The following is a 48,983-nucleotide window of genomic DNA, read 5'->3' on the forward strand; positions in this document are numbered from 1 at the left end:
CGAAACAAGCGCGTCAGCGACCACCTCGGAACCAACGGCAAAAACGCTACAGATGAGCTCGGGAGCATCCGGCGCACTCAAGCGCTGCTCAAGCTCGCGCTCGAGCTGTTTGACTTGCGCATGGGCACCGGCAAGGTCCTCAACCCGCCATGGAATATCGTGCTCGCGCAGGTAATTATGAAAGGCGCGGGCGGTCAGATAGTGCGAGTCGGTATAAGGGTCGCCCGCCAACAGGAGCACGCGGGCGTCAGCCCCAGAAGCGTGGACCAGGTTAGCCGCCTGCTCTGCCATAAGACTGCCCGCCGCGGAATAGTCCGCCAGACTGGCACCCAGGCGATCGAGGTGCGGTCGGTCGCCGTCGACGAGCTCGATCGCCACACCCGCCTCGGCAATCTGCCTCAAGAGTTCGGTTGCACGGTCATCGCCCGGAACATAGGCAAGCAGACCGTCAATCTTCTCGCCTACCTGCAGACGCTCATCAATCTGCTCGAGCGCATCGGCGTAGCCGCCCACGCCAAATTCTACGCGCTCAACCGTAATGCCCTGATCGATGACCTCCTGCTCAAAGCGGTTGCAGCCTTCCCAAAGGTAACGGAAAAAGTACGCCCCCTCGCGCGATGCGCGGGGCAGGCAAAACACCAGGTTGATATCCTTGCGCCGCAGGCTTGAGGCACTTGTGTTGCGATGGTAGCCCATGGCCTCGGCCTTGGCATTCACCTTGGCACGCACGGATTCGCTCACGCCGGCCTTGCCCGTCAGGGCCTTATGCACGGTATTGATGGAAACGCCAAGCTCGGCGGCTATGTCCTTCATGGTTACGCGAGCGCTCATGGGGTTACTCCGTTATAGATAAGTTGCCAATTAACAGTACAGGTAACGATACCCCAAAATCACTCTTCAACTCGCCGCGCTCTCCCCCAAATGTGCAAAGCGCCCCGCGAACGGATGCTCGCGGGACGCTTGGGTGCCTGGACCTTTATTTGATACCGCGGCCCAAGTCTTCGGCGATTTTGTCTACGCCCTTAAGTGCGGCGCAGGTCTTTTTGTTGGAGCAATGTCCTGTGCAAACGCCACCTTGAGCGCAGTCGGCGCAGGTGCCCTTGCGATAAATGCGCACGCACACGGCGACAAACGCAATGCCGATAACAGCCAGTACAACAATATCGATAGGTGCCATAGCAAGCCTCCTCTAGTTAACCACCACTTACTTTACCCCATTCTCCACCTGCCAAAAAGGGACAGGTATATTTTGGTCGGTTTTATCTGCGGAAACGCCACATCTCCCTCACCAAAAAGCCCGAGTGTCGCTGGGACACCCGGGCTCGTGGAAAGGGGCTAATCCTTATTCGGACTTAAGCGGAAACTGCGGCGGAAGCAGTGTTGGTCTCGTCCTCGTCGGTCCATGCATGCTTGGGCATGGGACGGAAGATCTGGAAGAGCATCGCAACCAGCAGCACGATGGCTACAATCGTCCAAATACCAAACTGGCCCAACACAAACAGGTTGTAGAACTGGTTGATGAACAGGCCGATCACCCAAGCGAAGGCGCACTCGTAGCCGATGGCAATCGCGGTCCACTTGCCGGAGTCCATCTGGTTGCGGATAGTGCCCATGGCGGCAAAGCACGGAGCGCACAGCAGGTTGAAGGCACCAAAGGCCACGCAAGCACCCATGGTGGGGAACATGCCCGCAAACGCGGTCCACAGGCTCGGGTCGGTCTCGCCAGCATCGGCGACGGAGAGCAGCGAGCCGGCGGTAGCGACGACATTCTCCTTAGCCACGAGGCCGGAGACGGTCAGCGCGGTGGCCTGCCAGGTGCTAAAGCCGAGCGGGGCGAAGATCCAAGCGACCAGGTTGCCGAGCATGGCGAGCACGGAGTAATCCATGAACTCCTCGGGGATGCCGTCCATCGCAGGCAGGAAGCCAAAGGAACCGTTGTAGCTGCCAAAGTTGGAGAGGAACCAAACGACGACGGTGGACGCGAAGATGACCGTACCGGCCTTCTTGATAAAGGCCCAGCAGCGCTCCCACACGTGCAGCGCCCAAGAACGGATCGCCGGGAAGTGGTAGGCAGGAAGCTCCATAACAAACGGCGTCGGGCGACCGGCGAAGAGCTTGGTCTTCTTGAGCATGAGGCCCGAAGCAATGACGGCAAAGACGCCCAGGAAGTAGAAGAGCGGGCTGATCCACGCGGCGGTGGTGGAAGAATCGCCGATGATGGAACCCATGAGCAGGGCAATGATCGGCAGCTTAGCGCCACAGGGAATAAACGTGGTGGTCATGACCGTCATACGGCGGTCCTTCTCGTTCTCGATGGTCTTGGTGGCCATGACGCCGGGGACGCCGCAACCCGAGGACACGAGCATCGGGATGAACGACTTACCGGACAGGCCAAAGCGGCGGAACACGCGGTCCATGATGAAGGCGACGCGCGCCATGTAGCCGCAGTCCTCCAGGAAAGACAGCATCACAAAGAGCAGGAACATCTGCGGCACAAAGCCAAAGATGGCGCCCAGGCCGCCGACGATACCATCGCAGACCAGCGAATCGACCAGGCCACCGTCCTCGGTGCCGCCCGCCACGAGGGCGTCGTGCACCACGGTGGTGATACCCGGGACATAGGGGCCGTACTCCGCCGGGTCAATCGAATCGGCAGCGTCCTCACCCACAGCCTCGACAGCCGCATCATACGCATCGCGACCCTGACCGAGCACGTACCAACCGTCGGTGCCGAAGAGCTGGTCGTTGGTGAAGTCGGTCACCGTGCCGCCCAGGGTAGAAACGGCGATGTAGTACACGCAGAACATGATGACCACAAAGATCGGCAGGCCCAGGATACGGTTGGTAACCACGCGGTCGATCTTCTCGGAGGTGCTCATCTTGGCAGGAGCCTTGGTCATGCACTCGTCGATGATGTGGGCAATGACGCCATAGCGCTCGCCGGTGATGATGGACTCGGCGTCGTCGTCGCAATCCTGCTCGCACTGGGCAACCAGCTGCTCAACGCGAGCGGCCTTCTCCTTGGTGAGGTTGATAAGCTTGCAGGCGTCCGCGTCACGCTCAAACAGCTTGACAGCGTAGTAGCGACGCTTGTTGGCGGGAACGCTCGCCGGCAGGTTGTTCTCGATGTGCGTCAGGACATCCTCAATGGAGGAATCGAACTTGTGCTCCGGCACCTGGCCCTTGGAAGCAGCAGACTTCTTAACCTGCTCGAACAGCTCCTTGATACCCTTGTTCTTAAGGGCCGAGATCATCATGACCGGGCAGCCGAGCTTCTTGGAGAGCCTGTCCGTGTCGATCTTGTCGCCGTTCTTCTCGACCAAGTCGGCCATGTTGAGGGCGACGACCACAGGCAGGCCGGTCTCGATGACCTGAAGCGCCAGGTATAGGTTGCGCTCGAGGTTGGTGGCATCGACAACCTGGACGACCACATCGGGCTCGCCGCTCATGAGGTAGTCGCGCGAGCACTGCTCCTCGGGGCTGTAGGGGGAAAGCGAGTAGATGCCGGGGAGGTCCGTAATCGTGACGTTCTTGTCACTCAGGAGCTTGGCTTCCTTTTTCTCAACCGTGACGCCGGGCCAGTTGCCAACGTAGCCGTTGGCGCCGGTGATCAGGTTGAAAAGCGTGGTCTTGCCGCAGTTGGGGTTACCCGCCAGCGCGACATGGATCTGAGAATCCGCCATTCAATCCTTCTTCCTTGTGTGCCCGCGCTGCTTTCTCCGCACGGGCTGGATAATGTGCTTCAACATTGCAAATTTAAGTTAGAAAAACCTAACTTTATCTGCATAAATAGTTGCCGCGGGCCCTTACTGGACCTCGACGACGGCAGCCTCCTCCTTGCGGATGGAAAGCTCGTAGCCGCGCACGTTGATCTCGACCGGATCTCCGAGCGGTGCAACCTTAACGACCTTGAACGAAGTGCCCTTGATGAGGCCCAGGTCCATAAGGTGACGGCGAAGCGCGCCCTCGCCGTGAAGCTTGACGATGGTAGAGCTCTCGCCCACCTTAACGTCACCCAACGTCTTCATCCTCTTGTCCCCCTTTCGGTTTTAATGAAATGCTGCGGACTAACCGACGGTCATGATGTGCATGGCGACCTTGGTATCGATACCAAAGCGTGCGCCCAGCACGGTGACGATGATATTGGCGCCACTCGAGCTCACCACGTGAACCTCACTGCCCTCGACAAAGCCGAGGTCCTTGAGGTGGTGCTTCATGTCCTCATTGCCCTTTACACGAGACACGTGCACGGTTTCGCCCGCTTTCACCATCGAAAGCGGCATGGCCGGCATCTGCGGTCCGCAAGACATGAGTGTGCTCCTAACGTCAGTTCGTCCTCAACATCGACGCAGCAAAAGTTAACCACGTCTATGTTCGCTACAGTAAACTAGCACGTGGTTAACTTTTTGGAAAGGGTCCCTATTCAGTTTTCGAAAAAGTTTCCCATATGAAACAGGTGTGACAAGGGGACAGCCCCTTTGTCACATTGTTGCGTTTAGAGGGAGAGGTTTCTGATCGACGTGACGCAGGAGGCCTCATCCACGCCCGAAACGCGGAAGATGATGTCCTCGCCGCACTCGCCGTAGAGAGCCATGAGGCCCATCACGTCGCGACCGTCGGTATGGCGGTCGCCGATGCTGACCGACACGTCGCTACGATGTTTGGCAATGATGTCGTAGAGCAGCGCAACCGGGCGGGCATGCAGTCCCAACGGATCTTTAATCGTCTTTGTAAACTCGACCATGTCCCCTCCCGCGGTATCGCTCATTCGGCTGGCAAACCCAGCCACGTGGTAGTTATTGTACCGTTAGATGCTTGTCGAGAGCCCCTCCGGATACCCCGTGGTCAAAAAGTGGCAAATATGAGTACTGTCACCAATTTAGTAGCAGCAAAATCGAGAGCAAATTGCCTACTTTGAGCGATTCGAAGAGGCTGAAAGCCATCAAACTCCCTTCAAGGGGGTTAGATAAATTGATTTTGAGCCCATTTTTGCTCAAAACCGGCCGATAGATATGGCACTCATTTTGCAACAGTACTCATATTTGGCATTTTTTGCCCACAGGATCCAAAACCGTGCCCCAAAACACAAAAGGAGGAGCCTCGTAAGGCCCCTCCTTAGGAAAGGGAATCGATTTATTCCACAGCCGTAGATTAATCCTAGCCGCTACTCCATCATGTCGAGGACGGAGGGGCGCAGCTCGCTCTCGGCGGCCTCGGGATCGGTCTCGCGCAGACGGTTGATGTAGCGGTTGTACCAGATCACGGCAAGACCCAGGAAGACAACCACGCCGCCAACGTTGTAAACCAGCGTCAGCCACAGCGGCTGATCGAGCGGAATGGTGCCGCAGATAAGCACGAAGCAGAAGACTACGAGCAGGAACGCAGCGACGACCAGGCCAAAGGGACGCGAACCCATGCGGAAGCCACGGGGAGCAGCGTCGAAGTTCTTGCGCAGCATAAAGTAGGCAAGCAGAATCAGCAGCGGCGGGAGCAGAGCGGTGGCAGCCGTCATGTTGGTGACGATCATGAGCAGGTCGTCGAGGTTGCCAGAGCCCAGGGCTGGGATGATCAGGATGGGGACGACGATGGCGAACTGCAGCCAAGCGGCGCGGGCGGGAATGCCATGCTCGTTAAGCTCGACAATCTTACTACCAAAGACGCCCTTGGGGATCTCGGTGAAGAACACCTTGATGGGAGCGGAGGTCCACATCATGAGGGAGCCCAGCGTAGCGGCGAGAAGGATCAAGCCGATGACGCGCGTGGACACTTCCATGGGAATGCCAAAGTGGGCAAAGACAGCGCCGAATACGTCGAAGATACCGGTGGAGATGGCAACGCTGCCCTCGGGGATGAACAGGTTAACCAGCAGCGAAGCGCCTGCATACAGAAGGCCGATGGTGAGGCCTGCAACAACGACGGTACGCACGAAGGCCTTGACGCCGCCCTTAAGGTCGTTAAGGAACACGCCGACGGACTCAGCACCGCCCACGCCCTGGATGATCCAGACAAGCGTGCCGAAGAAACCCCACGTAGTGGCGAAGCTGCTCGTGTCGGGAGCCATGTTAGCCGGAGTAGGAGCCGTAGCGAACTCGACGCCGCCAAATGCAGCGGCCAGGGACAGCAGGATGAACACAGCGGTCAGGCCGAGAGCCGCAGTCGAACCAAAGGACGAAATGGAGCCGATCCACTTAGCGCCCTTAGTCGACACCCACGTGGCGATAGCAAAGACGACGATCTCGATAATGGTGATCCACAGCTGCGAAAGCTCGGCATTGGCACCAAAGAACACGTAGCTCGCGTAGATGATGACATTGGGCAGGACGGACGCGAAGTAGAACAGGTTGACGAACCAGTAGCTAAACGCCGTCAGAAACGCCCAGCGACCACCCATCGAGGTCTTAACCCATGCGTACACGCCAGACTCGGAGTCCTTGTTGAGGCCGACGAACTCGGCGGTAACCAGGGTATAGGGGACAAAGTACAAAAGCGTGGCGAAGAAGAACGACGGCGCAGCTGCCAAGCCGATGGCCGCGTTGTTGTTGATGATGTTCTTGATACCGAACACGGCGGCGACCGTCATGCCCAGCAGAGCGAACGAACCGATCGTTCCTCGTTTTTCAGAGCTCATAAGCCCTCCCAATCATCTATTAAATGTCATCTAAACCCGTCCGAGCTGCAAGTGCGAACACGGACGGCGCACCTGCTAAGGGGAATGGGGAAAAGGGAGTCAACAAAGCCATCCCCCTTAACGGCGCAAAGCAAACGTCCAAACGGACGAATACTACTTGTTGGGGAAGGAATAACCTTCGACCGTCACGTGCAGTACCACGACGCGGGAATCCGCGGCATCGGCCACGACACGGTAGGCCTCGTCAATTTCGACGACGGCAACGCCGCCGGCGGGAATCGTCACGGTCTCCCCCGCCCCCTCAAAGCGCTCGCGATCATCGATATCGCTGTAAGCGCGGGTGCAGGTGAGGCCTGCCTTGGGGGCGACCTCGACGGTCAGGCCGCCGTCGAGCGGAGCGAGCACGGCATGGTAGCGACGGTGACCGACCAGGTCGGCGGTTGCGGCCTCGCGGGAATAGACCCACCAGTAAACCAACGAGTCGCCGATGGAGTAAGCCACGTCGTGCTGTAGGTCGGCAACGCCATCGAGCGCCTGGCCGGTGCGCATCCACTTCTTGACGGACTTCATCTGAGCGTCGAAATCGGCGCGCGAGTTAAAGACATGCATGGCTTATGCCTCCTTAATGGGTGCCAGCGCCTGAGCCAGATCGGCAGACGTCAGCGGTCGCAGGGACACCTCAAAGCTGAAGCTCTCAAAACGGGTGCGATAGGAATCGAGCACCTCGGAACCCCAAGAGTTCGAGCCAAGGCCGAGCAGCTGGTCGTTGATGTTGACCGTGACCGTATCGCCCTTGACAAGGTCGTAGACGTGCTTGGCGTTATCGATTGCCTCGCAGCTATAGGGCCATGCCGAGAACGAGAACGGGTTGGAGGCGGCATCAGCCGGACGAGTCACCAACACGCCGTCACCGTGACTGGAGCGCAGGGCAACCCAGCGGGTACCCTCACGGTTGGCGCAGTCCTGAGGCATAACGTAGGGCGTGAACATGTCGTCGACCGTAGTGCGGTAATGACCGACCGGGTTGGCGCGCAGCGAGTCCGGATAGTTCTCGCCCGGGCCGTGGCCATACCACTCGACGGCACGATTGCAACCGGGGACCTCGAAGGAGATGCCGATGCGCGGGATGATATCCGAGTAATCGCCGTAGGGCTCGCCGGAAACCTTGAGGTCGACGCGACCGCTCGGAAGCACGGTGTAGACGAGCTCGACGCGCATGCCGAACGCGCGGACGGGAGGAGCGATACGCTGGCTCACGGTAACGACGACCGCATTGCCGTCCTGCTTCCAAGAAACCTTGCGGGTAGACGTCTGCATCACATCGATGAAGTTGTCCTTCCACAGGGAGTCATACTCCTGAGCGTGGTTGTCGACGAGCGGATGCCAAAAACCAACCTGGGGACCAGAGGCCATTACGTCGCGGCCGGATGCCTTCCACTCGCTCACGGTACCGTTGACTTTGCTGAAGGTCAGCTCGCCGTTGAGGGAGTGAATGCGGATCTCCTGCTCGGTCTCCTCGACCGTAAGCTCAGGACGAGCGGGGGCGGCGATGGCCGGCGCCGGATGGTTTGCGATGGCAAACTGGCTTGCGCCCAGCTGGAACATCGGCTCGCACCAGGCGTGAGCCGCCATGGTGTAGGCGCACACGGTCAGCAGGGTCTCGCCTACCGCGGCCTCGCGAATCACCAGTGGCAGCTGGACGGATTCGCCGGGAGCCACCGCGCCGGGCATAAGCGTCTTGCGGCACACTACATCGCCGTCTACCAGGGTCTCCGCCGACAGGCAGACATCCTCGAGGGTAGTAAACCAGCGCTTGTTCGTGACGGTCAGCTCGCCCGCCTCGGTGTCATAAGCCATGCGAACCGGGCAGATGACCTGGCCATACTCAGTGAGGCCCGGGCTCGGCTGCTGCCAAGGGAACACCATGCCATCGATGCAGAAGTTGCTGTTGTTGGGGTAATCGCCGTTGTCGCCACCATACATATCGTAAGCAACGCCGTCCTCGGTCACAGCAGCCAAACCGTGGTCGCACCATTCCCAGATAAACTGGCCTTGGATGCAATCCCAGCGATCGAAGACCTCCTGGTACTCGGACAGGCCTCCGGGGCCATTGCCCATGGAGTGGCCGTACTCGCAGTTGATGCGCGGCTTGGGGAACGGATGCTCACCAAAGTCGTTCATCTGCGACACACGGGAGTACATCGTGGAAATGACGTCGACGGTATCGGCGTTGCGGTCCTCCTCGTAATGGACCGGACGATCATCGAGCTCGTGAGCCTTGGCGTACATCGCGCGGATGTTGCAGCCATAGCCGCTCTCGTTGCCCATCGACCACATAATGATGCAGGCGTGGTTGCGCTCCTGCATCACCAGGCGCTCAATGCGGTCGACGTAGGCCGGCTCCCATGCCGGGTCGTCGGTGACCAGGGCGATATTGCCGATATTCTCGAAGCCGTGACTCTCCATATCGGTCTCGGCGACCAGCATGATGCCATACTCATCGCACAGCTCGTAGAAGCGCGTGTCATTGGCATAGTGAGAGGTGCGCACCGCGTTGATGTTGTGTCGCTTCATGAGCTCCAGGTCACGGCGCATGCGATCGAGGCCCACGGCGCGGCCCTTGTGATCGTCGTGATCGTGGCGGTTGACGCCATGCATCTTAAAGTAGGTGCCGTTGAGGTAGATATGATTGCCCTCGACCGTCACCTCGGCAAGGCCCTGGCGATGCGGAACGTACTCGCTGACCTCGTCACCGTCGTAGACCTCAAACGTAAGGTCATAGAGGAAGGGGTCCTCGGGGCTCCAGAAGTGGGCATCGGCAACGCTGCACTCGGCATGGCCGTCGACGCACTCGCCCGTAGCGACCACGTTCTCGCCATCGCTGAGCGTAAACACGACGCGGGTAGCGCCCTCGGCCACCGTATCGAGCGTGATCAGAGCGGCATCGCCCTCGCGGTGCGTGCGGAACCTAAAGTCGACCAGGTGCGCGGCGGGACGCTGCATAAGGTACACATCGCGGAAGATGCCCGAAGCCCACCACATATCCTGGTCCTCGATATAGCTGCCATCGCTGTACTGCAGGACCTTGACCGCAAACAGGTTGTCGCCCTCGACGAGCGCGTCGGTCACGTCGAACTCGGCGGACAGACGCGAGCCCTTGGTCATGCCGATAAACTGGCCGTTGACGTACAGCTCGCCATAGCTCTCGATGCCGTCGAAGCGAATGATCTCGCGAGCGCCGGCGGGGATGGCGGGAAGGTTGACGATGCGCTGGTAAACGCCCGTGGGGTCGTCGGAGGGAACGAACGGCTGGTCCACCGGGAACGGGAAACCCTCGTCGGTGTAGGCAAGGTTGCCATAGCCGTCCACCTGCCACAGGTGCGGAACCTCCACGTGATCCCACTCGGGCTTGTACGTGGAGAGCTCCTCGTTGGAGACGGCAGCTGGGCCCTCAAAGAGGCGGAACTGCCACGAGCCGGACAGCTGGACAAATCCGCGCGACAGCTCGCGGCTGTACGTAGCGGCGAGATCGGCGGTCTCGTAGCCCATAAAGTACGCATGGGGTGCCAGGCGGTTCCTGTGGGTGAGCGCTTGGTTTTCCCAATCGTTAATGGCGTCCATGGTGATGCTCCTTCGTCATCGTAGTGATTCTTGTGCAACCGGTTGTCCTTATCTTACGGGCGATGCAAAAAACTGTGCAACCGGTTGTCCGCTGAACGGTCGATTTGGTCGGGTTAACGGTGCAACCGGTTGTACAACCACGACACTTATGTCACCCTGCGTATCGAAACTCAGCGCAAAACAGCATTCCCAGGCGGCGGACAACGGCCGCGCCCATCTATGCCCCGCCCGTGCAAGCCATGTTCAACAGCAGCTTGAACGTGAAATGCCACCAGTGGCCGGATATCATGAACGCTGTTCAGGCGCACTATAGTAAGCTGTATCCGCACCAGCCCATATCAGTGACAACTTCGACCGCATTTTCCAGGAGACGCCATGACCCAACCAGTTCGCACCGCACCTACGCTTGCCGAGGTTGCCGCAGCTGCCGGCGTGTCGCGCTCCACGGCATCGCGCGCCCTCAACGATTCGCCCCGCATTAGCGAGGAAACCAAAAAGCGCGTCCGCGCGGCGGCCAAGGAAGTCAATTTTGTCCCCAACGCTCGTGGCCGAGCGCTCGCTGTCGGGCGCACGGAAATCATCGCCGTGCTCGTGACCGAGCCCCTGAGTGAACTCTTCAGCGACCCCACCTATAGCGAGTTTTTGAGCGGCATTACCGAGGAACTGTCGGAGTCGTCCTATCTGCCCGTTATCTTGCAGGCGTCTTCTACGCATGAGCGCAACCGCGCACGCGAGCACTTTGAGCGCCGCTCGTTCGACGCCGTGATCGACGTCTCCCCCTACAAGGGCAGCGAGCTGCTCGAGGTGCTGCGCGAGCTGGGTGTACCCACCGTGTTGTGCGGCCAGCTCGAGGGCCACCCCTATCGCGATGTGTTCTCGACAGTCTACTCTGACGACGAAGAGGGCGGACGCTTTGCAGCGCTCGCTATGAAAGAGCGCGGGCGCAAAGATATCGTCGCCGTGTTGGGACCGCAAGACAACCCCGCTGTTGTCGACCGCCTGCGCGGCTACCGCGCCGTCTTGGGCGAAGACCTCCCAGACGCAAACGTTATCTATACCGGCTGGAACAGCGGAGACGGCTATCAGGCCATGCACCAGATCCTCGCGCGCGAGATTGCTTTCGATGGCGTGCTCTGCGGATCGGACCGTATCGCGGCTGGCGTCATCACCGCGCTCAACGAGACAGGCCTATCCGTTCCGGCGGACGCTTCTGTCGTCGGCTTCGACGATCACGAGATTGCGACGCGCTGCGTCCCCGCGCTCACGACCGTCCGCCAGCCCCTGCGCGAAGAAGGCCACATGGCCGCCAACATTGCGCTCGACATGATCAAGGGTGCCAAGCCAACCACCACCGTCATGCACATGCAGCTCGTTCAGAGAGACTCGCTATAAGAAACTGGGACGGGCTTTCCGCCAGACAGTTGTTGCGGAAAGCCTGTCCCGTTTTGAGTGCTCATTCTGGGGCACAGTTTCCGTTAGACCGCTCAACCGGAAACTGTGCCCCATTATTTTGCCGAATTCTGGGTCGCGCTTTCCCAGAGGACCCCCTTTGGGAAAGCGCGACCCGTTCTGGACGCAGATTCCGGGACGCACTTTCCGCGACGCCCGGCCATCCCATGCCCCCACAACCTCGGCGCATAAAAAACGAGGGAAGGCGCGCGTCCTTCCCTCGTTGCAAGCAATATGTAGCCGCTCGCCTACATCAGGCGCAGGCTAACGTCCTTGAGCTGGGCGCCGCTAACGGCACTCGGGGCGCCCGACATGAGGTCGGAGCCGCTGGCCGTCTTGGGGAACGCCATGACGTCGCGGATGGAGTCGGAACCGGTGAGCAGCATGCACACGCGGTCCAGGCCCAGAGCAAAACCGCCCATCGGGGGCGCACCAAACTTGAGCGCCTCCATGAGGAAGCCAAACTGAGACTCGGCGCGCTCTTCGGTAAAGCCCAGGAGCTTGAGCATGGACATCTGCATCTCGGCGTTGTGGATACGCATACCGCCGCCACCGGCCTCAAAGCCGTCCATGACAAAGTCGTAGGTGCAAGAACCGGCTGCCAACGGATTGGCCTCGATCTTGGCGATGTCGGTCTCGGTCGGCAGGGTGAAGGGCTGGTGCTCGGCAGCGTAAGCCTTGCGGTCCTCGTCCCAGTGGAACAGCGGGAAGTTGACGACCCACAGGAAGTCGTGGCCCTCGCGCTTGATCTCGAGCGCGTTAGCCATGTGGGAACGCATGCCGCCCAGGATCTCGTCGGAGAGCAGGCGCGGGCCGGCGGCGAACATCACAAGGTCGCCGGGCTCGACGTCCATGCGCTCGCGCAGGGCGGCCATCTCCTCGTCCGAGAAGAACTTGACGATGGGGCTGTTGATGGAGCCGTCCTCGCGGAAAGCGATCCAGGCCAGGCCCTTGGCGCCAAACGTGGAAGCCACGCCGGCAAGCTTATCGATCTTGGCGCGAGCCCAGGCACCGGCGCCCTTGGCGTTGATGGCCTTAACGACAGAGCCCTCCTCGTTCGCGGCAGTCGCAAAGACCTTGAACTTGGAGTTGGCGAAGATGTCGGTCAGGTCGACCAAGTGCATGCCATAGCGGGTATCGGGCTTGTCGGAGCCATAGGTGTCCATGGCCTCCCAGTAGTCCATGCGACGCAGCGGCCTGGGCATCTCGACGCCCATGCGGCCGAAGGCATCGGACAGGACCTCTTCGAGCGCGCTCATGACGTCGTTCTGGTCCACGAAGGACATCTCGATATCGACCTGGGTGAACTCGGGCTGACGGTCGGCGCGCAGGTCCTCGTCGCGGAAGCACTTGGCAACCTGGTAGTAGCGCTCGACGCCACCGACCATGAGCAGCTGCTTCAGAAGCTGCGGGGACTGCGGCAGGGCGTAGAAGTTACCCGGCTGGATGCGGCTGGGGACGATGAAGTCGCGGGCGCCCTCGGGCGTGGACTTGAACAGGGAGGGCGTCTCGACCTCCATGAACTCACGGTTGTGCAGCGCCTCGCGAATGGCAAAGGTGAAATCGGAGCGCAGCTTGAGGTTGGCCATCATCTCGGGACGACGGAGGTCCAGATAACGATAGCGCAGACGGGTGTCCTCGCTGGTCTCGATGCCGTCCTCGATCTGGAACGGCGGGGTGACGGACGTGTTGAGCACCTCGGCGTGGTCGGTCAGAACCTCGATCTCGCCGGTCTCGAGCTTGGTGTTGGTGGTCTCCTCGCCACGGGCGCGCACGACGCCGTGAATCTTGATGGGCCACTCGGGACGCATGGTCTCGGCGATCTTAAAGGCATCGCCGTCGGAGTGCTCGGGGTCGAAGGTGAGCTGCGTGATGCCCTCACGGTCGCGAAGGTCGCAGAAGATAAGGCCGCCGTGGTCGCGGCGACGGCTCACCCAACCGGTGAGGGTGACCTCTTCGCCCACGTTCTCGCGGCGAAGCTCGCCGCAGGTACGGGTGTGCATGGAATGCTCGTCGATGGGACGGGTCTGGCTCATACCAGTGATCCTCCTTTATGGATCTGTGCCGCCCCGTGTCGTTCCGGGCGGCGTCGTACAGATTTGCCCGGCCTGCGTAAACCGCGCAGCCAGACATGGCGTTCTATCTTATCGCACCTGTGTCGATGTGCCGCGAAAAAGTAGCTCCTGCCCAAAGACTTGACGGAGACGAAACAATTGACGCGGCCTGGCCGTCGCACAGGCGTGCGGCGTGCGACAATGTGCCCCAATACAACTGCACTCGGAAAGGCCCGCCATGACTGCACGCCTCATCGTTATGGATATCGACTCCACGCTCATCAACCAGGAGGTCATCGACCTGTTGGGCGAGGAGGCCGGCGTGGGCGAGCAGGTAGCGCAAATTACCGAGCGCGCCATGCGCGGCGAGCTTGACTTTAAGCAGGCGCTCGAGGAGCGCGTGGGGCTGCTCGCCGGCCTGGACGAGAGCGTGTTCGAGCGCACCTTTGAGCGTGCGACATTTACCCCCGGCGCGCTGGAGCTTGTGCGCTCGGCGCATAGCAAGGGCTGGAAGGTCGGCGTGGTAAGCGGTGGCTTCCACGAGGTTGCCGACAAGATCGTGGCCGCCGCGGGCATCGACTTTTGCCTGGCTAACCGCCTGGAAGTCGTAGACGGCAAGCTCACCGGCAAGCTGGCGGCAGACACCGTGACCAAGGAGTCCAAGCTCATCCAGCTGCTAGATTGGGCAGTTGAGTGCGGCGTCGATATGGCCCACACCGTCGCGATCGGCGACGGTGCCAACGACATCCCCATGATTCAGGCCGCGGGCACGGGCATCGCGTTTTGTGCCAAGCCCAAGACGCGCGAGGCCGCCCCGTTTGCCATCGACGAGCGCAATCTGATGCTCGCCATGGACATCATCCTGCGCGACTAGCCAATCCGTCTAGCAATTGAATCAGTCTGTCCTATAGTTTCCGAACAATTCTGCTTTAGTGTTCGGAAACATACCCTTTGAGTGCTAAACTTTGCGCCGTCGAAGGGAACATATATGGATAAGCGAGATCTAGAGCAGCTGCTGAGCGATGTTGCCGGCGGAGCTGTCACCCCTGCCGACGCCCTCACGCGCATCCAGACGGCTCCGACCGCCGATTTGGGCTTTGCACAGCTCGACCTTTCGCGCGGGGTGCGCCAAGGAGCCGGCGAAGTTGTCTACGGCGCCGGTAAAACCGCCGAGCAAATTGCCGCCATTATCAAAGCATTACTCGATGCCGGCCAGGAGCGCATCCTGGTCACGCGCCTGGACGACGAAAAGGCAGCCCGCACCTCGGAGCTCCTCGGCAACGGCATCGACCTGGGATATGTCCCGGACGCCCAGCTCGCCCTCGTGGGTGGCAAGCCCTCCCCCAACGGCAACGGACGCATCGTCGTCGCCTGCGCCGGCACGAGCGACCTGCCCGTTGCCGAGGAAGCCGCGTTGACGGCCGAGTTCTACGGCAACGAGGTCGATCGCCTCTACGACGTGGGTGTCGCCGGCCTGCACCGCCTGCTCGCGCATGCTGAGGAACTTGCCCAGGCGCAGGTGGTCATCGCCATCGCCGGCATGGAAGGCGCCCTGGCGAGCGTCATCGGAGGCCTTGTGAGCTGTCCGGTCATCGCCGTCCCCACCAGCGTGGGCTATGGCGCGAACTTTGGCGGCGTGGCCGCACTGCTCGCCATGCTCAACTCCTGCGCCAGCGGCGTTTCGGTCGTCAATATCGACAACGGCTTTGGTGCCGCCTACCAGGCAAGTCTTATCAATCATCTGAGCGCCGGCACGTCCTGCGCCCGCTAAGGAGCATTTCATGTCCAACCATCAGCACACGCTTATCATCGACGGCACCTCGGGCATCAGCGGCGACATGACCGTCGCGGCCCTGCTCGACCTGGGCGCCAGCGAGGAGCACCTGCGCGAGCAACTTGCCACGCTGCCAGTCGACGGCTTTGCGGTCGCTGTCACGCGCGTAAACAAGCATGGCATCGACGCCTGCGACTTTGATGTTCAGCTGGCAGAGGAGCTCGAGAACCACGACCACGACATGGCCTGGCTCTACGGCAACGAAGCGGGCACCGAGCACACACATGAGCATGAGCACCACCATCATGATCATGGCGAGCACGAACACGAGCACTGCCACGAGCATGACCATGAGGCCCACGGTCATGGCCACGAGGGTCACCATCACGCCCACCACCATCACCACCGTTCTTTGGCGGATGTCACCGCCATCATCGATGACTCGCAGCTAAGCGATGGCGCCAAGCGTCGCGCGCTCGCCATCTTTACCGCGCTCGCCGCCGCCGAGGCCAAGGCCCACGGCAAAACGACCGAGACCGTCATGTTCCACGAGGTGGGCGCCATCGACTCCATCGTCGACGTCTGCTCTGTCGCCATCTGCCTCGATGACCTTGGTATTGAGGACATCGTGGTCGAGTCGCTCTCCGAGGGTCACGGCACCATCCGCTGTGCCCACGGCCTCATGCCCATTCCCGTCCCCGCTGTCGTCAACCTGTGCCAGGCGGGCAATATCGCCCTCACGCCCGCACCGGTCGCCGGCGAGCTCGTGACGCCCACGGGCGCCGCCATCGTCGTCGCACTGCGCACGTCCGAGCACCTGCCGGCCCGCTACCGCATCGAGGCCGTCGGCTACGGCGCCGGTAAGCGCCCCTACGAGGGTTGCTCCGGCACGCTCCGCTGCCTGCTCGTTCACACGGACGCATAGCCATGGATGCCCGCAAGGCAAAAAGCCGCGCCGCCATCGTTGCAGCATTCTCCGAGCTCCTTCGCGAGGAGGACTACGGCAAGATCACCGTCGGCGACATCATCGCTCACGCCCATGTGGGTCGAGCCACGTTCTACGGTCTCTTCAAGAGCAAGGATGACCTACTGTCCGAACTTGTGAGCGACATCTGCACCCACGCCCTCGACGACGATGGCACACCGCTCGATGATCCGCTCGTACAAGTCGAACATATCCTCAACAACCTCTGGGAACGCCGCCAGGGCGTACGAGCCCTCGTAGCCGGCGCCGGCTCACGCGTCTTCGCCGACTGCTTACGCAAGACCATCATGTCACGAGCAGCCGAAACCGTCCCCACCGACCCAAACGGCCCCGCCGCCACCATGGACCGAAGCTTCCTACTACACCACATAGCCTCAAGCTTCGTAGGAATGGTCCAATGGTGGGCCTGGCACAACTTCCAAGCAGACAAAGCCGAAGTAGCCAAAGACTACCTATCAGCCATTAAGCCTCTCTTCAGCTAAGTAAGAAGCCCATCCCAAAGCATCGCCCCAACCCAAGCCGCCACGCATCCCAAAGTGTCACTCGCGCTTCAACGCCCCTACCAGCAACAAGCCCCTCCCATCCAAATTCAGATTTATATGTTGGGTTGCTTGTTCCAACGCGACTAAGATCCCGCAGCTGTCCGCATGGGGTAACTTCCCAGCGCATTCCGCAGGACGAAAGAACCCCCGCCGCACGAAGTGCGCAGCGGGGGTTCTTTCATGTCCGAGGACGCGCTGGGAAGTTACCCCATGCGGACGGCGGACAACCTATGTAGCCTTGGACTAAAACATGCCCAAGAAACCATGCACAAACAGCGCAGCCACAATGGCACCGACAAACGGAGCGATGCCAGGAACAAGCAGGCCGTACTTCCAGTTGTTGTCAGCCTTGTTCTTGATCGGCAGCACCTGATAGGCCATGCGAGGACCAAGGTCACGAGCCTGGTTCATGGCGAAGCCGGTGATGCCGCCCATGCCCATGCCAACGGCCCAGACAATCAGGCCGACGCAGATGGCGAGCAACAGAACGTTCTCACCAGCACGGCTAGCAGCAGCAAGGATGGCGCTGATAAACACGAAGGTGCAGATAGCCTCGCAGAAGAAGTTGCGGGCATAGTTCGTGCCCTCGGTGGTGGGGTTGGTCGAGAAGATGTTGCGCTGAGCAATGGGATCGACGACACCCTCGGAAGCCTTGAACTCATCGGCATACATAAACCAAGCGATCACGGCACCCACAAAGCCGCCGAGCATATCGGCAAGCATGAAGGGGATGCAGTTGCCCCACGGCACCAGACCGACGATGCACTGGGCAAGCACCATAGCGGGGTTCATGCACACGGCGCCGCCAAAGACAAACAGGCAGACCGAGATGCCAAAAGACCAGGTGGTGATGGCAAACATATGGCCAGAGCCCTGATACTTGGTGCCTTTGAGCACGGTATCGCAGTGCACGCCCACGCCAAAGACGATCATGAGGGCCGTCGCGCCGAATTCGCAGAGGAGTTTGGTAAGCATAAAACCTTATCTTTCTTGTCGGTTATAAACGATTCGTTTGGGCCACGCACTAGTGCTGCGCGACGACAACGCCCAGGCCATCGGGAATGACGGCAACCTTGGCATCGGCACCCTTCATCTCAAAGGCGAGCTTGAGCGCCTCCTCGATAGTGTTGACCGGCGTCATGTGCATATCCTTGAGCATCTGGTGATCGCACAGGTCGGTGACCATGATCACAGGGTGATGCGCCAGGATGCGGGCAAAGATCTGGCTCGTCCACTGATCGGGCAGGGTCTCGTCCTTAGGACGATCGATGCAGGCGCGCTCAAACTCTGCCGGATCGTTGTCGGCGATGTTGTGATAGAAGCCCTCGCCGCCGTGACCGTCGGCACAACCGGCGACGTCGATGATCACGCCGCCCTCGGGAAGCGTGGCCTCGGCAGCGCACATGCCCTTCACAGCCTGATAGATGTTCTGATCGAGGGGGTAGCCGCCGTTAGTGGTAATGGCGATCTCGCACTCGACGGGCTCAACGCCGGCAAGGCTCTTCACGAACTCGCAGCCAGCCTCGTGCGCCTTGTGGATGTCGCCGGCAAAGGAGCCAATGACCTCGTGCTTGCCGTTGAGCACCACGTTGAGCACAAAGGCAAGGTGAGCCATCTCGGCAGCGGCAAACATATCCTCGCTCACGTGATTGTGGCACAGGTTGCCGGCACGCGAATGGGAATCGTTCACAAACTGACCGTTGTGGTTGTACATGATGGTCTTGTAGCTGGCGATACCGGGAAGGACGGACTTACGGCTGCCAGAGAAACCGGCAAAGAAGTGCGGCTCAATGAAGCCCTCGGCAAGCAGCAGATCGCAATCGGCAGCAATCTTGTTGATGATGCACTCGCCACCAGAAGGCAGGGTGCCGATCTTTTTCATCATGCTGTCATCAGTCGCGACGTGCATAACGATTTCCTCGTTGGCAACGATCTCCTCGCCATACTTGTTGACGAGCTCCTCGTGCGTCGACGGACGGTGCATGCCCGTAGCAACCAGAATACGCACACGGGCCTCGGGCGCAGCGGCATGAATGTGATGCAGCAGAATAGGCATCGTCACACGCGAGGGAACGGGACGCGTATGATCGGAGCTAATGATGACAATATCCTTCTTGCCAGCACAAAGCTCCTCGAGCGAAGGCGAGCCGTAAGGGTTGGCAAGCGACTCCTCCACCAGCTCTTCCTGCGATTTCGTGGTCTTAAACTCGTTTTGATGACCTTCCATCACGCCCGCGAAGTTCTTATCCTCGAGTTCCAGATGCAACGTCTTGTGGTCAAACGGCAGTTCACATTCAAACAATGACGAGCGCCCTCTTCCTTTCAACTGACACACTAGATAAACCGTTGGAAGGATACGCCGCTCACCGAAAAACACCACCGTCCACCGACTCATTAACACAACGTTCATATTTGACCCAAAACAGAGCGGCCGCGATCCCAAACGGGACCGCGGCCGCTACAGTCGTAAGTCGAGAAGCGCGCCATTATTCCCCCAGCCAGTAATCCACCGAAGACCGGACATCGTAGGGCCCGCCATCAGCTTACTTTTAGGCACACTCCGCAGGACGCAAGAAGCCCTCGCCGCACTCCACATTAGGCGCGAAGCGCGCCATTCTCCCCTCAGCTGTAATCCCCGAAGACCGAGGACGAAGGGACCCGATGGGTTTCCCTCTGAATGCATTCCGCAGCACGAAGCCCCCTTATCCGCAGCTCCGAAGGAGCAGGATAAGGGGGCTTCAAGTGCGAGGACGCATTCAGAGGGAAACCCGTCGGGTCCCGGTGAGAGCCACAGGGCTATCGATTACCCCGTGTTTTTCAATCCTGCCGAGACGCCGGTCACAGTCGAAAGAATCAGGCTCATGTACTCGGCCTTCTTCTCCTCGGCCATCTCGTCCTGGTTCATGCGCACCTCGCGAAGGGCGCGAACCTGGGCGATAGACAGGGCGTCGACGTAGGGGTTGCGCACGCGGACGGCGCAGCCGAGCACGCGGCGGCGCTGCAGCGGCCACTCGTCACCGACGATGGCAAGGACCCACTTACGCGTGAGCTGCATCTCGGTGAAGACCTTCTCGGACAAATCCTGGCGATCGCCTAGGTGCAGGTACATCTTGGCGATGCGCTGGTCGGTCTTGGCGATCGACATCTCGATGTTGTCGATAAAGGTGCGGAAGAACGGCCACTCCTGGTAGGCAGCCTTGAGCTGGTCAAGGTCGCCAAACTGCTCGCAGGCGGTGCCCAGGCCGTACCAAGCGGCCAGGTTAATGCGCGCCTGGCTCCAGCTGAAGATCCACGGAATGGTACGCAGGTCGTCGAGCGACTTGGCACCCAAACCGCGCTTGGCCGGGCGCGAGCCAATCGGCAGCAGACCGACCTCGGTCAGCGGCGTCACGGTCGAGAACCACGGTGTAAAGTCCTCGGTGTTCAGCAGGTCCAGATAGCGCTCGTGGCTTACGGCGTTGAGCTTCTCGGCCATATCCCAGAACTTCTGCGTGGTCTCGGTGTTGGTCTTCTCGACGCTCGGGGCCGACTGCAAAAGCGTTGCGGCGGCAACGGACTCAACATGGCGCTGAGCCAGCGTGCGGTTGCCGTAACGGGCAAAGATGACCTCGCCCTGCTCGGTGAGCTTAAAGAAGCAGTTGACCGAACCCTTGGGCTGCGCCAGCACGGCCTTGTTGGCCGGGCCGCCACCACGGCCCACGGCACCGCCGCGACCGTGCATGAGCACCAGGTCGATATCGTTCTTCTCGGCCCACTTGGCAATGCGCTCCTGCGCGGAGTGCAGCGCGAGCATGGCCGTGGTAGGACCGGCATCCTTGGAGGAGTCGGAATAGCCCAGCATGACCTCCATGCGGCGGTTGGTCTGGGCAAGGCGCTTTTGCACCACGGGCAGCGTAAGCATCTGGTCGAGCACGTCGACGCAGCCCTCGAGGTCCTCGAGCTGCTCGAACAGCGGGATCACGTCGAGCTCGGGCACGTCCTCCTCGTGCGCAAAGGACAGGTGGGCAAGCTCAAAGACGTCGGCCACATGCTGAGCGCTCTTGGTGAACGAGATGATGTAGCGGTGCGCCATCTTCTTGCCGTAGCGCTTTTGGATGGAGCCGATAGCGCGGAAGGTGTCGATGACCTCGCGCGTCATGGGCTGCAAATCACCATGGATACCGTTCTCGTGAATATCCTTGAGGGCGCGGGCGTGCACCACGGAGTGCTGACGGAACTCCATCTCGACCATATGGAAGCCGAAGGACTCGACCTGCCAGATGATGGTCTGGACCGGGCCGTAGGCAGCACGGACGGCACCGCAGGCGGCCAGGGAGCGCTGAACGACGCGCAGGTCATCCAAGAACTCGTCTGCGCTGTGGTACATGGTGTCGGTGATGCGACGCACGGTGGCGTTCAGACGGTCGGCCATGACGAGCATGACGGCGCGATGCGGCTCGTGCTCGGAGATCAGCTCGGCGCGTGCGGTGTACTGGGTGCTCATCTCGACCTGATGGTTCCACAGGTTGATGAGCTCGGCAGACGGCTTGCTGTAGGTGGCCTCGAGCGTGAGGTTGCGGCCGATGCGGCGGCACTTGTCCTCGAGCTTGAGCACCATGTGGGTGAAGTACTTGGCGGCGACCTCGCGGCTCACCTTGGCGGTGACGTTGGGGTTACCGTCGCGGTCGGAACCGATCCAGCTGCCGGGATGGAAGAACGCCGGGCACAGCGGCGGCACGGTACCCGCCTTGTCGCCCAGCACCCAGTCGTCAAAACGACGATAGATAACGGGGATGACGTCGAACAGCGTGTTATCGAAGATGTCGATGATGGTATCGGCTTCCTCGACCGGCGTGGGCTTCTTGAGCGCGATGGGGCTCGTACGCACCAGGGCGTCGATTTCCTGCAGCATATGGCGCTCGTTCTCCACCAGGTCGGAGCCGCCCAGGCGCGGACGCTCCTCCAGCAGGTTGGAAATACGGCGAATCTTGCCCTCGACGGCCTTACGACGGGCCTCGGTGGGATGTGCGGTAAAGACAGGGTGGAACTCCAGCTTGTCGAGCAGCTCGTTGGCGCCCTCGACACCCATCTCGTTTACCAACTGGTGATAGGCGACGGTGAGCTCGTTGGCGGGATCGACCTCGGTATCGGTCGATGCGCCGGCCTCGCGCTCGCGCAGCTGCGCCACGCGGTAGTTCTCCTCCGACAGGTTTGCCAGATGGAAGAAGCTCGTAAAGGCGCGGACGATAACCTGCTGCTTATCGAGCGGCAGACTGTCGATCAGATCAACGACCTCGCGAAACGCCACGGCGGTGGGCTCGTCGGCAGTGGGCACGCCCTGCTCGTCGACGGACTCGTCGGCAGCACGGGTGCCGGGGTTTCCGGCGTTGGCCACAATCTCGGCTGTCAAAATCTTGTCGAACAGGTCCGCGATCTCGGGATCATACTCGCTAAGCACACGGCGCTCCAGGCGCAAGAACAGCGCCAGATTGTCGCGCAGCTCCTCGGGGATCTCGATCTCAGCGAGACGCTCCTTGGATTCGGCATTCGAGCCGATTCGGTTAACGAGGCGGTTGACCACGGCAGCGACGCGCGCCGCGGCTTCGGGTACAGACTGGTTGCTTAGGTTCTCAGCCACGTTTCCTCCCATTCCTCCTTCTATGCACGTAACATGCGGTATTCATTATAGGCGCTTGCGAAATACTTTCGACACTGATTGCGCTTTACCACACAAAAGTATTTTCTGCATTGCAAGGGTTTTGCTCTAAATGGTCGTATTTCTCGGTGGACGGCATACACAAACGGGGGCATTCCGCATAAATGCGAAACACCCCCGTAACAATCGCTCGCAATGGACGAGACACTCAAGCGGACCCGCAGCTCAAAATGATGCGCTACAGGCGCTCGCGAACCGCCTCGACGACGTTGGCCAGATCGGCAAGGACCTCTTCATGGCTCTCCATGTCGCGCACCTTGACCTTGCCGGCGGCAAGCTCGTCGCCACCCAGGACCAAAATGAGCTTGGCGCCAACCTTGTCGGCCTGCTTAAACTGAGCTTTGAGCGAACGACCCTGGTAGTCGGCCTCGGTCACGATGCCAGCGGCGCGAAGCTCCTGCGTGATGGCAAAGACGTTCTGGCGCAGCTCCTTGCCGGCATTGGCGACGTAGACGCACGGGGCCTCCTCGGCACCCAAGTCGTTACCAAAGGCCTGCAGGGCCAGCAGGGCGCGCTCAAAACCGACAGCGAAGCCGACGCCCGCCGTGGGCTTGCCACCCTCGAGCTCGACCAGACCGTCATAGCGACCGCCGCCACCAATGGAGCCGACACCGGCGCCGGGAGCCTCGACCTCAAAGACGGTACGGGTGTAGTAGTCCAGACCACGCACCAGTGTGGGATCCTCGACATACTCGATACCGGCGGCATCCAGATAGCGCTTGACCTGCTCGTAGTGCTCGCGGCACTCGTCGCACAGGTTGTCGCCCATCAGCGGCGCGTCGGCCATGATCTCGCGGCAGTGGTCGTTCTTGCAGTCGAAGGCACGCAGCGGGTTGAGCTCGGCGCGCTCGCGGCACTCGTCACACATCTCGTCAGCGTGATCGAGGATAAACTGCTTGACCTGCTCGCGGTAAGCCGGACGGCACTGAGCGTCGCCCATCGAGTTAATGAGCAGACGGAGCTTGGAAAGATCGAAGCCCAGGCGCTTGTAGAACTCCATGAGCATGATGATGCACTCGGCGTCTGCCGCCGGATCGGGAGCGCCGAGCCACTCGATACCCACCTGGTGGAACTGACGCAGGCGGCCCTTCTGGGGACGCTCGCCGCGGAACATGGCCTCGGCGTAGTAAGCCTTAAACGGCGTGGAGCCCTGGGGCACCAGGTTGTTCTCCACGACTGCGCGCACCACACCGGCCGTGCCCTCGGGACGAAGCGCCAGGCGCTGCTTGGGCTTGAGTTTTGTGTCGGTGCCCTCGGTAAAGACGCGCTCCAGGTTGGCGCCGCTAAAGACGCGGAACATCTCCTTGCGCACGACGTCGGTCGACTGGCCGATGCCGTGGACAAAGACGTCCACCTGCTCGATCGCGGGCGTCTCGATGGGTTTAAAACCAAACGGCTCGAACACGCCGGCAGCGATCTGCTGCATCTTTTGCCAAGCGCGCATCTCGGCGCCGATAAGGTCGCGGGTTCCCTCCGCCTTCTGTGCCTGCATGGGCAAACACCTTTCTTTTGTATCGCGTCATAGGTAGTGGACATTATACGGCACAAAGCAGCAACGCGGCGGCGTGTCTGACCGAACGAGGGTATGGGGACTCGTTCGGCCAGACGCGCCGCCGCGGTTTGTGATCCCTTTTCCTCCGTCCCCTTCGGATCACGTGATCCCTTGGGGACGGAGGAAAAGGGATCATTTCGTAGGCCCGTGGCTGCCCTGGAAACCGAATGACGGTACGAGCATCCATTCGGCTTCCAGGGCAGCCACGGGCAGAACAGACAAACAGGAATAGGCGGCGACCCGCTACTCCCCCGCCACGCTTGCGCGCAGCTTGGCGGCGATGGGCTCGGATGCCAGCAGGAACACGAGCATGACCACGGAGCACGCCAGGCACACGATCCAGGTGCTCGCAAAGGAGCCCGTGGCATCGAACAGCACGCCCGAGACGATAGCGCCCACGGTGCCGCCGACCATCTCGAGCGAGGTAATGGTGCCCGTGACCTTACCGAGGTCGGCCATGCCAAACTGCTTGGACGCGGCGATGGTAGGCGTGATGGTGCCCATGCACGTTCCAACACCAAAGCTCACAGCAGCGACAATAGGACCGAGGTCCGTCGTCGGGAAACACAGCGCCACGCAGGCGATAATGCACGCAACGGAGCCAAGGATATTGCCAAAGCGCAGGCCAAAGCGGTCATAGATCGCACCGAGCGAAATCTTGGCGATAACGACGGTAACCATGTAGGCCGAAAGCACGGTGCCTGCCCACATGGGGTCGTGGCCGCCCGTGACGATCTTGGCACCGTTGACGGTAACACTCGTCATGTTGGTAACCTGGTTGGGCAGGATGGCGCCATTGACCAAGCCCATAAAGAGGAAGGCGACGACGAGCAGCCAAAATGCCGGGCTCTTCTTGATACGAGACCAGCCGACGCTAACCTCGGGCGCCGTGTGCTCGTCCTTGTCGCCAGCCGTCGAGACGGACGGATCGCCCGGGTTCTCGCCGAGCGGCTTAAGGCCAATCTCGGAAGGCTTGGTGCGGAAGGAATAGTCATGCAGTTAACGAAAATGGTGTAGCACGTGGCCATGATGACAAAGCCGGAGGCCACCACGAGCCAGCCGGGGAAAAATTTACTTTGCTGGGACATGGATTACTCCTTGTGGTCCGCAATGTATCCGAAAGCGACGGCGGCATAAGCCGCGGCGCCAAGGGGAAGCTCGGCATCGCTAAAACGTGCCTTGGGATGATGCTGAGCAAAATGCTCGTCCGTATCAGTCACAGCAGCGCCCACGGTAAAGTACGCGCTCGGGATCTCGCTCGAGATCAACGCGAAGTCCTCGCTCGCCATGGCGTGGAACAGCGGCAGGAAGGCGGACTTGGGCAGCACCGCGCCCACGTAGCCAAGCGACGCCTGCGTCATGCCGTCGTCGAGTACGAGCGGGGGAACATCCGAGAGTGTCTCGATAGTCGCCGGCGTACGATAGGTCGTGGCAACGCCTTTGACGACCTCCGCGATGCGGGTCTTGAGGCGCTCCATGAGCTCGACGTCGAAGCCACGCAGCGTTCCCTCGAGCACACAAGTGTCGGGGATGACATTTGCGGCCTGACCGCCGGCGAACTTGCCAACGGTAAGCGCGACCTCCTTGGCCGCCGGCACCTCGCGGGAGATGAGCTCCTGAAGCGCCAGATGCACATGGACGCCGGCCGTGATGGGGTCGATGCAGATCTCGGGGCTCGAGCCATGGCCGCCCTTGCCCTGAAGCGTGATGCGAAAACCGTACACGCCCGAGAGCGCCGGGCTGCCGTAGAGCACCAGGCCAAGCGGCGACTGGCTATTGACATGCATGGCAAAGGCGACCTGAGGGCGCGGGTTCTGCAGCAGACCATCGGCGATGGCGGCGCGGGCACCCTCAAAGGTTTCCTCGCCCGGCTGGAACAGCAACTTAACCGTGGCGTTGGCGTCGACAAGCGCAGACTCGCGGGCCTTGAGCAGGCGCGCCGCTCCAAGCAACGCCGTCGCGTGCATATCGTGTCCACATGCGTGCATGCAGCCGTTCGTAGAGGCGAAAGGCTCGCCTGACTCTTCGGCAACGGGCAGGGCGTCCATGTCGCCACGGAGCATGATGACCGTACCGGCCTGTTCGTCCGTGCAGACGCCATTGCCCTGGGCCGCGGCGGCACCGGCGCCGACAAGGCCCACGACACAGGAACCATCGACGAGCGTGGCAAATGGGATTTCCATCTCGGTCAGGCGCGCTTGAATATACGCAGAGGTCTGTGGGAGGCTATTACCCAGCTCGGGCACCTGGTGTAAATCGTGTCGCCACGCAGCGAGCTCGTCTGCAAAAGCCTGAGCTTCTGCAACGAGACCGTCACCGATAGCGGCCTGCGCCGCTGCGGTGGCCTTGGGCGCTGATTGCGGTTGAAGATCGGACTGAGCTGGTGCCATAAATGCCCTCCAGTAGCGTTTTTGCAGTAAGCACTTTGATAGCGTAAAGTGCAAGGTACAACTTTAAAGGCGAGGCATAAAAAACGCCGCCCCAGGAGGGCGGCGCAACAAGTTGTTTACAATTGCGGGCGAGATTTTCGGCGCAAGAAATCGAAATGCGTCTCGCTCAAGATAATCGACAAAAAGATGAGCGCAAAGCCGGCAAGCAGGCGCGAGGTGAGCGCCTCCCCCATCAGCAGCACCGAGAACAGCACGCCCGAGGGGGACTCCATCGAAAGGAGCAGCGAGCCCGTCGAGGCCGGGACGTGCGCCAATCCAACGTTTTGGACGAGCAGTGCCACGCACGTACAGCCCACCGAGAGAAAGGCCGCCACGCCGACAAAGCTCGGCGTCCACACGGACAGAGGCGCCTGAGTCTCGAATAGCAGCGACGTGATTAAGCTCAAAACGCCATTGCCCACAAACATCCAAAACGTGATGACGTTGATGTCCATCTTGCGGCCATACTTGCCGGTCACTGCCATCTGGATAGCAAAGAAGACCGCGCCGCCCAGCGTGATGACATCTCCAGCATTGAACTCGACGCTATCGAGTGCCACCAGGCCAATGCCCGCCAGGCACAGCAGTGCCGCACCCAGGTTATAGCGGGTGAGCTTTTCGCCGCTCAGGACATAGCTGGCAAACGGCACAAGGATACAGTACGTGCCCGTCAAAAATGCACTCTTGCCTGCCGTGGTCTGTGCCAGGCCAATCGTTTGCAGTCCGTATGCTCCCCACATGAGCGCACCCATGCCCAGCCCGACGATCAGGTTGCGGGCATTGAAATGAGCGATGATGCGCTTATGGAAAATAGCAAACATAACCAGTGATGCCGGGAGAAAGCGAACGTAGACCAGCTCGAACACCGGAATGGTATCGAGCGCATCTTTCATGGTGGTAAAGGAATAGCCCCAGATGACCGCCACCGAAAGCAGCAAGACCTTCCAGAAGAACGGAGAACGCGCGCCGGCGCCGCGGGAGGTGCCGCCGGCACCCAGGTCTTCGCGCGCTACAGGGCTATCGGGCATGTTTTCGATTTCATCAACGGCATTCTGAGCCATAGGGCATCCTCGCGCTCAGTCTGGGCGTGGTGTCCGCACGTGCATGGCCGCGTGCCGCCTCATGGTCAAATAAAACGGGGCGCACCGGACCCCCGGCACGCCCCGCTACTGTAGCAACAACCAGCGTTGCACCGCAATCCAGCCCACTAAAGCGTCAGCAAAGTGAACCTCGACGTTTTGTCAATGTCACGCTGTTGCACTAAATAAGCTTCGTGCTTTCAAGCTTTTCGATGATCCAGTCGTTGGCTTTGATGACCGGGCGGCGGAAGACGACGCCCAGTGCCAGCGACGGAATCAGATAGCTCGCCAGAATGCCTAGCTCAATCCAGTACTCCATATGGTAGGCGCCAGCCATGGCGGCATGCATGGCGTTGATGCCGTGGGTGAACGGCAGGAACGGATAGATCGCCTGGAACACAGGGCCGGTCATCTCGATGGGGAACGTACCGCCCGAACCGCCGACCTGCATAACCAACAGCACGACGGCGAGCGCCTTGCCGATATCGCCAAACGAAACCGTAAGCGTGTAGACGATATTGGAGAACACGAGACTCGCGACCCAACCCGCCAGCACAAATTGCAGCGGGTTGTCGCACTGAATGCCAAAGAACAGGATGTCGCCCGCGCACACGAGTGTCGCCTGCAGCAGGGCCAGACCTCCAAAGAACAGGTAGCGGCCCAGGTAGATCTCGTGCAGGCGCACGGGGATCAGCTCGTTGATGAGCTCATCGTCAACCGAGACCTTCATCATGGCCGCCAGTACAATCGAGCCCACCCACAGCGACAGAATCGTGTAGAACGGTGCCATGGCCGAACCGTAGTTGCGGATCGGATAGACCGGTTTGCGGTCGAGCGCGACGGGGCCGGAAAGCGACACGGCGAGGCCCTCGGGGTCGTTGCCAATCATTGTCTTAATCATGGCCAGGTCACCCGACATCAGGGCGCCATCGAGCTCGTCCTTAAAGGCGCTGATCTTGTCCGATGCCTCACCCAGCTGATCGGAAGCCTTGTTGACCAGCGTCGCAGCCTTGGAGAGGCCCTTTGCGAGCGAGCCAGAGGCGTCGGTCAGACCGCTCACGGCGCTATCCAAGTCACCCGAGATACCGTTCAGGGAATCCAGAACGCCCGAAATGGTCTTCTTGAGCTCCTTGGCCTTAACCGAGAACGTGGAATCGTAGTCGGACTTGGCTCCCGAGATACCCGCCTTGGCATCGGCGATGGCCTGGTCGACCTCGGCACGCGAGTTGTTGACCTCCGCCATGCCGTCCGAAAGGGACTTTGCGGTCGCCGTCAGGTCCTTCGCATTGTTGCGGTACTCCACGGCAATTCTGCCCAGCGACGTCGCAGCGGACTCGAGACCGTCTTTGAGCTTGTCATCACTTACCTGGTCGGCAAGGTTACGGAGCTGATCGGTCATCGCATCGATATCGTCAGCACGCGTATTGAGCGCCGCTGCGGCTTCGTTGAGCTGAGACACCGTAAGGTAAACATGCTGATTCGCGGCATCGAATGCCTTCGCAAGCTCGGCGGACACGTTGTCGAACGAGCCCGCGCTTCCGTCAATCGCCGCGTCAACGGCATCGTTGGCGGCCTTGAGCGCTTCCTTGGAATCATTGATGCCACTCTTGGCGTGCTCCATCAGCTGCTTCGTCGACTCATCAACGGTGCCCGTCTGCTTGAGCATGCCGCCCGCCGATGTCAGTGAATCGGACGTGGAGCTCAAAATGCCCGCGAGCGACGTCGCACTCGCCTGAACGTCCTGCAGGTCCTCGACCGAATCGCCCAGCGTCGAGGACAGATTGGCGATAAAGCTGCTCACCTGGTCGGTACTCATATAGTCGAGCAGGCTGGACACGGTCTTAAGGCCGATGGTCGTGATGGTCTTGGTAAAGGTCTCGTTGACCTGACTCTGGACGGCGCTCGAACCCTTTTCAGTCACGATCTGTGCGATGGCGTTGGCCTTCTGATTCTCATAGAACTCGATATCGGCGTGCTTCACCTCGGTCGAGAAAAGCGTCATCATGTCGGCGCTAAACGTTTTCGGGATAACGACGGCAGCGTAGTACGCGCCCGACTTAACGCCCTCAATCGCCTTATCACGGTCGTTGAGGACGACCCAGTCGAAGTTCTCGTTGCCGCGCAGGGTGGCGGTTACGTTTTCGCCCACGTTGACCTCGACGGGAATCAGATCGCTCTCGTAACCCTCATCGGTGTTGACCACTGCAATCTTAAGGTTGCCGGTATTGCCGTAGGGATCCCAGCTTCCGGCGATGTTAAACCATGCATAGAGACATGGCACGATGATCAGGCCCATCACGACGACCATGCCGATCACGGAGCGAGACACGTTTTGGACATCGCGCTTAAACAGGTGCAGGATGTTTTTCATTTATGCCTCACCTCCTTTAGAGTGCTTGCCAAGCGAGGTGGTGTCCCCGTCGTTTCCGTTTACGTTGTCAGCGCCGTCGGCATCTTGAGCCTTACGATGCGCACCGATATGCGACAGACGGCTCGTAGGCTGTTCGCCTCCCTTGGCGCCACGCTCGCTGGCGTTGAGACCAAACATGCGACGGGCGGCAGGGATGGCAGCCGTGTGCTCGCGCATCTCGCGGCGAAGGTCCTCGTCCGAAAGCGCCGAGATACGCATCTGGGTATTGAGGCTCGCACGGATGTATTCGATGTTGATGAGCCAGCCGCAGATGGCGATAACCGAAATGATCCAGATAACGAGCAGGATGATCTTGCCGTTATTGTCGATATCGAGCACCGTCGAAAGCACAAAGAGCAGAACCTGCACGCCTACCACGGCGGCAAAACCGCCCTTGATGTAGTACGGGTAGCGATGCTCAAACGCCACGGCATGATCGAGCAGCTCGCGACGGTACGAATCCGAATCGAGCATGACGCGCATGGCCGTGCGCAGCGAATAGCGCTGGCGCGGCAGGTCGTTGGACTCGCAGATCATGAGGCCCGTCGTGGAAAGCTGCTTGTCAAAGAGCAGGTTGAGGTTGAGCAGCAGCGGACGCAGCTGCAAGCCAATAAAGAGTGCGATGGCAAGGAACACGCCCAGGATGCACAGGTTGAACAGGTAGTTGAACGAATACATGCCACCGACGGTCTCGCGCAGCAGGTTGATGCCATAGGTGAAGGGCAGCAGCGGATGCAGCCATTGGAAGAAGCCGGGCATCATCTCGATGGGATACATGCCCGACGAGCCGGGGATCTGCACAATGACGAGGATGACGCCAATGGCTTTACCGATATGCTTAAACGTGGTGGACAGCGCATAGATGATGTTGACGTAGGTGAACGAAATAGCGATGCCGCCCAGTACAAAGAGCAGCGGATTGACGCACTGAACGCCAATGACCAGGTCGCCCACCGTAACGATAATGGCCTGGAACGCGCCCAGGATCACCAGCAGCAGCCAGCGGCCAAAGTAGCCCTGACGCGCCGTAAAGCTACCGATGCCCTCGCGGTCGACCTCGAGTTTATAGATAGCGATGAGCACATAGCCGCCTACCCACAGCGCCAGATTGGTGTAGAAGGGCGCGATGCCCGAGCCAAAGCTCTTGACCGGATAGATTGACTTGGACGTCAGCTCAACCGGAGATGCCATGAAATCTGCCACGTCATTGACGTCGACGTCCATGAGGTCGGCTAACTCGCCCATAGACTCAGAGGTCTGCAGCGCCGCAATGTCATTGGCGGCGGTCGCGAGCTTGTCCTGAACCTTGGCAAGGGAGGCGTCGGTTTGGGACAGCGTGGTCTTTGCCTGCTTGAGCGTGGCGTCGAGCTGCGCCAGCGTGCCGCGCGCGCTCGCTATCGTGGGGGTCATACCCGACACAATGCCGGTCAAATCGCCCGAAACGGCGGCAAAGGAGTCAAGCGCGCTCGAAGCCTTCGGAAGTGCGTTCTGACCCAGATCGGTCTGAGCCTGACCGAGGCTAGCCGTACCGGTCTGAATTGCCGCGTTGAGTGCGTTGCTCGCGTTCGAGATTGCCGTAGCGTCGTTTGCCATGGCGCTCGACTGTGCAGAAAGGCCATCCTTGATGCTCTGCAGCTTCTGGTTTTGCTCGCGAAGCGAATCGATGGTCGATACAATGCGCGCGTCAATTTCCTCGGAACCTGTCGACGTGTCATTAACGAGAATCTCCAAGTGCCCGATAACGGCCTTATTGTGATCGATCGTCGCCTGGAGAGACTCGAGCGAGTTGTCGATGCGGGTGGTCGTAGATGTGACCGTACCCGTTAGCTTGCCAATCGCAGCGTTCGCGGAGGCTGACGTCTTGGTGAGTGCAAGGCTACCTTCCGAGAGTGCCTTGGAGAGCGAGGTGATAGAGTTGCCCGCCGTGGCGCGAGCCTCGCCCAGCAGGTCGTTGCCCTGGGAGATTGCCTGCGTCAGCGACGGTGCCTGACCTTGCATGCCGGCAAGCGCCGCATCAGCCGAGGCGATAGCGCCACTCGTCTTATCGATGGCGGCATTCATATCGCCAATCGAATCGCGCACCTCACCCAAGGTGTCGGATGCCTCGGACACCGAACTTGTCAGCGAGTCCTGAGTCTGGGTTGCCTTGTCCTTTAAATCGATGCCGGCATCCTTGGCGATGCCCGCTACGGTCTCGCCCACCGTGGAGACAAACTCCGAGTTGATCTGCTCCTCGATGGTGTTGGCACCGGTATCGGTAACCTTGGGCGCAATGGCGCTCTTTTTCTCGTTGACGTAATAGGTCAGCTTAGGCTGATGGTAATTGCCATCGAGCATCGAGACGAGATTGTCGGAGAAGTTCTTGGGGATTACAATCGCCGCGTAGTATTCCCCGCTCTCGACGCCCTCTTTGGCATCGGCAGCCGAGTCGACGAAGGTCCAGCCCAGCCGATCGTTTTCCTTGAGCTGGTCGACCACCTTATCGCCCGCATTGAGCTCGCCCACTAGGTCGTTCTGGGTGCCCTGATCGTTGTTGGCGATAGCGATTTTAATGCCCTGGGTGTTTCCATATGGATCCCAGTTAGCCACGATGTTGTACCAAGCGTACAGCGAGGGGATAACGCACACGCCCAGGGTAACCACCAAGGCGACGGGGTTCACAAGCAGTCGCTTAATGTCGCGCTTGAATATCGCAAAGAAGACCTTTGCATCGGATAGTTTGCTGCCGAGACTCACGCTTGGACCATCCATCCTGTCGTTGAATCAAATCGTACTATCAACAACCATTGTACGTAGGCGCTTTAGCGTCTCGAAGCACAATGGTATTGAGTTTTGCGGGTAGCAATATACTACGAAGATTAGTTAACGTACAGTTGTACAGTATCTCAAATTTCAGCAGGTCGCAAAACCACAACCCGCACAAATTAACAATCCGAATAGTCATCGGGGGCGTTCTTAAACGACCAGTCAAACAAGAACGTCCCCAACGACTAATGGTGCAAGGAATGTCCCAAACTGCCGGCAGAAAAGGAACGTCCCCAAGTGCCACATTCCCCAACGACTAGTCATTTAAGAACGTCCCCAACGACTACCCATAACAACGCCGATGTTTTGGCGCAGACAGCGAAAGCCCGTCAGAGCGAGCAAGGTGCCTTGAAACAAGGCGGCATTGATCTTCTGATCATGCCGCCGAAGTTGAAAGGCAGATTGCCGCTCTGGCGGGCTTGCAGCGTCGAGTGGTTACGCGGTTCGTAGAACCGCGTAACCCCCTAGTTACATCAGCTCGCAGACAGCCGCCGCGAAGGCAACGGGGTCCTCGGGGAGGATACCCTCGACCAGCAGGGCCTGATCGTAGAGCAGGCCGGAGTACTGCTTGATCTTGTCGGCGTCACCTGCCTTCTGGGCAGCGACAAGCTTGTCAAAGACCGGGTGCTTGGCGTTGAGCTCGAGCACGCGCTGGCTCTTGGGCATGCCGTCGGGCGCGCCCTCGGGTCCCTTCTGGAGCACCTTCTCCATCTCGAGCGAAAGCGGACCCTCGGTGGTGATGCAAGCGGGGGCATCGGTCAGGCGCGCGGAGACGGCAACTTTCTCGACCTTGTCACCGAGCGCCTCCTTCATAGCGCTAAAGAGGTCCTCGTTTTCCTTGGTGGCGTCCTCGGCCTCCTTCTTCTCGTCCTCGGTCGCCAGATCAAGATCGCCAGTCGCGACGTTCTTGAGCTCCAGGTGACGATCCTCGACCTCGGGCTCGGCACCGTCGGCAACGGCCTTCTCGGCAGCCTCGCGGGCGGCGTCGTCCTCGTAGATCTTAGGCATATCGGCGGCAACGTACTCACGCATAGCCTGGAACGTGAACTCATCCACATCCTGCGTCAGCAACAGCACGTCATAGCCGCGGTCGAGCACACCCTTTACCACGGGCATCTTGGCCAAGCGCTCACGCGAGTCGCCGGCGGCGTAGTAGATGGCCTTCTGATCCCCGGGCATGCCCTTGGCATACTCGGCCAGGGTAATCATCTTCTGCTCCTTGGCAGACCAGAACAGTAGCAGGTCGGCGAGCTCATCGGCCTTCATGCCATAGCTCGAGTAGATGCCGTACTTAAGACCGCGGCCAAAGTTCTCAAAGAACTTCTCGTAGGCCTCGCGGTCGTTGTCGCGCATATCCTCAAGATCGGCGGTAATCTTCTTCTCCACGCGCTTGGCGATGGCCTTGAGCTGACGGTTCTGCTGCAGCGTCTCACGCGAGATGTTGAGCGACACGTCGGCAGAATCCACGACGCCGCGGACAAAGTTGTAGTAGTCGGGCAGCAGGTCGTCGCACTTCTCCATAATCAGCACGTTGGAGCTGTAGAGCGCCAGGCCCTTCTCGTAGTCCTTGCTGCACAGATCGAACGGGGCGCGGCCCGGCACAAACAGCAGCGCATCGTACTCAAGCGTACCCTCGGCATGGAAGCTGATAGTGCGCGCGGGATCGTCAAAGTCGTGGAACGTGGACTTGTAGAACTCGTTGTAATCCTTCTGCTCAACGTCGGAGCTGCGCTTTTTCCAAATCGGCGTCATGGAGTTGATGGTCTCGAGCTCCTGGTAGTCCTCGTACTCGGGCTTGTAGTCGTCGCCGGCGTCCTCGGGCTTGGGTTTCTGGCGGCTCTTGCTCACCATCATCTGAATCGGGTAGCGCACATAGTTGCTGTACTGCTGAATCAGGCTCTTGAGGCCCCACTCGGTCAGGAAGCGATCGTAGGTCTCGGCCTCGCCGTCGGCGTCGAGCTTCTCGTTCTCGCGCAGCGTCAGGATGACATCGGTACCGTGCTCGGCGCGCTCGCCGTCTTCGATGGTGTAGCCCTCAAGACCATCAGACTCCCACACATGGGCGACATCCTCGCCGTAGGCGCGGCTGACGACCTTCACATGGCTGGCAACCATAAAGGCAGAGTAGAAGCCCACGCCAAACTGGCCGATGATGTCGACATCGGAGCCCTGTTGCTCGGCGTTCTCGGTCTTAAACTCCTCGGAGCCGGAATGGGCGATGGTGCCCAGATTGCGCTCGAGCTCCTCGGCGGTCATGCCAATGCCGTTATCCGAGATGGTAATGGTGCGGGCGTCTTTATCAAAGGAGACGCGAATAGCCAGGTCGCCCTGGTCGAGCTTGACGCTCGGGTCCTGCAGACTCTTAAAGTTGAGCTTGTCGACGGCGTCGCTCGCGTTAGAGATAAGCTCGCGCAGGAAGATTTCCTTATTGGTGTAGATGGAGTTGATCATGAGGTCGAGCAGTTTTTTGCTCTCGGTCTTAAATTGACGCATGTGCAGTCCTTTCGCGCTACCCCCGTCCGCAAAAACGGCCCGGTTGCCCGAGCCGCATCGCAGACCTGCTATGTTCAGACTTAGATTTTATAACCCATTAGCGCGCATATATACATACGGAATCGAAAAACTGTATGTCCAAACGTTCTGATGCGCCAATTGCCAAAGAGTGTCCCAAACTGCCGGCAGAAAAGGAACGTCCCTATCTGTCGCCCACGACCCGCTTGGCCATCCAAGCATGGGGCTGGCCCTCGTCTTCGTAGTCCAGCGGGGCAATCTGCGTGTAACCCGCCTTGGCATAGAGTGGTAGTACGTATTCCTGAGCATGCAGCTTAATGAGCTTGGCACCGGCATCACGCGCGGCGGCATCACTGGCCTCGACAATCTTGCTCGCCAGACCGCGACGGCGCATGCTCGGCAGCACGGCCACGCGCCCCATAATGTAGGTCTCCCCCGCCGCGACACCTTCGTCCAAGTCGCACGCCGGCGACACCGGAGCCTCTGCGTCAGCCGCGCGCTCAAGCTCTTCGGGAAACACGCGCGAGCAACCGGCAAGCTTGCCGTCTACATAGAGCGTCACATGAATGCAGTTCGGATCCTCGTCGATAGCGTCGAACTCATTCTCGTAGCCCTGCTCGTCCATAAAAACAACGCGGCGCACCAACGCCGCGTCATCAAAGCATCCCGTCTTAAGTTGGATATCCATGGCTGCCCTTTCATTCAATGCGAACGTTAGGGACAGATTTTAGCGAAAATGAGCTCCGCGCACGCTAAACTTCGCGCGAGCCTTCGCCAGGCAGTCGTAATGACCCACGTTATGGGCATCGCTCGCGATGAAGCTGTACAGGTTCTGATCGAACAGGCGCTGTGCCGGCTTTTTCTCGCGACCAAAGCGACCGCCGGCAATAAAGTCCGCCGAAGCCTGCAGCTTGCAGCCCATATCGACCAGGCGCTCCGCCACGCTTACATCCTTTTGAACCGCACGATAGCGCTCAGGATGAGCGATGATCACCTGGTAGCCACGGCACTGCAAATCGTAAATCGTGTTCTCGTACTCTCTAAACGCATACGCATCGGCATGCGTCGAAAGCTCGAGCAGAAACTCGTTGGTCCCATCGAAATGCAAGTGATCCGCGGCATCGATACCAAGCTCAACGAGCTTTCGATGGTTGACCTCGAAGCCCATCTGGAGCGGAAAACCGTCAGCGTTATCGCGCAGCAGCTCAAAGGCATCCCACATCTTGTCGTAATCAAAATAGGGATCACGGCAGTGAGGAGTGCAAACGATTCTGGTTACACCGGCCCGCTTGGCAGCCTCGAGCATCGCCAAGCTCTCTTCGAGATCGGCGGCGCCGTCGTCTACACCCGGCAAGATATGGCAATGAATGTCACGCATAGGTCAGCCTTAATCAACTAAACGTTTGCTCGGTTGGTGAAGATGCCCTTTTTGGAAGTGCCCTGATCGTCGGAGCCCTTCTTAACCTTCTTACCGTCCTTGGTGTAGTAAGAATAGTAGTACTCGCTGGTCTCGGTCTCACAGTAATTCATGACGGTACCGATGAGCTTGACCTTCTCGGACTTCTTAAGCTGGGCGATAGCGTTGAGCGCCTCTTCGCGCTTGGTAAAGTCCTCGCGCACCACGAACAGCGCGCCGTCGGTCAGGCTGGCAATCTCGGCAGCATCGATGAAGGTGCCGACCGGAGGAGCATCGAAGATGACGTACTGGAACTTAGCAGACAGTGCCTTGACCAGCTTGGCAAAGCGATGGGAGACGATGATGTCGGCAGGATTGGGAATATGCGGCTCGGCATCGAGGAAGTAGAAATTCTTCTGACCTGTCTCGACAATCGCCTGGTCGATAGAAACCTGCTCGGACAGGACTGCATAGAGTCCGCCGCGCGAACGAACGCCGAGCATATCGGAAAGGGACCTGCGGCGCATATCGGCCTCGACCAGGAGCACGGACTTGCCGCTCGTGGCGATTGCCTGAGCAAGGTTAATGGAAACCGTAGACTTGCCCTCGTTGGGAATCGAGGAGGTAACGGTGATGGTGCGAATGGGGTCGTCCACGCTCGCAAAGCGGATGTTGGCCAGAAGGGTCTTGGCGGCATTCTGTACAACGAGCTTATCGGTGTTCTTTGCCTTAGCCATGCCTATTTACCACCTTTCATAGCCGGAATTCGGCCAACAACGGGAATACCCAGGAGCTCTTCTGCCTCTTCGGCACCGCGGATGCGGGTATTGAGCATGTCTGCCAAAACGACATAGGCAACTGCGATAAAGATACCGGCGAGGAACGCGACGGCAATATACAGCGTGCGCTTGGGGCCGCTGGGGGCTTCGGGGGTCTTAGCCTCGTCGATAACGTTGATGCTCTGGGCAGCGCCGACGTTCTGAGCGACCGTACTCACCGAGCTGGCAATGGCCTTTGCGACCTCAGCCGTCTCCTTGGCATCGGTGCCGGTAACCGAAAGCGTAATGACACGCGTGGTGGTCTCGGAGGAAACAGACACCTTGTAGTCATCCAGATCGGTGAGGCCCAGTTCTTTGGCGGCGCCGCTCTTAACGCTATCGCTATCCAGCAGCGTGGCGATATCGTTGGAAAGCATCTGGCTCGCCGAGAGATCGTTGTAGCTCATCTGACCGCTATCGTCGGTCTTGGCGAGAATGTACATGCTCGTCGTCGCGGTATAGGTGTTGTCCATCGCAACGAAGGACACGATGCCCATGGCGATCGCGCAGACCACCGGAAGGGTGATGACCAGCTTGAGGTGCTTCTTCAGCAGCTGGAACAGTTCGAGAAGGGTCATGCAGCTTGCCTTTCATTTCCCCAGTTCGGATTGACAAAACTGTCCGTATGTTATCGCATCTTTTTACCGAGACCAAACTCTATACATAAGAAACAGGCTCTCCTGTAAAAATGTCGGAAGCAATCGTAAAATTGCACAACAACGCCGCACCCGAAAGTCAAATGCGGCGTCTACATCAATATCTATGTTGTATCGCTATGCGAATGGCTCGTCCTGCTGTATGGGAAACGTCACCGTAATGGTGGTTCCCACGCCCAACTCGCTCGACAGATCGAGCGTGGCGTGATGATACAGGGCCGCATGCTTGACAATGGCAAGCCCCAGGCCGGTTCCGCCGCGCGCCTTGGACCTACTCTTGTCCACGCGATAGAACCGCTCAAATACCTTGCCCTGTTCTTCAGGCGCGATACCGATTCCCGTGTCGGCGACAGCGAGGAACGGATGGCCTTCGTCGTTGGTGCCGCACTGCAGCGTAACCGTACCGCCGGGCCGATTGTAGCGGATGGCGTTGCTTGCCAGATTATAGATGAGCTCGTCGACCAAGCGCGACACGCCTTCGATGACCACAGGCTTGGTCTCATGACTTATCGTCACATTCGCCTGACGGGCGACCTGTTCAAGACGCTGCTCAACCGCGTAGATCGCACGCGAGAGCTCAATAGGCTCCGTGGAACCAATGGGCACTGCCTCGCCTTCAGTCGCACGTTCGGCCTCGTCCAAGTTAGACAGCGTAAGGATGTCGTTGACAAGCGCTGCCAAGCGGCCCGCCTCACGATAGATGCGACCGCCAAAGTTGCGCAGGTCGTCCTCGCCCTCGACCATGCCATTTGCGATGAGCTCGGCATAGCCCGAAATCGCCGTAAGCGGCGTCTTGAGCTCATGGGTGATATTCGCCGTGAACTCGCGGCGCATACGGTCGTTGTCCGCTAGCACCGCCATTTGGCGCTTGAGTTCCTGGCGCTGCGACTCGATGCGCTCAAGCATGGGAACCATCTCGGCATAGGCGTGCTCATAGCTACGGCGTGGGTGATCCAAATCCACCTCTTGTAACGGCGCGATGATGGCACGGGACTCACGGCGCGCCATAAAAAACGAGAGTACTGCACCCGCTGCTGCGATAAGCAGCATCGGCGCCAGCATCGACAGCAAAATCGCCGCAACGCCAGGCTGGGCCTGCGCCAAGCGAACGACCTGGCCGTTATCAAGGGTGACGGCGCGATACAGCATAATCTCGTCGAGTGTAGAGCTTGCGCGCTCCGCGGAACCCGAACCACTCTCAAAGGCCTCGATGACCTCGGGGCGATCGCCATGGTTGGGCAGTGTGGAAGGCGACGCCTCGTTGTCGTAGGCAACAGATCCGTCCTTATTGATCAGCGTGATACGAAGATCCTCGCGATCGAGGCTTCGCAAGAACGGAATGGGCTCCTGCTGCTCGTCGAGGGCGGCAGCAATGAGCTCGGTTTCCTGCGCCAGATTGGCACTCGTGGCATCCGCCAAAGTGTTTTGCACAAAGAACGCACCCAGCACCGTAAACGCCACGATAACCGCCATGGCGCAGACAAAGATCGTCACAAAAACGCGGTGCGACAGCGTATGTTTTCCCTGGGGGGCGAAGACCACGGGTTACTCCTCCGATGCGGTGGCCGCGGTGTCGTCGCCTTCGGCGCCATCACCGGCAGAAGGCTCGGCCAGGCGATAACCCACGCCGCGCACGGTCTCGATGGCGCTGGCATGCTCGCCCAGTTTTTGGCGAAGCGTCTGCACGTGCACGTCAACGGTGCGCGAACCGCCGTCGAAGTCCCAGCCCCACACGCTCTGCAGCAACGACTCGCGGGTAAAGACCACGCCGGGCTTGCGCATGAGGTACTCGAGCAGGTCGAACTCGCGCAGGGTGAGCTTAAGCGGCTCGCCGGCAACGGTCACCTCGCGATGGCTGGGCGAGAGCACGATGTCGCCCACGCTGAGCACATCGCTCGCCTGCTTGACCATGCCGCCGCGACGCAGCAGTGCGCGGCAGCGGCTCGCAAGCTCCATGAGCGAAAACGGCTTAGTCAGGTAATCGTCGGCACCGCCATCGAGCGCCATCACCTTGTCGAGTTCGGTGTCCTTGGCGGTAAGCATCATGATGGGCACCGTCGCCGTCAGGCGATCGGCACGCAGACGACGCATAATCGCCAAGCCATCGGTGTCGGGCAGCATGATATCGAGCAGCACAGCATCGGGCACCCGTCGCGCCACGGCAGCTTTAAACTCGCCATCACACGAAAAGCCCTCGGCCTCGATTCCCTGCTTGCGCAGCGCGTAGACTGTCAAATCCCTGATGTTGTCATCGTCCTCGACGTAATAGATCATGTTGAACCCCTTTGCGGCCGATATGACCGCATCTTAACCCTAAAGGCACCTGTAAAAGACAGCGTCAGCCAAAACGCCCCGTCAAATAATCCGCGGTGCGTGGATCGGACGGATTCTTGAAGAGTTGCGCGGTGGGCGCGTGCTCCACCAGCTCACCCAGCAAAAAGAACGCAACCGAATCGGAAATACGCGCGGCCTGCTGCATGTTGTGCGTCACGACCACCAGCGTGCAGGTCTCCTTGAGCTCGCAGGCCAGCTGCTCCACCACCAACGTCGACACAGGGTCGAGTGCCGAGGTCGGCTCGTCCATCAGCAGAATGTCGGGCTGCACGGCAAGTGCGCGGGCGATGCACAGGCGCTGCTGCTGTCCACCCGAAAGACCCAGGCCCGACTCTTTGAGCTTGTCCTTGACCTCGTCCCACAGGGCAGCGCGACGCAGGGAGTCCTCGACCAGCTCATCGAGCACGGCGCGGTCGCGCACACCCATACCGCGAGGACCGTAGGCGACGTTGTCGTAGATGCTCATGGGAAATGGGTTGGGGCGTTGGAACACCATGCCCACGCGCTGGCGCAAACGGCAGATGTCGCAATCGCCCAGGATATCTTGACCATCGAGCGCAATCTTGCCCTCGATGCGGCAATCCTTGATGCCGTCGTTCATGCGGTTAAAGCAGCGCAGCAACGTGGACTTTCCGCAGCCCGAAGGCCCGATGAACGAGGTGATCTGCTTGTCGCGGATCTTGATATTCACGTCCTTGAGCGCATGATGGTCGCCATAGAACAGGTCGAGGCCCTCGACATCGATGCGCGTCGGCGAGGCGGCAAGATCCTGCGCCGTGGGGCGCGTCGCGTCTCCGACTTCGCGCTCGTGCGCAGCCTCGGCTCGCGCCTCCATTAGCTCCTCGAGCTCCGTGGGCTCCATAGCCACACCAGCCGTCATACCGCATACCTCCACGTCGATATCAATTCAGCAGTATCGATAGTAGAAACCGCGGCTCATACGCACGTGAGCGCATTGTCAGGTGTTTGTAAGGGCGCCTACGCTACGCGGCGGGCAGCTCGATGGTAAAAACGGTATGCTCGGGCGTCGATTCGCACGCGATGGTGCCGCCATGCGCGCATACAATCTCCTTGGCGATGGCGAGACCCAGCCCAGCGCCGCCGCGATTGGTCGCACGCGCCGCATCCAAGCGATAGAACTTCTCAAAGATCACCTTGAGCTTTGGCTCAGGGATCGGATCGCCCTGGTTTATAAATCGTACGCGCACGCCGCCGTTACCCAAACGTCTGGCCTCAATCGTGATCATCGAGCCTTCATAGCTATAGGCAACGGCGTTTTTCATGATGTTGTTGAATACGCGAGCCATCTTGTCGCCGTCCACGAGCACCGTCAGATCCTCGCAGATATCAACCTGGGCTTCTTTATGCTGTTCGTTGAGAATGGGATAGAACTCGTCAGCCACCTGAGCCAGCAGCAACCCCAGATCAACATAGCCGCGCGTGAGCACGATATCGTGGAAGTCAAAGCGCGTGATGTCGAAGAACTCCTCGATGAGCGCATCGAGCCGGTGGGCCTTGTCGAGTGCCACGCCCGTAAAGTGCGCACGTTGCTCAACCGGCAGCTCAGGAGCCTCTTGCAGCAGCGAAAGATAGCCCACCACACTGGCAAGCGGGGTGCGTAGGTCATGTGCCAAGTACGTGACCAGATCGTCCTTGCGATGAGACTCGTCACGCAAGGCCTGTTGCACCTTGCGCTCGCGATCGCGCACACGGTTGAGTGCGCCCTCGACCTCCAGGAAGTCGCCGTCGATGTTGTCCCAGGTGTCGGGGTTATCGATCAGACGGTCCTGAATGCGGGCGGCAATCACGCGGTCGGCGTGCAGCTCGCCCTGCTCGTAACCCTGGTAGTACAGGGCGCGTCCGCAGAAGAACAGGACGCACACGGCAAGCGCCAGCACAAATCCAAGCATGTTGAACACAAAGCCGGCGTCAAAGAATACGGGCTCGCCAATACCGCCAAGCGCCATGGACCCGATCGCCAACGTAATTGTCCACGCGGCGCCGCCGATCACCACACAGCGGCGAACGATTTCGAATCGATCAATCAGCAAAAAGCCAATGAGTAGAACTGCCAGGATGCCAACGATATTGTCAATGCCGATGAGCAGCAGACTCAGCAAAAAGAGCAGCACCGTCGCTAGCGCACGGTTGTCAACGACCGCCCTTACGTATTCAAAGAGTCGATCGGGTACCTCGAATGCCCGCCTATCGTCTTTTGTCATATCTACTCCCCCACCATCAAAGGCGTTATTCGATTATGTAGCCGACGCCCCAGACGTTTTTGATAAAGCGCGGCTTCTGGGCATCGTCGCCGATCTTTTCGCGCAGATGGCGAATGTGCACCATAACCGTATTGTTGGAGCCGGGCATAAAGTCCTCGTTCCACACCGCGCGGAACAGGTCCTCCACGGGCACCACGCTACCACGATGCTCGACCAGATACAGCAAGATGGAATACTCGATGGGCGTAAGGCGCACCGGCGCACCGTCCACCGTCACGGAACGAGCATCGCGGTTGATCTCCAGTCCGTCGAGCTGGATGGTCGGAGACTCGGCCGCCTGCGAGCGGCTACCGTAGCTGGTGTAGCGGCGAAGCTGAGCGTGCACGCGCGCGATGAGCTCCAGCGGACGGAACGGCTTAACCACATAATCGTCTGCGCCAAGCGAGAGCCCCTCGATCTTGTCTTGCTGGGCATCGCGCGCCGTCAGCATGATCACGGGATAGGTATGGCTGGAACGGATCGTACGCAACAGCTCAAAGCCGTCGATATCAGGCAGCATGACATCCAGCAGCGCCAGATCGAACTCCTGCTCCAGAATCGCCTTGGCCGCATCGGCCCCGCTGTAGGCAATCTGGACATCAAAGCCCTCTTTTGTAAGGTAGATACCAACCAGGTCGGCGATGGCTTTCTCGTCATCAACTACCAAAATGCGCTCGTTCATGCGTGCTCCTCTCGCGCTCCATTATGCCCGAGGCGGCGCGTGCCACACACAACAAGCGCGGGCGATTAAGTCGACCTTAAGCACCAATGTGTCCGTTCGGGCGCGGATGCGGGCCACGCACGCACGCGATGATCGCCGATGCCGGCAAACGATATACTCTAGTTCCAGAAGAGACCATCCCGTCGAAAGCGAAATCTGTGAAGTCCCTCACCTCTTTTGCAAAGCGCTCAGCCCAGCTTGCCGCCGGCTTTGTCTGCGCTATCGCCCTTACCGCTGGCGTGCCCACCGTCGCCGGCGCCCAAGTGCTCACGACCGACAATGTCTGCGGCAAAACCGCCGATGCGCGCGGCATCACGGCCGAAAACCTGCCCGATATCGAAGCGACCAATGCCCTCGTCATGGGCAAAGACGGCACCGTCTACTATGGGCGCGGCGCCGATGAGCAGGTCAAAATCGCCTCGATCACCAAGGTCATGACCGCAATCCTAACCGTCGAGAATTGCAAGATGGACGAGAAGGTCACGGTGAGCAACGCCGCAGCCACCGTGGGTAATTCGACCGCCGGCTTGCTCGAAGGCGACGAGCTTACCGTGGAGCAGGCGCTGCGCGGCCTGATGATTCCCTCGGGCAACGACGCCGCCATCGTGCTCGCCGAATATGTGGGCAAGAAGATCGACCCTAAGACCAAAGACGCCGAGGCCACATTTGTGAAGGCCATGAACGAGCGCGCTAAGAAGCTCGGCTGCACCGGTACGCTTTTTGAAAACCCGCATGGTCTGGACTTTGATGAGTGGGCTGGCGATATGCACTCAACCGCACACGACGTAGCGCTGATGATGCAGGAGGCCATGAAAAACGACACGATCCGCGAGGTCGTAGCGAGCGAGGATTCCTGGATCGAGGTCACGGGCGCCGACGGCACCGACCATTCGCATTCCATGGACACGCATAACTATTTGCTGGGCCAAGATGGCAACATCGGTGGCAAGACCGGCACTACCGACGATGCAGGCTATTGCTTTACGGGTGCCTACAACCGCGATGGCGACGAGATCTACACCGTCGTTTTGAACTCCACCACCACCGACCAGCGCTTTACCGATACCGCAACCCTTGCCAATTGGTACTACGGTCACAAGGTGACGGTCGCGATCGCCAACACGCAGGAAAAGACCACCAACGGCAACCCGCTTATGGCGCGCATTGGTCAAACCGACTGGACTGATAAGACGATCGACGCCACACTCGCCGATCCTACGGCGCAAGCGACCGTGTTTTCCCTTGCCGGCGAGGTGACCGAAAAGGTTAGCTACGACGATCTTTCGGGCACGGTGCATGTGGGCGACAAGGTGGGCAGCATTACGCTCAAGCAGGACGGCACCAAGATCGCCGTCATGGATTTGGTTGCCGACGAGGAAGGCTCGGGGCCGAATCCCATTGAGTGGCTACTCGTGAAGCTCGACCGCCTGGGCCGCCGCATCGACAACCGCCCACTCACGGCAGAGAGCGAGACCGTAGCCAAGGCGCCCGAGGTGTAGGGCGCAAGAATAATAAGCCCACTGAAAGGAGGCGTCCGAAAGGATGCCTCCTTTTTTGAGGGTTCGAATCCCCAGCCGCCATTCTTGATAATAAAAAGGGCCCCAAATGGGACCCTTCTTCAAGTTCGTACTGGCGGAGAGCTGGGGATGTCCGGGCATGCTACGCATGCCCTCCGGCTTCAAAGCCTGGCGGCTTTTCGCCCACGGGCTACAAACGCTTTCGCGTTTGCTTAACGCCCGTGCCCTCTCGGGTTCGAATCCCCAGCCTCCTTTCTCCGCACCAAAAAAGGGCCCCAGATGGGACCCTTCTTTCAATTCATACTGGCGGAGAGCTGGGGATTCGAACCCCAGATGCCCTTTTGGGGCATACTCGCTTAGCAGGCGAGCACCTTCGGCCTCTCGGTCAGCTCTCCGTAACAGCCGTTCTATAGTAACCAAACAGCCAAGGATGAGCAAGAGGAAATTTTCTAATTGCCTAGCAGCCTTTCCTTCTTGAAAGCTTCGCCTACCCCAGCGAGCGGTTGAGGGAGCCGAGCTCGTCGTTGCCCATGGTGCGCCACATTTGGAAGATACAACCGCGCGCCAGGAAAAAGAAACCGTTGTCGACCAGTTGCACAGCGGCATCTGCCAGCTGATTTGTCACGGCGGACACTGGCGGCAGCTCTAGTCCAGCCTTGTGGATGGTCTCGACCGCTTCCTCGAACGTCGGAGGCTCGCTGACGCCCATCTCGTTCATAAGGCCCTGCATTTCTTCCAGCGCGCTGCTGCCCGACTCCTCGCCGCGCGGCACCAGACGGTAACAAGCCAGCGCCAGGTCGAGCTGATCGCAATTCCAATAGGCAAACGCCAAGCGATAGAACAGGTAGCCGATTGCAGAACGATCGCTGGCAATACGTAGGCCGTGGCGCGCCACCTCGATAATCTCGTCAAAGCGCTCCAGACGCGCAAGCACGTTGATGAGCGCAAAGTGCGACTGCATGGACGAGCGCGCCAGATCGTAAAGATGGCGCACCTCGGGCAGTGCTCGTTCAAAGTCCTCTTGCTCGGTGTAAAAACTGCAGATCTCGTGCTGGGCAAAGTACAGCGCATCGGGCGCACGAAGGATTCGCACAGAGCGGTCTTCTTCCAACACCGGTAGCACCATGCGCACCAGCTGGTTATCGCAAAACTGCGTTTGAACCAGACCTGTCGCCAAAAGCTCGGCGACGGCGCACTTAGCCTCCAACTCCTCGACAAGACGGGAAAAGCCTTCAAAAGCACCTGTACGGTCGACTTTTGCCTGCTCGCGCAATTCAACAACACGGGCCACGTATGGGTCGTCGTCCTCTTCCATGACCTCCAGCTCGTCAGCCGTATCGGCAAGCAGCAGATCGCGCAGCGCCGGCGGCAGCATGCGATGGTCATCACGCGGACGAGCATGAACCTCCGCAGGTTCAATCGTCTCCGGAGCGGTTGACTCATATGCCTCAAGCACACGCTTGCACGGCATATCGTCCATGTCCATGCTCTCAAGATCCTTGGCGACAGGCACGCAATCGGCCAGATAGGCCGCGCGCCCAAAGAAATACGTTGCGACAACGCGCTCGCCCTGCTCACTGTCGGGAGCAGCAATCTGCACATAGCAGCGCGTGATGCAGGTGCCCGCGGCAAAGCACGCCGCCGCAAGCGTGAGCGCCACGCGCGCATCGTGCTCCGCGGCCCAGATCGCACGCGTGTCCTCTTCCAGCTCGCGCCAGGCGTCATCTTGAGCGTCGTATTCACGTTGCGGCATGGCATCCACGACAGAGTGCCCAAACCGAACGAGCATAATCCCCTCGGCAACGTTTGCCCGATAGGTATAGTCGAGCCGCGTGATCACGTTGAGCGCCTCGACGATACGCGCGAAGCGGGTGCGCACGTCCCACTCACCGCCCGGCTGACACGCCACCGTCCCCGGTTTGCCCCACGGGTTATCGCTTGAGGCCGTATCGAGCAGTCGGGGAACATCGTTGGTCGTCTTGGCGATATGCCACGCATCAAAGAGCGCGCAGCCCTCAAGGCTCGGCGAGGATGCCGCGGGGACCAATCCGGCCCCGATGCGCTCAAGGATGCCGGAGAGGCGGTTGAGACGGCACTCGATGGCAAGCAGCATGTCAATCTCGTCCTGGTCCAGCAAGCTGCGATCAAAATTGAGATAGAACAGCTTTGACCGGTCGATGCGCGCTAGGCTCATTTCGGACTTGGCGGCAATGGTGCGTAGATGGGGCAAGTCGACCTCGCTCATAAGGGCGGCGGCATAACGCTCGATACCGCTCGGATTCTCGGCATGGTCAACGCGGTAAAGCAGCGTCTCGATAGCATCGGGGAGCGGTGCCGTGTTAAAGCCCAAAAACACCTCGACCGGCTCGGGCAACTTTACGAGCTTGATCTTGTCGATAACATTTTGCATACCCTCGTCGAGTCCGCCGGCGTCCGCCGTGCTCGCAATAGCGTTTTCGGAGTTGGCAAATATCACGTAGCGCAGGAACATCGATGCCATGAACTCGCCGTAAGGAAGGGAGCGGGCTGAATTCCATGTCTCGTGGTCGGACTGCTCGCGCATGGGGCCTTCGGGAGAGCCGACAGTTTGCGCACACGCGCGCATTGCACCGTTGGCTTCCCTTACCATAATCTCACCAATACTGGAATCCGACTCGTCAAGGACCAGTTCCATGTCGGGATCGTTGGGCAGCGGAGCCTCGCTGACGGGGCGGTCCACCTTGTACACCTCACCCGAAACGCTTACGTAGCCCAAAAGCGACACATGACTTTTGCCAACGAACTCGACGACATAACAAGATTCATGCTGATCCTCGCCAAAGAGTTTCCAGACCACGCCATATGAGCGTCCCGCAGGCTGCTCGGGCATCGCCGGAAAGCGCTTCTTGGGATCGAAAAACCTGAGCTTGTATGTCGGACGCTCTGCCACGAAGTATCACCCTGATCGGTCGCTTGAAGAAGGAGTGGTCGCGAATAAGTCGCGACATCTACTCGGAATCTTACACGAGTCGACAGGAAATCGTCCCTTTGGACGAAAGCACTCAAGCTGGCGCAAAAGAAAAGCCCCCGTTGCCGGGAGCTTTAATCTCAACTGGTGCGGCGTATAGGATTCCGCGCATCCGCTGCGCGGATCCGCACCGGCTTCGCCCGCCTGCCGGCGGACTCGCCCGCGGGCTAAAAACGCTCCGCGTTTTCTTGACGCCCGCGCCTCGACCGAGGTTCGAATCTCCGCAATGCTCCCATATAAGAAAAGCCCCCGTTGCCGGGAGCTTTAAAGTCAATTGGTGCGGCGTATAGGATTCGAACCTATGACGTTCTGATTCGTAGTCAGACCCTCTATCCAGCTGAGGTAACGCCGCAACTTGTTGATTATTATGCACAGGGACTGAATAATAGTCAAGCATTTTTTCAAAAAAAGTTATCGAATTTGATTTTTAATCATTTGATGCAATCGATCGACTCGATACTTTCAAACACGGCGAAAGCAACTCCTCAAGTATGTCGACATATAAGAAAAGCCTCCGTTACCGGAGGCTTTAAAGTTCAGTTGGTGCGGCGTATAGGATTCGAACCTATGACGTTCTGATTCGTAGTCAGACCCTCTATCCAGCTGAGGTAACGCCGCAACGCACGGATTATTATGCACGCGGGCCCCCGATGGGTCAAGCGACAATTAGAAAAAAATTTTACGGAGTGATAATTAAGTTGTTCGCCTTGATTGTCATTTTCATTGCAACAGCCTCAGG

36 protein-coding genes and 3 tRNA genes (1 of these 39 only partly in view) are annotated in these 48,983 nt (G+C 59.5%); 6 read left to right on the plus strand and 33 right to left on the minus strand.

The features are described 5' to 3' along the window. From DWX39_RS01180 to DWX39_RS01220, 9 genes are all read right to left on the minus strand, one after another. A protein-coding gene (locus tag DWX39_RS01180) for a LacI family DNA-binding transcriptional regulator (protein ID WP_117563666.1) crosses the window boundary here: on the minus strand, positions 1-831 show its 5' portion. 249 nt of this gene lie to the left of the window's left edge; only the first 831 of its 1,080 coding nucleotides appear in the window; its start codon is at positions 829-831; the stop codon falls past the left edge of the window. Positions 832-976: 145 nt separating this feature from the next. After that, positions 977-1,177: a hypothetical protein gene (locus DWX39_RS01185; protein WP_035136858.1), complete on the minus strand. Its 201-nt coding sequence runs from the start codon at positions 1,175-1,177 to the stop codon at positions 977-979. Between the two features lie 175 nt (positions 1,178-1,352). After that, the gene (locus tag DWX39_RS01190) at positions 1,353-3,683 is read right to left on the minus strand and encodes a ferrous iron transporter B (RefSeq protein ID WP_117758222.1); all 2,331 of its coding nucleotides are present in this window, start codon (positions 3,681-3,683) and stop codon (positions 1,353-1,355) included. 123 nt (positions 3,684-3,806) lie between these two features. Then, positions 3,807-4,028: a FeoA family protein gene (locus DWX39_RS01195; RefSeq protein WP_006234774.1), complete on the minus strand. Its 222-nt coding sequence runs from the start codon at positions 4,026-4,028 to the stop codon at positions 3,807-3,809. A gap of 39 nt (positions 4,029-4,067) precedes the next feature. Beyond that, positions 4,068-4,310, minus strand: coding sequence for a FeoA family protein (locus DWX39_RS01200; protein WP_231500839.1), 243 nt, complete (start codon positions 4,308-4,310; stop codon positions 4,068-4,070). A 185-nt stretch (positions 4,311-4,495) separates the two neighbouring features. Then, positions 4,496-4,744, minus strand: a complete 249-nt coding sequence (locus tag DWX39_RS01205) for an HPr family phosphocarrier protein (protein ID WP_022094361.1) — start codon at positions 4,742-4,744, stop codon at positions 4,496-4,498. A 420-nt stretch (positions 4,745-5,164) separates the two neighbouring features. After that, the gene (locus tag DWX39_RS01210; RefSeq protein ID WP_117758224.1) at positions 5,165-6,628 is read right to left on the minus strand and encodes an amino acid permease; all 1,464 of its coding nucleotides are present in this window, start codon (positions 6,626-6,628) and stop codon (positions 5,165-5,167) included. Positions 6,629-6,781: 153 nt separating this feature from the next. Further along, entirely contained in the window at positions 6,782-7,237 is a 456-nt protein-coding gene (locus tag DWX39_RS01215) for a hypothetical protein (protein WP_117758225.1), read from the minus strand. A 3-nt stretch (positions 7,238-7,240) separates the two neighbouring features. Further along, positions 7,241-10,249 (minus strand): glycoside hydrolase family 2 TIM barrel-domain containing protein, encoded by a 3,009-nt coding sequence (locus tag DWX39_RS01220; RefSeq protein ID WP_117758226.1) that lies wholly within the window; start codon positions 10,247-10,249, stop codon positions 7,241-7,243. Between the two features lie 375 nt (positions 10,250-10,624). Here DWX39_RS01220 and DWX39_RS01225 point away from each other — a divergent pair, with 375 nt between their 5' ends. Continuing rightward, complete coding sequence (locus DWX39_RS01225; protein ID WP_117758227.1) at positions 10,625-11,641, plus strand: LacI family DNA-binding transcriptional regulator; 1,017 nt, start codon at positions 10,625-10,627, stop codon at positions 11,639-11,641. A gap of 305 nt (positions 11,642-11,946) precedes the next feature. Here DWX39_RS01225 and aspS read toward each other — a convergent pair whose 3' ends face one another. Continuing rightward, complete coding sequence (gene aspS, locus DWX39_RS01230) at positions 11,947-13,734, minus strand: aspartate--tRNA ligase (protein WP_117758228.1); 1,788 nt, start codon at positions 13,732-13,734, stop codon at positions 11,947-11,949. Positions 13,735-13,990: 256 nt separating this feature from the next. On the opposite strand from aspS, the gene serB reads away from it, so the two are divergent. From serB to DWX39_RS01250, 4 genes are all read left to right on the plus strand, one after another. After that, a complete protein-coding gene (serB, locus tag DWX39_RS01235) occupies positions 13,991-14,626 on the plus strand; it encodes a phosphoserine phosphatase SerB (RefSeq protein WP_117758229.1) in 636 nt (211 codons plus the stop codon). A 114-nt stretch (positions 14,627-14,740) separates the two neighbouring features. Further along, positions 14,741-15,523, plus strand: coding sequence for a nickel pincer cofactor biosynthesis protein LarB (larB, locus tag DWX39_RS01240; protein ID WP_117758230.1), 783 nt, complete (start codon positions 14,741-14,743; stop codon positions 15,521-15,523). Positions 15,524-15,533: 10 nt separating this feature from the next. Further along, positions 15,534-16,451 carry a LarC family nickel insertion protein gene (locus DWX39_RS01245; RefSeq protein ID WP_117758231.1) on the plus strand — a complete coding sequence of 306 codons (918 nt, stop codon included), beginning with the start codon at positions 15,534-15,536 and terminating at the stop codon, positions 16,449-16,451. Positions 16,452-16,453: 2 nt separating this feature from the next. Continuing rightward, positions 16,454-16,993, plus strand: a complete 540-nt coding sequence (locus DWX39_RS01250) for a TetR/AcrR family transcriptional regulator (RefSeq protein ID WP_117758232.1) — start codon at positions 16,454-16,456, stop codon at positions 16,991-16,993. Positions 16,994-17,296: 303 nt separating this feature from the next. Here DWX39_RS01250 and larD read toward each other — a convergent pair whose 3' ends face one another. From larD to DWX39_RS01345, 19 genes are all read right to left on the minus strand, one after another. Beyond that, positions 17,297-18,028 (minus strand): D/L-lactic acid transporter LarD, encoded by a 732-nt coding sequence (gene larD, locus DWX39_RS01255; RefSeq protein WP_117758233.1) that lies wholly within the window; start codon positions 18,026-18,028, stop codon positions 17,297-17,299. A 49-nt stretch (positions 18,029-18,077) separates the two neighbouring features. Then, the gene (gene larA, locus DWX39_RS01260; protein ID WP_117778829.1) at positions 18,078-19,355 is read right to left on the minus strand and encodes a nickel-dependent lactate racemase; all 1,278 of its coding nucleotides are present in this window, start codon (positions 19,353-19,355) and stop codon (positions 18,078-18,080) included. A 501-nt stretch (positions 19,356-19,856) separates the two neighbouring features. Then, positions 19,857-22,670: a phosphoenolpyruvate carboxylase gene (locus DWX39_RS01265; RefSeq protein WP_369832158.1), complete on the minus strand. Its 2,814-nt coding sequence runs from the start codon at positions 22,668-22,670 to the stop codon at positions 19,857-19,859. 256 nt (positions 22,671-22,926) lie between these two features. Continuing rightward, entirely contained in the window at positions 22,927-24,240 is a 1,314-nt protein-coding gene (hisS, locus tag DWX39_RS01270) for a histidine--tRNA ligase (RefSeq protein WP_117757833.1), read from the minus strand. A gap of 303 nt (positions 24,241-24,543) precedes the next feature. After that, positions 24,544-25,299, minus strand: a complete 756-nt coding sequence (locus DWX39_RS01275) for an MFS transporter (RefSeq protein WP_117758236.1) — start codon at positions 25,297-25,299, stop codon at positions 24,544-24,546. 92 nt (positions 25,300-25,391) lie between these two features. Further along, positions 25,392-26,690, minus strand: coding sequence for a M20 family metallopeptidase (locus tag DWX39_RS01280; protein WP_117758237.1), 1,299 nt, complete (start codon positions 26,688-26,690; stop codon positions 25,392-25,394). A gap of 116 nt (positions 26,691-26,806) precedes the next feature. Next, positions 26,807-27,790 carry a DMT family transporter gene (locus DWX39_RS01285; protein WP_117758238.1) on the minus strand — a complete coding sequence of 328 codons (984 nt, stop codon included), beginning with the start codon at positions 27,788-27,790 and terminating at the stop codon, positions 26,807-26,809. Positions 27,791-27,989: 199 nt separating this feature from the next. Further along, on the minus strand, positions 27,990-30,179 hold the full coding sequence (locus DWX39_RS01290; RefSeq protein ID WP_117758239.1) for a YhgE/Pip domain-containing protein: 2,190 nt from the start codon (positions 30,177-30,179) through the stop codon (positions 27,990-27,992). Continuing rightward, positions 30,180-32,954, minus strand: coding sequence for a YhgE/Pip domain-containing protein (locus tag DWX39_RS01295; protein WP_233508829.1), 2,775 nt, complete (start codon positions 32,952-32,954; stop codon positions 30,180-30,182). Between the two features lie 537 nt (positions 32,955-33,491). Next, positions 33,492-35,516 carry a molecular chaperone HtpG gene (gene htpG / locus DWX39_RS01300; RefSeq protein ID WP_117758241.1) on the minus strand — a complete coding sequence of 675 codons (2,025 nt, stop codon included), beginning with the start codon at positions 35,514-35,516 and terminating at the stop codon, positions 33,492-33,494. A 202-nt stretch (positions 35,517-35,718) separates the two neighbouring features. Next, a complete protein-coding gene (locus tag DWX39_RS01305) occupies positions 35,719-36,222 on the minus strand; it encodes a GNAT family N-acetyltransferase (RefSeq protein WP_117758242.1) in 504 nt (167 codons plus the stop codon). 39 nt (positions 36,223-36,261) lie between these two features. Then, entirely contained in the window at positions 36,262-36,912 is a 651-nt protein-coding gene (locus DWX39_RS01310; RefSeq protein WP_055250497.1) for a tyrosine-protein phosphatase, read from the minus strand. A 17-nt stretch (positions 36,913-36,929) separates the two neighbouring features. Continuing rightward, positions 36,930-37,667 (minus strand): CpsD/CapB family tyrosine-protein kinase, encoded by a 738-nt coding sequence (locus DWX39_RS01315; protein WP_117758243.1) that lies wholly within the window; start codon positions 37,665-37,667, stop codon positions 36,930-36,932. A gap of 2 nt (positions 37,668-37,669) precedes the next feature. Further along, positions 37,670-38,326, minus strand: a complete 657-nt coding sequence (locus DWX39_RS01320) for a YveK family protein (protein WP_055250503.1) — start codon at positions 38,324-38,326, stop codon at positions 37,670-37,672. A 195-nt stretch (positions 38,327-38,521) separates the two neighbouring features. Then, positions 38,522-39,946 (minus strand): cell wall metabolism sensor histidine kinase WalK, encoded by a 1,425-nt coding sequence (locus DWX39_RS01325; protein WP_117634258.1) that lies wholly within the window; start codon positions 39,944-39,946, stop codon positions 38,522-38,524. Positions 39,947-39,949: 3 nt separating this feature from the next. Further along, positions 39,950-40,678, minus strand: coding sequence for a response regulator transcription factor (locus DWX39_RS01330; RefSeq protein ID WP_089572665.1), 729 nt, complete (start codon positions 40,676-40,678; stop codon positions 39,950-39,952). 64 nt (positions 40,679-40,742) lie between these two features. Continuing rightward, positions 40,743-41,618, minus strand: coding sequence for a phosphate ABC transporter ATP-binding protein PstB (pstB, locus tag DWX39_RS01335; protein ID WP_199411424.1), 876 nt, complete (start codon positions 41,616-41,618; stop codon positions 40,743-40,745). A gap of 103 nt (positions 41,619-41,721) precedes the next feature. Further along, the gene (locus DWX39_RS01340; RefSeq protein WP_117758244.1) at positions 41,722-42,960 is read right to left on the minus strand and encodes a sensor histidine kinase KdpD; all 1,239 of its coding nucleotides are present in this window, start codon (positions 42,958-42,960) and stop codon (positions 41,722-41,724) included. Positions 42,961-42,985: 25 nt separating this feature from the next. Beyond that, positions 42,986-43,681 carry a response regulator transcription factor gene (locus DWX39_RS01345; RefSeq protein ID WP_117758245.1) on the minus strand — a complete coding sequence of 232 codons (696 nt, stop codon included), beginning with the start codon at positions 43,679-43,681 and terminating at the stop codon, positions 42,986-42,988. A 197-nt stretch (positions 43,682-43,878) separates the two neighbouring features. Between DWX39_RS01345 and DWX39_RS01350 the strand changes: the two genes are divergently transcribed. Next, complete coding sequence (locus DWX39_RS01350; RefSeq protein WP_158561600.1) at positions 43,879-45,219, plus strand: D-alanyl-D-alanine carboxypeptidase family protein; 1,341 nt, start codon at positions 43,879-43,881, stop codon at positions 45,217-45,219. Positions 45,220-45,541: 322 nt separating this feature from the next. On the opposite strand, the gene DWX39_RS01355 is transcribed toward DWX39_RS01350, so the two are convergent. From DWX39_RS01355 to DWX39_RS01370, 4 genes are all read right to left on the minus strand, one after another. After that, positions 45,542-45,632 (minus strand) — tRNA-Ser (locus tag DWX39_RS01355). Between the two features lie 92 nt (positions 45,633-45,724). After that, complete coding sequence (locus DWX39_RS01360) at positions 45,725-48,166, minus strand: lipopolysaccharide assembly protein LapB (protein WP_117758247.1); 2,442 nt, start codon at positions 48,164-48,166, stop codon at positions 45,725-45,727. A gap of 353 nt (positions 48,167-48,519) precedes the next feature. Next, positions 48,520-48,596, minus strand: a tRNA-Arg gene (locus tag DWX39_RS01365). Positions 48,597-48,785: 189 nt separating this feature from the next. Next, a tRNA-Arg gene (locus DWX39_RS01370) sits at positions 48,786-48,862 on the minus strand. Between the last annotated feature and the right edge of the window lie 121 nt (positions 48,863-48,983).

The organism is Collinsella sp. AF19-1LB, from assembly GCF_003459655.1.
Taxonomy (GTDB): Bacteria; Actinomycetota; Coriobacteriia; order Coriobacteriales; family Coriobacteriaceae; genus Collinsella.

Bases quoted from the DNA above. Each gene is read 5' to 3' on its own strand.
- DWX39_RS01185 (WP_035136858.1), bottom strand. From the start codon at position 1,177: ATGGCACCTATCGATATTGTTGTACTGGCTGTTATCGGCATTGCGTTT.
- DWX39_RS01190 (WP_117758222.1), bottom strand. From the start codon at position 3,683: ATGGCGGATTCTCAGATCCATGTCGCGCTGGCGGGTAACCCCAACTGC.
- DWX39_RS01195 (WP_006234774.1), bottom strand. From the start codon at position 4,028: ATGAAGACGTTGGGTGACGTTAAGGTGGGCGAGAGCTCTACCATCGTC.
- DWX39_RS01200 (WP_231500839.1), bottom strand. From the start codon at position 4,310: ATGTCTTGCGGACCGCAGATGCCGGCCATGCCGCTTTCGATGGTGAAA.
- DWX39_RS01205 (WP_022094361.1), bottom strand. From the start codon at position 4,744: ATGGTCGAGTTTACAAAGACGATTAAAGATCCGTTGGGACTGCATGCC.
- DWX39_RS01210 (WP_117758224.1), bottom strand. From the start codon at position 6,628: ATGAGCTCTGAAAAACGAGGAACGATCGGTTCGTTCGCTCTGCTGGGC.
- DWX39_RS01215 (WP_117758225.1), bottom strand. From the start codon at position 7,237: ATGCATGTCTTTAACTCGCGCGCCGATTTCGACGCTCAGATGAAGTCC.
- DWX39_RS01220 (WP_117758226.1), bottom strand. From the start codon at position 10,249: ATGGACGCCATTAACGATTGGGAAAACCAAGCGCTCACCCACAGGAAC.
- DWX39_RS01225 (WP_117758227.1), top strand. From the start codon at position 10,625: ATGACCCAACCAGTTCGCACCGCACCTACGCTTGCCGAGGTTGCCGCA.
- aspS (WP_117758228.1), bottom strand. From the start codon at position 13,734: ATGAGCCAGACCCGTCCCATCGACGAGCATTCCATGCACACCCGTACC.
- serB (WP_117758229.1), top strand. From the start codon at position 13,991: ATGACTGCACGCCTCATCGTTATGGATATCGACTCCACGCTCATCAAC.
- larB (WP_117758230.1), top strand. From the start codon at position 14,741: ATGGATAAGCGAGATCTAGAGCAGCTGCTGAGCGATGTTGCCGGCGGA.
- DWX39_RS01245 (WP_117758231.1), top strand. From the start codon at position 15,534: ATGTCCAACCATCAGCACACGCTTATCATCGACGGCACCTCGGGCATC.
- DWX39_RS01250 (WP_117758232.1), top strand. From the start codon at position 16,454: ATGGATGCCCGCAAGGCAAAAAGCCGCGCCGCCATCGTTGCAGCATTC.
- larD (WP_117758233.1), bottom strand. From the start codon at position 18,028: ATGCTTACCAAACTCCTCTGCGAATTCGGCGCGACGGCCCTCATGATC.
- hisS (WP_117757833.1), bottom strand. From the start codon at position 24,240: ATGCAGGCACAGAAGGCGGAGGGAACCCGCGACCTTATCGGCGCCGAG.
- DWX39_RS01280 (WP_117758237.1), bottom strand. From the start codon at position 26,690: ATGGCACCAGCTCAGTCCGATCTTCAACCGCAATCAGCGCCCAAGGCC.
- DWX39_RS01285 (WP_117758238.1), bottom strand. From the start codon at position 27,790: ATGGCTCAGAATGCCGTTGATGAAATCGAAAACATGCCCGATAGCCCT.
- DWX39_RS01290 (WP_117758239.1), bottom strand. From the start codon at position 30,179: ATGAAAAACATCCTGCACCTGTTTAAGCGCGATGTCCAAAACGTGTCT.
- htpG (WP_117758241.1), bottom strand. From the start codon at position 35,516: ATGCGTCAATTTAAGACCGAGAGCAAAAAACTGCTCGACCTCATGATC.
- DWX39_RS01305 (WP_117758242.1), bottom strand. From the start codon at position 36,222: ATGGATATCCAACTTAAGACGGGATGCTTTGATGACGCGGCGTTGGTG.
- DWX39_RS01310 (WP_055250497.1), bottom strand. From the start codon at position 36,912: ATGCGTGACATTCATTGCCATATCTTGCCGGGTGTAGACGACGGCGCC.
- DWX39_RS01315 (WP_117758243.1), bottom strand. From the start codon at position 37,667: ATGGCTAAGGCAAAGAACACCGATAAGCTCGTTGTACAGAATGCCGCC.
- DWX39_RS01320 (WP_055250503.1), bottom strand. From the start codon at position 38,326: ATGACCCTTCTCGAACTGTTCCAGCTGCTGAAGAAGCACCTCAAGCTG.
- DWX39_RS01330 (WP_089572665.1), bottom strand. From the start codon at position 40,678: ATGATCTATTACGTCGAGGACGATGACAACATCAGGGATTTGACAGTC.
- pstB (WP_199411424.1), bottom strand. From the start codon at position 41,618: ATGACGGCTGGTGTGGCTATGGAGCCCACGGAGCTCGAGGAGCTAATG.
- DWX39_RS01340 (WP_117758244.1), bottom strand. From the start codon at position 42,960: ATGACAAAAGACGATAGGCGGGCATTCGAGGTACCCGATCGACTCTTT.
- DWX39_RS01345 (WP_117758245.1), bottom strand. From the start codon at position 43,681: ATGAACGAGCGCATTTTGGTAGTTGATGACGAGAAAGCCATCGCCGAC.